This is a genomic window from Micromonospora sp. NPDC023737, assembly GCF_040639715.1.
In the GTDB taxonomy this organism is placed as follows: domain Bacteria; phylum Actinomycetota; class Actinomycetes; order Mycobacteriales; family Micromonosporaceae; genus Micromonospora.
The window spans coordinates 1-54413 of the sequence record NZ_JBFAAL010000024.1; the positions used below are offsets into that span (position 1 = coordinate 1).

The window sequence follows — 54413 nt, forward strand, 5'->3', positions numbered from 1 at the left end:
GGCCACCCCCCTAGCGCTGTCCGCTCTTGTGTTTGTGGGGGGGGGGTGAATTCCGGCCCGCCTCCCCGCCCCCACTAATTCTGCGGGGGGCCCCCCCCCCCCCGGCCCCCCCCCGCCAGTGATGCCTTACTGCCGAAATTGGGGGGCGGGCCTAGGGCGATCAGCTCGGCAGCGCCAACTGAGGCGTCTGCTAGGTTGAAGGCTTGTGACCGAGGGGACTCTGCATGGATGACTTGGACTACAATGCTTGGCGAGATTCTATGAGGCGCCTGACTCGAGAGATTGAAACAAATTTTGAGCTGCGCTTCGGTTACCCTCCGGACGTTCAGTATGTTGGTGGACCCACCAGTCAAGAGGATATTGATGAGGCGCAAGCTCAGATTGTAGCTCTTCCGGAAGAGCTCTTACGGTTCTATGCGCATATCTCCGAAGTGTCCTTGCCTGATGTAGATTCTGGGTACTTCATCCATTCTCTGAGAAGGGTATTGGATGGCCGTGCGCGTGCCGATCCAATCAGAATTGGTGCGCAGTGGAATTTGCGGATCTCGGCATTCGGATCCGATGGGGGTGGCACGCTCTATGCCCTAGGTTCAGGTGATGGTGGGCCGGGGCCAGTCTATGCCCTTGCGCCGGGTCCAGTCCGAGATCAAGTGTACGAAGATGAGCTTGGCGCAGTTCGGCTCGCTGACGACTTCAACCAATTTCTTTTATGGCTTCATGCTAAGACTGCGACCTTTTTGGGCGACAGCTGAGTCTCCTCAAAAGTCGATCGTTTTAGATGGCGCGGGTCCGTTGCATGGCCGGCGTCGTTGACGGGCTGGAGTCAGCCGCGAGGGAGGCGATCGAAGGGGTGATTCTAAGTGTCTCATTTGGTCGTGATTGGCGCTATGGTGAGAGTTGGTCCGAAGTGTCAACTCTTGTCTCAGAGGTCATGGAGAAGCTGGAGCCAGAAGGCTTCGTGGGTGGCTCGTACTCCCCTGGCCAGGATGCCTGGTTCTGTCTCTCTGAACAGCGGCACAGTGATGAAAACCAAGTGGCGGACAACTTCCTTCGCGTCGCGGTTAATAGATCGACCGGGTACGGGGGTCTTGTCTGGGGTGTCACGGAAAGCAGTCCCAGAAGGGGCAACATCTACGACTCCGTCTGGGTTTCCAACAACCCCGAGCCGCCGGATTTCGACCCTCGAGTCGTTTCTGACCCCGGCGTCCCGTTGTTCCATGACCCATGCAGCACTCTTCCAATTACCCAAGTGCGTGCCGCCGTTGAGGAATTTTGCCGCACGGGTACGGGCGGCAGGCCGGCGCGTATTGGCTGGGTATCCGGTCACGTGAACGGACGTCGGCTTGACAAGGAGTCGGTGGTCGAGCTTGTCCAGAATGACAATCCATTCGGGTAATAGTTCGTAGCGATCTGGAATGAAACGATGAAGAAACCCCGCCGAATTTGATTCGGCGAGGTTTCTTGTATCCATCATGGTTCTTTGCGTATGAGTGATCCTTTTCCGACCTGATCTTGGTTGCCGCTCTAGGCATTCCGACCGTCATCGACGTCATCCGGCCGACGGACGACAGCCCAAGTCGCGGAAGGGCACAGTTCCGCAACCACGAGCGTATTCCGTAAGCCTCGTCCGCGGCGGTACCTGCCGGTGCGGGGAAACCAATTCTAAGCCCGGCAAACTATCGAGTTATTTGATTCATCAAGCCAAGGGTGAGGAGCCGCACGACGCGTTCCGGTTCAACGCCTCCCGCTGGGACGCGGGCTCGGGCACGTACGACATGGGGTTCCGTAACTACGACCCCGGTCTGAACCGGTTCCTGACGCGGGACGCCGCGGCGAAGTTGGCGAAGACGGGTAAGAAGATCGCCGACGGCATCGACACCGTCAAGGACGTCGAGAAGGGCGTCGAAGCGACCGTCGACGCCAAGGCGTTGCCCACCAACACGCCCAAACCCAAGACGGAGACTCCGACCAAGCCGAAGTGCAACAGCTTCGTGCCGGGTACGAGGGTGCTCCTCAGCGATGGGAGTAGTAAGCCCATCGAGGAGGTGAAGGTCGGGGATCGGGTTCTGGCCGCCGATGTGGAGTCGGGGGACCGGCAGAGCCGTCCCGTCACCCAGTTGATCAAGGGTGATGGGGTCAAGAAGCTGGTCACGATCGTGGTCGACACCGACGGTAAGGCTGGTGGCAAGAACCGGTTCCTGACGCGGGGCGCCTACGGCGGCGCCCTGGCCGACATGGGTCTGTCCATGGACCCCGTTCACGGGTAACCGGTACTCGTTCGCTGGTGGTAACCCGGTCAGCAATCGAATTCGAAGTGCCGGAAGGTCCCGACGCGGACGGGTACCCCTTTCAGTACGGTAAGGCAAATTGGTTCGCTGAACCCACTTTTGCGCTCGGTATCGTCCGGCAGTTGGAAGTCATTGATTTGGCTGGCGATCACGAGTCTTATGTCCAGGTTAAATTCGAACTCAGGTACACTCTAGACGACGATCTTGAATCTATCGAAAGTCATTCAGAGCGTATGGTTCCCTGGCGGTGAAACCTCGTTCGATAGCTGGGTTGATATCCGTCGAGCGGGCACCAATTGCGAGCATTATTGCCGCGAAGAACCCCGCGTGATTTTGCAGTCTGGCAAGAGCTGGTTTAGCTAGGCATCAAACGCCCAAAACGTCAGAAGGCATACTGAGGCAGCCGGACCTAGTCCGGCTGCCTCATCGGTTCAATTGGCTTGATGACTTGTCGGCAAACATTATCCAGGGGTCTGGTAAAATCCGCAGATAATGACATTGTCTGAGTATTGGGAATACGAGGACACTCGCAGTGAGTCCAGCCTGGCGGATATTCCGCCAGGCTGGCTCCTGGGACGTGTCGTGGCGCAAACCCAGGCTGGGCAGGCGGGACCAGTGCTCCACCGGGTGCGTGAGGTGCTCTCTGTCGCGGTCCAGCTCGAAGCTGAAGGCGAGACGATGCTCGGCTCATGGCGCCGGCGCCTTCCGCGTTGGTTCGTGAACGCCTGTGACACTGCCGTGCAGGACTCTGACGAGTCGTCTATGGACGAGGGCTCTCCGGAAGATGAGCCGTGGCCCCTCGAATCATGGACTGCCTGGTTCGACCGAACGGAGGACCCGGACCGTCTTGCACGGTCTTGGCGGTGGTGGCATGCGGAGACCCAGGAGAAGGAGATTCTGATTGTGCTCTGCATTGATGGGTTCCCGTGTCCCGTCGGTAGCCTCAGGTGGCTTCTTCTGGCGGCTGGTGCCACCTCCGTCAGTGACCTCCAGGCGACTAACGCACGGGCTCTGGCGGCGCGTGGGGAACAACCGCGACTGAGGCTTCGGTCTGGCTGACCGGATCCGCCCGTGATCGACGGCCCGGGTGCCTGAGAGGGTGTTTCACTTACTACCGACGGGATCTGGAGATAGAGGATCTCAGGGGAATGGAGTCGCATCTCGCCGAGGTTGGAGGTGAAATCGACGCACATGCGGCACGAGTAATTGCCGTAACCATCCCTGCTGCAGCACCGACCTCGACGCTGACGACTCTCCTTGAGAGTCATCCGCGACGTGGGACTTCGAATGGAGGATTTCGAAGCCTCCGCGCCCCGCATAGCTGTACCGATGTCCCGGATGGCGCTCGCTGATGTTCGGCGAGCGTCATCCGGCCAATTGGTGCCCCTCACGCACTCACGTGCTGAATTCGGAAATTCCCTTCTGACGGGGCGCGATGTCGTACTCCGGCGGCAGGACTGCCGGTGGGGCTGGTCGGCTGGTATGGCTGCGGGTTTGGCCGCGGTGGTTTGCAAAGGTCATTACGAGGACATGCGCGGGTAGGAATCGCTGCCCGCACGTGTTCGCCATCCGGGCTCTTGAGTTGAAGCTTTCGCTGCAGGACCCTGCGGGGGTGTAAACATCGTCTGCCCGCTCCGCCCACTGTCACCCCGGCGCCTTCGGCCTTGGCGGTGGCATCCGTGACGTCCGCTCCCAAGCCGCCGCACACAGATGACTACCGCGACAGCACCCTGTCGGGTAGTCATCCGGCAACGTCACCGTCTAAAGCTCGTGATTCCTCAGCGCTCTCGAAGTTGAAGATGCCACCTCCGAAACCATCGCCCCTGCCAGGGTGGGCACGCCACCCGACGGCACTGGCCGCCAATGCCGGAACTGGCTTTCTTCGGTGTTCGGCCGTTCGCTGCTGGCCCAGCTGGTCGTCGCGTCCGCAATCTTCTGATCGCCAACGGGCGGCCTGCCCGAGTCGGTGGGCGGGTCCGGGGACTCGTATCCTGTCACGGTGACCGTGTACGACGTTGCCGCTAAACTGCCACCGATCAATGTTCTGCACGATCGTTCGCGGGCGCTCGCCATGCTGGACTCCATCATCGGCGGCGACTTTTACGACTTCGATCGGAGTTGGCGCGGAGGTGAGGCGGCCTCGATGCGCAACGGAAGCGGCGAGGAATACAACATCGTCTTCACGCTGGACGGCGCATTTATCCGAGGCAACTACCATGATTCGCCAATGCATATGATTAATGGCGGACGGCTGTGGCCCGGGCTGCTCAACGGCTTACCGGAACAGTTCGAGTGGCTAGTGCGGGAACCTGCCTTCTGCTACGAGAACGGCGAACTGGAGGCCACCTTCGTGCTATGGCGGCGCCTGACCGATGACCAGTGGCGGGCCGGCAGGGGCATCGACTTCTCGCGAGCCGAAGAAGAGGAGGACGATCCCGACGGCTCGTGGTTGCTCGACATTTTGTGCGACGGGACCGCTCAAGAGTACGTCCAGCACGCCGGGGAGGTCTATGAGAAAGCCCTCGCCCCAGCCGCAGTCGAGTACGTCCTCGCGCTGAATCCTCTCACTGACTCTGCAATCCGTGCATTGAATCCGGCACTGGGCTTGGCCGATCTGCGTGACAGGGCAGCAGAACTCAGCTATCCGGTCGGAGTGGAGTGAGCTGATCGAAGCCGGGGGCCAGCCGATCCAGCCAAGCTGTTCGAGGCTGAAAAGGTCGGCTCTTCGATATCTGCGCAGCGGAGGTCCCGAACGACACGGTACTGAGATAGGCCGGTGGTGCGCGGACCGCGGAAGCTGCGTCCCTCATACGGAAGAACGGATGGGATTCCTTGGCAGAAGTTGTTCAGGTGCTGATCGGCAGGACGCGGGCAGGTCAGGATTCGTTCGAATCGCTGCTCGTAACCCCCGTCGGTTCCGGGCTGTACCTGTTGGAGCGTTCACCGCTGATGGCGGATGGTATTGCCCGCGGTGATATCGTTCGCATCGAAGATGGTGGACGAACCTACCACGTAGTTCGCGACGGCGGCCACTACGCACTGCAAATTTACTATCGACGGGACCTTGAGATCGAGGATCTCAGAGGCATGGAGTTGGATCTCTCCGAACTTGGCGGTGAAATCGACGCGCATTCGGCACGAGTGATTGCCGTAACGATTCCTGCGGCAGCGCCGACGTCAATGCTGACGAATCTCCTTGAGAGCCATCCGCGACGTGGCGACTTCGAATGGAGGATTTCGAAGCCTCCGCACACTACTTAGCTGTATCGATGTCGCGGACGACCTTCGCTGATGTTCGTCGAGGGTCATCCGCTCGCCACTTCTCTCAACCTGCTTGACGTGTGAGGTCATCGGGAGGGGTGAGCACAACTCATACCGCGGACAGATGGAAGAAGTTGCGCCGCGCCGCGTACGTCTTAATCTCGGACAAGGGTACTGCGACGGAGCAGCTCAGAGGATCAGGCCAGAGTAGGGGAGCCGGGGGCGTCGCCGTTTGTCCAGGTGGCTAGGGAGAAGGGGCTGTTCGAGTCGTGACGAGCGCCGAGGTCGAGAAGCAAATCAGCCCCGTCGTCGAATCCTTGACCGAAACGGCGCGAGAGGCGGGCCACCCTGACATCGTTGATCGTCTGATTTCCCCCGCTGCGTCAGACGATGTACGACCTGGACGCGTTGCCGCGCACGGACGACTTCTGGTCGGGGAAGGCAAACGATCGGGCCACCATCTACAAGCTCGTCGACTACGCGCAGGCTCGGGTCGATCGTGATGCCGATGATCGCCTCGCTAGCCGTACGTTGGTCGCGTTGGCGTTGCGTTACGGGGACAACGATGGGGGATTGCCGTATCTCACCTCGGAGGTTGCTGCAGATCCCACGGCCGTTGGCGATGCGGTGATCGCGGCGTATTGGATCTGGTCCCAGATTGGCCTCGACACGACGTACGAGCTGCGTCGGACGCTCTCCGCTGCTGATCGAGCAGCGCTCACGGGCTTGGCGCGGTGCCGTCAGGGCTGGACCGCGGTGGCTGCTCGGATCGCTCTCGATGTCCTAGCTGGAGGCAGCCTTGAGGACGCCTACACCCGTCACCACCGGCAGTCACAGTAGCGGCGGATAGCGGCGGCCTCTGTGCCGCATGGAGACGCCACGGGAGCGGGGCTGGGTTTCCTCCTATCGCTCGTGTCCGACGTTTGTTGTCCGGGGCCGGCGGCTTCTTGCGGGCAACCCTGCGGCAGCTCTTCGTCGCGCCGAGCGACTCGGCCGGGGTGCCGGTGAAGAACGTCACGCTGGGGTTCAGCGTACGATCATGGCGCGGTGCTACGACGTGATCGGACTGCGCGAGGTTTCCGAGCAGGAGATGTGCCAGTGTCGGCCGGAGACTACGAAGAGGACGGCTTCCTCGGGTCGTTTCGTGCGTTTGTCGGCAACGGCCTGCTCATCGTGAGGGATGTCAACTCGGTGGAGACGCATGCCGAATGGCCTGGGGACAGCGAGATCCATGCCACGGCGGACTCGATCTATCTGTGCGTTCAGCATCCTGTCGACGGCCCGGTGACCGTGGATCTGTTCGAGGGTGATTCGCCGGACCTTGCCCTAGCTGGCGCCGCACTGTTCGACGGGACCATCTCGTCCCTGCACGGCGAGTTCGTCCTTCATGACCCAGCCGAAGGGATCTAGTTGCAGGCGATCACCGACCGTCCGGGCCCCGCCCGTCTGCGAATCTCCGGCGACGACGTGTCGCGGCCTGCCATCGTCCGCTTCCAGATCTGGTACTGATCGGGCCGACGCTTGATTCTCCACCTCCGGACCGATGCCCGCTACCACTACGCCGAGACGTGGCCGGGCATGCGTGACCTCATCACGCTTGCCGTCGACGAGCAGAGAGTGTCGCTGCCGGGCGTCGGTGCGGGCGACAACGTGGTGTTCACGTTCGCCGAGCGGCGGCACACGGCAAGGACCCGCGACTGGTGGCCGGACAACTACCTCCACGTCTCGGTCAACTCATCGACTGGCTACGGCGGCCTCGTCTGGTACGTCAGTCCCCAACGCGCCGCGCGGGACCGAGATGAGGTCTCCCAGTGGTGTTGGGTGTCCGACAATCCGACTCCACCGGACTTCGACCCACGGGTTCTCTCGGACCCTGGCAGCCCACTCTGCTACGACCGTCGCAGCGTCCTTCCGGTCGCGCAGGTTCGAACCGCTGTGGAAGAGTTCTGTCGCACCGGTACCGGTGGCCGGCCCGAGTGCATCCGATGGGTCCGTGGTGAGATCAACGGAGAGCGTCGGGCGGCTGGTGGGGATGACTGAGAGCCTTCCGTTCGAAGAGGGTCCCTCGTCCTGGTCGGGGCCGGCGCTGACCGCGGACATGGTGCGTCGGGCCGAGGCGACCCTCGGGGTCCGCTTGCCGCATGCGTATGTCGAGGTGATGTATCAGCAGAACGGCGGTGTGCTGAAGGACGGCTGCTTTCCGACGAGCTTCCGGACGTTTTGGACGGCCGACCACTTCCAGGTTGACGTGATCATGGGTGTCGGGTTTCCCGAGGGGGTCGACGCCCTGTCCGCTTACTTGATCGCCGAGTGGGGCTACCCCGAGGTCGGGGTCGTGCTGGGCGTGACACCTCTGGCCGGTCCCGACACCGTCATGCTGGACTACTCCGCGTCCGGGCCGGATGGCGAGCCGGCGGTCGCCTACGTCGGTGAGGACAGAGTCCCCCGGCGGGTCGCCAACTCGTTCGAGGAGTTCATGAACCGTCTGGTCTCGTGTCAGGCGTATGACGACGATCAGGACCAGTAGGTTCTTCACTCCTGCTACGAAGGGCTTCTCTACAGGGAGGGCGGTTCATGCAGTTCCGCGTGGAGGCGTACTACCGACCACAGCATGGCGACGAGCGTGAGTTGCTTGCCACGCCAGAGGACGTGGACCGGCTGATCGATGCACTGTTGGCGGGGCCGACCCACCAGAATCTGGCTGAGCTGCATTCCCTGGAACGGTCACCCCTACCTTCCGGAACTCCCGACCATGAGCTGCTGGTGGGTGCCGATCGCACGCTCCAGGTCGGTGTTCTCGAGTTCATGGATGCCAGCGGTAACTGGACGACGGTCGGGTCGCACAAGGGTCGTACCGAGGTTCGTTACTCCTGCGTGAATCAGATGACCGAGTTCCCTGCGCATTCGGAGATTTCCGTAGCCCTGCTGAGTCGGGCGGTGAAGGAGTTCTGTCTGTCCGGCGGGCAGCGGCCCACGTGCGTCCAGTGGGAGAAGCCGGAGTTCTGGTGATTGTTGGAGAGACAGCCCGGCCCTGGCGACACCGGTAGACCGGAGGCCGGCACCAGGGTGCTTCGTCCCGTTGCCCGGACCGTGTAACGAAGGAGTCCCATTGGTCGCTGTACGAGCGTGCAAGCCCGATTGATGAAGAAAACGACAGGCACACGTCTCCACGTTGCGGCTCTGGCCGTCACTGGGCTCACCCTTCTCGCCGGCTGCGCGGAACCGGGAGCGGCCGAGTGGGTGGCCCCGGACAGCAAGGCCGCCGCTGCGGCCAGCCCCACAGGCCCGGCCCGCCCGAAGGCCGTCACCTCCGCCTGCAAGATACTGACGGCCGACGCCGTCATCGACCTGCTGGGCGGCACCTCGAGCACCAAGCTCAAGGCGCGCGAGGCCGGCGTCGAGGATCTCGGCGACGGAGCGAAGCGCTACACCTGCGGTTACGGGCGCGACGGTGCTGAGCCGTTCGCGTTGTCGGTCACCGAGCGGCCCGATCCGGACGGCACCGTCGTCGAGTCGATCGACCAGATCGCCGACTACGCCGACGGCGAGGTCAAGCGGATCACGGGGCTCGGCGACGGCATCGACGGCCTGACGTACGTCAAGGACAACCTGCGGGGAGCCGCTGTCGCCGTCCCGTACCAGAAGCAGCTGCGGATCGCGGTCTTCCTGGGCCCCCAGCAACTCCCGCGCGACAAGATGGTCGAGGTCGTGCAGCATCTCGTCACGCGGCTCTGAGCGTCATTACGACGTCACGAGACGGTCCTTGACGTCCGTCGGAGGCGGACGGCACCGATCGCAAGCGCGGCTTGGCCGGACTTTCGACCCGGTTACTGCTCCCGCCACGTGAAGTCGGTCAGGAGGCGTGGCACGTCGTGGGCGAGCCGCAGCGCGGCCAGCCCGGTCTCCGGTCGCACCAGCGCGGCGGCCGGTACCCACGCCTCCTGGCCGCACAGCAGGACCTCCACCAGATCCGTGGCCGGTGACTCCGCCAGCCAGTGCCAGGTGCCGTGGAGCAGTGAGACGGTGCTGAACTCGTCGTGCAGAGACACGATCAGCACGTCTTCGTCGCCGGTGGCAGGCAGATTCAAGCGGGGTACCCTCTCGTGCTCGTGAAGGCCCCGGGCACCTGGCGACTCACCGACGTGGGGTCGGTGACTGGAAACGGCTGCAGTGGAGGGCCCCGTAGGTCGGCGGTTGAGGCGGGGTGTGGCACCGCCAGGTGGAGTGCCGCCGACCCGAACGGGCAGCCGGCCGGGCCGGATCGGTGATCATGTTGCGGCCGTGCGAGGGCTTGGCGGCGGGGCGTTGGCAGTGTGTGCTGGTCGTGCGTCCGTCGCCGTTTGTTCGTCGTCCCGTCGAGGCGGGTTTGCCGGCGATCCGGACGGGGTAGGGGTTGTGGCTGGTCAGGCCTGACTGTGATCTGTGTCGATGGAGTCTGTCCACATCGGGCACCATGGGAGCGTTTTCCTGCCGCTGCCCGTTACGTCGACACGCCGTTCCTTCGCATTGACACTCATCACACTCTCCGAGCCGCCGATCGGCTTGTTGCCCGACTTCCCGCCCGTCTAGCCTGAGCCAGCTCAAGGCGTAACGGGGGGCTCACGACATGCGACTACAGATCCGGCTACTCGGGGCTGTGGAGCTGACCGTCGACGGCCGGATCACCACGCCGACACCGCCGAAGCGGCGCGCCGTGCTCGCCGGGCTCGCACTGGACGCCAACCGCTCCGTCTCGCTGGACCGGCTGGCCGGCATGGTGTGGCGGGACGAGGCCCCGGCCTCCGCCGTCGCCAACCTGCGCTCGCACGCGGCGAACCTGCGCCGAGTGCTCGGCGACCGCCTGATCGCCCGTCCGAACGCGTACGAGCTGACCCTGGCACCGCACGAGCTGGACGTCACCGAGTTCCAGCAGCTGGCGGGGAAGGGGCGTACCCGACTTGCCGACGGTGACCCGGGGGGCGCGGTGGAGTCGCTGCGCGCGGCCCTGGACTGCTGGCGGGGCGCGGCCGGGGAGGGGCTGCCGCGCGGCACCGCCCTCGACAACCGCTGGGCGAGTCTGGACGAGCAGCGACTCCAGGTCTTCGAGGAGCTGATCGAAGCTCGCCTCGCCTTCGGGGAGCACCTTGTCCTGCTCCCGGAGATCCGGCGGCACGTCGCCACCCACCCGCTGCGCGAGCGGGGCTGGGGACAGTTGATGCTGGCCCTCTACCGGGTCGGGGACGTGCCCGCCGCGCTCACCGCCTACCGCGACGCGCACACCGCCCTGAAGGAACAGCTCGGTATCGACCCGGGCGAGGAACTGGCCCGCTTGCACCGGGCTGTGCTCGACCGGTCTCCCGGGCTCGCGTACGTCCCTCCGGACACCCCGATCGCCGTTCTCGCGCCGGCTCCGGCAGCGGTTCCGCCGGTCACCGTTCCTCGCGAGCTCCCCGCCGACCTGGTCACCTTCGTCGGTCGTACGACGGAGGTGGCGGAGGTGGCCGCGGCCGTGACCGGCGCCGCTCCGGCCGCCGCGGTGCTCAGCGGACCGGCCGGCAGCGGCAAGACGGCGCTGGCGGTACGCGCGGCGCACACGGTGGCCGCCGCCTTCCCGGACGGGCAGGTCTTCGTCGACCTCGGCTACCGGCCGTCGGTGACCCCCGCCGAGGTGCTGGCCCGGGTGCTGCGCGCGCTCGGCGTGCCGGCCGCGGAGGTGCCGTACGGGATCGACGAGCTGGCCGGCTGGGTGCGGTCCCGGGTCGCCGGACGGCGGCTCCTGCTCGTGGTGGACGGGGTCACCGGCGCCGAGCAGGTACGGCCGCTGATCCCGGCCGCTCCCGGGCCCGCCCTGATCGTCGCCGGGCAGCGGCACCTGCGCAGCCTCGACGGCGTCCGCCGGATCGACCTTGACCCGCTCAGTGTCGCGGAGGCGAGGCCGCTGCTCGCCATGCTCGCCGGCGTCGACCGGCTGAAGGCCGACCCGGCCGCGACGGCCGAGCTGGTGCGGCTCTGCGCCGGCTCGGTGCTGGCGTTGCGGATCGCCGGGTCACGGTTGGCGAGCCGGCCGGACCTGTCGGTGGCCACCTTGGTCGCGCAGCTGCGCGACGGCCGCGACCGGTTGGATCTGCTCGCGTACGAGGACCTCTCGGTGCGTGCCCGTCTCGCCACCGGCGTCGCAGCCGTGCGGTTCAGTGACGAGGTGGCCGGCCGGCTGCTCGAACAGCTGGGCGAGGCGCCGGACGCCCCGGTTCTGCCGGAGCGGAGCGCCGACCGGCTGGGGGTCAGCGTGCACCGGGTCTGGCAGGCGCTGGAGGAACTGGCCGACGCGCACCTGGTGCGCCGCGACGAGCCGGCCGGATACCGGCTGCCCGCGCTGGTGCGCGACTACGCGGCGGAGTTGGCGAAGGATTCCGCGCCGACGCTGACCGGCTGGCGGATCGACCCGGTCGCCGCCTGAACGCCCCGCGGACCCGGTAGTGCTCAGACGACGGTGCCCCGGACGATCGCCACGGCGACGCGGCAGAACTCGTCCATGTCCGGGTTGAAGCCCGCCGCGATGTCGGGGTGCAGGCCGGCCCGGGTCTCGTCGAGCAGCCGCTGGCAGACCTGTTCGACGGGCTCGCCACCGTAGCCGGCGCGGACCCGTTCGGTGGCTGCCTGGAGAGCCGAGGTCAGCTGATCCTCCAGCGGGCCGCGCAGCTTCCGCTGCACCGGGTCCAACCCGCGCGGGTCGAGCGTGACATGTGGCTCCGACATCGGCGCTCCCTTCGTCGGCGTCCGCGGTACCCCACCGCGGACGTCGGTCAAACCACGTTCGGTACGGCGGCCACCCGCACCTGGTACGAGAATTCCTCCGCCGGCTGCTCGACGTACGACAGTCGGCGGATCTGCCGGTCGTCGGAGTAGAGCGCGACGTCCACGAGGACGCCGAGGTGGGCCAGGCCGATGTTGGCCACCCGCTTCTTGTCCTGGAGCACCGCGCACACCCCGCCGAGCAGCGTGCTCGCATCGGAGGTGCGGTGCCCCGGCGGGCAACGCAACACGAGGTCCACCTCGATCGGCCCGGTGAGCGGGGTCCAGCCGGTGTGCTGGGCCGCCGCCAGGGCCGCCTGGAGCAGGGCGCGGACCCTCGTCGCCTGCCGGTGCCCGGCGGCGAAGATGGACAGCGCCTCGGTCTTGACCGGTGGCAGGCCGCTCACCTCGAACGTCAGGGCGAGAGCGCGGGTGTCCTGCACGACGGCACCTCCTCGTTGCGGACGATCCTGCCCAAGCGGCTGACCGGTGGTGGGTGTTCCGGGGAGAACCAACCGATCGGGCGGGGTGGGGGTCGGCCGGAGGCGTATCGACGTCGGCGGCGTACGCGCTGGCAGTGGAGCTAGGAACTAGGGAAAAGCTAATGCACCGGGCCGGAGCTGGGTAGCGTTGACGCTCACTGGGTGGGACGCGGTGCGAACGCGCAGAACTCGTTGCCTTCCGGGTCGGCCAGGATCCACCAGTCGATCTCGTCGTCACGCTCGCGTAGCAGCGTGGCACCGGCCTCGATGAGAGCGGTCGGGGCCGCGTCGACCAGCCCCACGTCCCAGTGCATCCGGTTCTTGACCGTCTTGCGCTCCGGCACCGGCATGAAGATCCAGTAGTCCCAGGGGAAGCCGCTGGCGTCGACCAGGCGGGCGTACCCGTCGTCGCTGGTCTCGACGGTGCCGCCCACCACCCGGGCCCACCAGGTCGCCTGCGCGACCGGGTCGGCCGCGTCGACGACCAGCGCCAGCGGCCGGGGCGGCGACCCCTTCTCTGGTGGGAAGACGCAGAACACGTTGCCGTCCGGGTCGGCCAGCACCCACCAGCTGTTCTCGGCATCCGGTTCGCGGACCACCCGCGCCCCGGCCGCCAGCAGCGCCGCCGGATCGGGGTCGGCCATCCGCAGGTCGAGGTGGACGCGGGTCTTGCCGGTACGTGGCTCGGGCACCGTGTTCACCCAGATCGACTCGGCGTCGGACCGGGCGGCCCGTGGGTCCACGCGGGTGTCGCCGTCGCCGAGATCCACCAGCTTGCCGTCGAGGATGCCGGTCCAGAAGGCGCCGAGCCGGTGGGCGTCGGCCGCGTCCAGGCACAGGTCTTTGAAGTGCGCGATCACGGCACCATCATCCGCGATGAATGTGACAGACCTACAGGCGATTTCCGGGCGCGGGCGCGATGACGTCAGGAGTCGCCCCTGAGTTGGGCCAGCAGACCGGCTCGGTCGATTTGCATCCAGTACTCCGTGATCAGCCCGTCCTCGACGTGATAGACGACCGAGTTGATCTGACGGACGGTCCGACCGGTCGGCGCGATGCCGTGCACCGGCTCGAGGTGGCGCCCCACCTGGGCCAGCCGGACATACGCCCGCGCACCGTCGAGCCCGCGGCCAGGTGGCCTCACTCACCCCCGGCTGGCGAGAGGTGACTGGCGCTGGTGGTCGAAGCGCCCGGCGACGGCGAAAATCGCATTGCCGGGCGGACCGCCGGCTGCGACGCTCCGACGGTGATCGACAAGCCGGGCGTCGACGAGCGGTCGCTGGCGGCCGAGGTGGCCGACGCCTGGGCCCTGGACATCGCCGGTCTTGTGTTCATGCCGGTCGGGCTCGATGGGCACGCCTGGGCGTACCGGGTGGACACATCCGACGGCCGGCGCTACTTCCTCAAGATGCGCCGCGGCGACTTCACCCAAGCGGCCGTCCGGCTGCCCGGCTTCCTTCGGGCGCACGGCGTGAGCCAGGTCGTGGCGCCGATCGACCTGCCGAACGGCGAGGCCGGCCACGGCTTCGGGGACTACCGGCTGCTGCTCTACCCGTTCCACGACGGCGGGAGTCTGTGGGGCCGCGGGCTCACCGACCGCCAGTGGACCGAGTACGGCGAGTTCCTGGGCCGGCTGCACGCGGTCGCGCCGAACGCCGACCTCGCGGCGGTCCTGCCGGTCGAGACCTACCGGTCGAGCGCGGGCGAGCGGCTGCGGACCCTCGCCGGGCCGGCCGCGTCGAGCGAGGCCCTCGGCCCCTTCTGGCACCGGTACGGCACGGCGCTGCACCGGTTGTCGGAGACGGTCGACGATCTGGCCGCCCGCGTGACGCGAGGAGGGTACGTCGTCTGCCACGCCGACATCCACCCCGGCAACCTGATCGCCGACGGCGACGGCCCGCTGCACGTCGTGGACTGGGATGCGCCGATCCTCGCGCCGCGCGAACGGGACCTGATGTTCGTCCACAGCCGGGACTTCGGCGACCATCCGATCAACGCGCACCGCGCCGAGCTCTTCCGTCGGGGCTACGGTCCGCTGGAACCGGATCAGACCTTGTTGAGCTACTACCGCGGCGAACGGCACCTCGACGACGTCGCCGTGTTCCTGCAGAGCATCCTCGACCGCGAGGCCAGTGCGGAATCGCGGACCAACGACCTGTATTGGCTGACCCGCATCGCCGAGACCGTCGCCGGCCCCGGCTACGCGCCCTGATCCTCTCCCGACCGGCGGCCGGGTCTGCCGCGCTTCCAGCCGCCGCCCCGAGGCGGCGTCGCTCCCACTCGGTCAGCGCGCGAGCTACCCGAGCGCGTGCCGGGCGGCCTCGCCCGTGGGGTCGTCGCGGGTGGGCAGCCGCCGGATGGTCGGCAGCACTTCCTCCCGGAAGACGCCGTGCAGCCGGCGCAGCTCCCGCGCCGGATGCACGGCGTCGTCGACCCGCACGTCCCAGAGGGGGTACGGCTGATCACTGATCACCGTGACGGTCGCCGACCGTGCGCCGTGCCGGTCACCGCCGGTCTCCTCCCCGGCCTCGATGGCCAGCACGAGCCGCTCCGCCAGGTCGAGTTCCGCACTGTCCTCGAACACCCGGACGATCTGCGCGAGGGTCTCCGGGCCTACCAGGCGGTTGCCCTGCACCGCGTAGCCCGGCCCGGTGTGGTGCCCCGCCCAGTCCTTGGCGCGGGAGCCGGTGTAGGCGTGCGAGCGGCCCTGGTGGTCGACCATGCCGACTTGCCGTACCTCCCGACCCGGGTCCCGGGCCAGCAGTTCGGTCAGGACGTCCTGCGGCGAGCGGCCGTCGCCGAGCAGCGGCAGGCCGTCGTAGGCCAGGAACGGGTTGGGGGTGGCCTGGGTCGCCACCGCACCGGCGCCGGCCTGGACGTGCGCGACGAGCTTGCCTACCGCGGGTCTGGCCGTCAGGGCGCCCACCCCGAGCTGGCCGGTACGCGGACACCGTGCGGCGATCGAGAAGGTCACATCGGCGGGTACCCGGACGAATGTCCGGCATGCCCGAGCGGCGCGGCTGCTGCCAGCTGCGCTGTGTCAACGCTGGGTGATTTGCCCCGATCAGGCCCTCGTTGATCGTGTCGTGGCTTCGTGATGTTTCGCGACTTCGCAGGTCGGGCAGTGTTGGGGCCACGAAACGTCCGGGGTTGACCCTTTCGCTGGTCGGGGCCCCGACCGTCTCGCCGTGCGCCGGGGCACGGTGGCCTTCCCCGGCACGTGGCCGAGCAGAGGGGAGGGGTGATGAACGACCCTGACGAGGCCGTACGTCGACGCCGACCACGGGTGCGTGCGGTGGCGGCGGCCGCCGCGGTGGCGCTGGCGGCGCCGCTGGCGGGCTGCGGTTCCGGTGGGGACGGCGGCACACCCACGATCAACCTGTACTACCCGCCGGAGCAGAACCTGCAGAAGGTGGTCGACACCTGCAACACCCAGGCAGCCGGCCGCTACAAGATCGTGTACCGGGTGTTGCCGCGGCAGGCCGACGACCAGCGGGTGCAGCTGGTCCGCCGGCTCGCCGCCGAGGACAGCGGCATGGACGTGCTGGGCCTCGACGTCACCTGGACGCAGGAGTTCGCCAGCGCCCACTGGATCCGCGAATGGACCGGGCAGGACAAGGCCGAGGTGGAGCAGGGGACGCTCGCCGGCCCGCTGGAGACCGCGCAGTACGAGGGCAAGCTCTTCGGGGCGCCGAAGAACACCAACGTCCAGCTGCTCTGGTACCGCAAGGACCTGGTTCCGGAGCCGCCGAAGACCTGGGATCAGATGATCTCGATGGCGCAGGACCTCAAGCGGCAGGGCAAGCCGTACCAGGTGCTCACCATGGGCGCCCAGTACGAGGGGCTCGTCGTCCTCTACAACACCCTGGCCGAGAGCGCCGGCGGCCGGATCCTCAGCGAGGACGGCAGCAAGGCGGTGATGGACGAGGGCACGGTCCGGGCGCTGGAGCAGTTGCGTGACCTCGCCACCTCCGGTGTGACGTCGCCGTCGTTCAGCAACGCCACCGAGGACCCGGTCCGGCTGGAGTTCCAGGCCGGTGGCGGCGCCTTTGAGGTCAACTGGCCGTTCGTCTACCCGGCGATGCAGGAGGCCAGCCCGGACCTCGCCAAGCAGGTGGCCTGGGCCCGGGTGCCGGGCATCGACGAGAACACCCCGAGCAAGGTCACCATCGGTGGGGTCAACCTGGCGGTCAGCGCGTACTCGAAGCATCCGGAGCTGTCCTTCGACGCGGCCAAGTGCCTACGTGACGAGCAGAACCAGAAGTTCTCCGCGATCAACGACGGCGTGCCGCCGACGATCGAGAAGGTCTACGACGACCCGGAGATGACCAAGGCGTACCCGATGAAGGACACCATCGTCGAGGAGCTGAAGGAGCCGGCGGTGCGTCCGCTGACCCCGGCGTACCAGAGCATCTCGACGGTGATGTCGGCGGTGCTCTCGCCGCCCGCGCAGATCCGGCCACAGCAGACCGCGGACGAACTGCGCGATGCCATCGCGGACGCGCTCGAGTCGAAGGGGGTGCTCCCGTGAGCGTGAGGAGTGAGCAGAGCGCGACCCGCGGCACCGGTCGGCACGCGGCCATCCCGACTCAGCGGTCGGGGCGGAACCGGGCGCCGCTGAGTGAGAACAGGAAGGCCGAGCGGCGGCTCGGCTGGCTGCTCTGCGCGCCGGCCGCGCTGGTCATGCTGGCGGTGACGGCGTACCCGATCATCTACTCGTTCTGGCTCTCCCTGCAGCGCTTCGACCTGCGCTTTCCCGATCAGCGTGAGTTCGTGGGGCTGGAGAACTACGTCACCGTGCTGACCAACCAGTTCTGGTGGACCGCGTTCGGGGTGACTGCCCTGATCACCGTGGTCACCGTGGCGGTCGAGCTGGTGCTCGGTATGGGGCTCGCGCTGATCATGCACCGTACGCTTGTCGGCCGGGGCATCGTGCGGACCGCCGCGCTGATCCCGTACGGCATCGTCACGGTCGTGGCCGCCTTCTCCTGGCGATACGCGTGGACCCCGGGCACCGGGTACCTGGCGAACCTGTTCAGCGACGGTGCGCCGCTCACCGAGCGGGCCAGCTCGCTGGCGATCATCATGCTGGCCGAGATCTGGAAGACCACACCGTTCATGGCGCTGCTGCTTATGGCGGGGCTCGCGCTGGTGCCCGAGGACCTGCTGAAGGCGGCCTCCACCGACGGGGCGACCTCCTGGCAGCGATTCACCAAGGTGATGCTGCCGGTGATGAAGCCGGCGATCCTGGTCGCGCTGCTGTTCCGCACGCTGGACGCGTTCCGGGTCTTCGACAACATCTTCGTGCTCACCGCCGGCGGTAACGAGACCTCGTCGGTGTCGATGCTCGCCTACAACAACCTGATCCGAGGTTTGAACCTCGGCATCGGCTCGACGATGTCCGTGTTGATCTTCATCACCGTGGCGATCATCGCGTTCGTCTTCGTCAAGCTTTTCGGCACCGCTGCCCCCGGCAGCTCGGACGACGAGAGGCGTTGAGATGGCTACCGAAACCACCACGCGCGCCAAGCTGCGGTGGGGTCTGCTGGACGTCATCGTGGTCGTCTTCGCGCTGATCCCGGTGCTCTGGATCGCCTCCCTGTCGTTCAAGACCCCGGCCACGCTCACCGACGGAAAGTTCGTTCCCCGCGAGTGGACGCTGCACAACTATCGGACGATCTTCGAGACCGACCAGTTCGTCCGCGCCCTGGTGAACTCGATCGGCATCGCGCTGATCGCCACCGCCATCGCGGTGGTGCTCGGCGCGATGGCGGCGTACGCGGTCGCCCGGCTGGACTTCCCCGGCAAGCGGCTGCTGGTCGGGGTGTCCCTGCTGATCGCGATGTTCCCGCAGGTGTCGCTGGTCTCCCCGCTTTTCGAGATCGAACGGCAGCTCGGCCTCTTCGACACCTGGCCGGGACTGATCCTGCCGTACATCACGTTCGCCCTGCCGCTGGCCATCTACACGCTGTCGGCGTTCTTCAAGCAGATCCCGTGGGACCTGGAGAAGGCGGCGAAGATGGACGGCGCCACCCAGGGCCAGGCGTTCCGGCGGGTGATCGCGCCGCTCGCCGCGCCCGGGCTGTTCACCACGGCGATCCTCGTCTTCATCTTCTGTTGGAACGACTTCCTCTTCGCCATCACGCTCACCTCGACCGAGCGGGCCCGTACGGTGCCGGTGGCGTTGTCGTTCTTCACCGGTGAGTCACAGTTCGAGGATCCCACCGGGGCGATCTGCGCCGCCGCCGTGGTGATCACCATTCCGATCATCCTGTTCGTCCTCTTCTTCCAGCGCCGCATCGTCTCCGGCCTGACCTCCGGCGCAGTCAAGGGATAGGTGATAGTCGTGGCTGACATCGTGCTCGACAAGGTGAGCAAGCGGTTCCCGGACGGGACCGTCGCGGTGCGGGACGTCGACCTGGAGATCAGCGACGGCGAGTTCGTGATCCTGGTCGGCCCCTCGGGCTGCGGCAAGTCCACCACCCTGAACATGATCGCCGGGCTGGAGGACATCAGCTCCGGCGAGCTGCGCATCGGCGGTGAGCGGGTCAACGACAAGGCGCCCCGGGACCGGGACATCGCCATGGTCTTCCAGTCGTACGCGCTCTACCCGAACATGACGGTCCGGGAGAACATGGCCTTCCCGCTGCGCCTGCAGAAACTCGACCGGAAGACCGTCGACACCAAGGTCGAGGAGGCGGCGAAGGTCCTGGAGCTGACCGCGCTGCTGGACCGCAAGCCGGCCAACCTCTCCGGCGGCCAGCGGCAGCGGGTGGCGATGGGCCGGGCGATCGTACGCCAGCCCAAGGCGTTCCTGATGGACGAGCCGTTGTCCAACCTGGACGCGAAGTTGCGGGTGCAGATGCGGACGGTGGTGTCCCGGCTCCAGAAGCAGCTCGGCACCACCACCGTCTACGTCACCCACGACCAGACCGAGGCGATGACCCTCGGCGACCGCGTGGTGATCATGCGGGGCGGCGAGGTGCAGCAGGTCGGCCCGCCGCAGGAGCTGTACGACCACCCCCGCAACCTCTTCGTGGCCGGCTTCATCGGCTCCCCGTCGATGAACTTCCTGCACGCTGCCGTCCAGGACGGGAAGCTGCGTACCGCGCTCGGCGAGGTGCCGATCGGCGACCGGGTCCGCCGCGAGTTGGAAGCCGTCGACGCGCCCCGGGAGCTGATCCTCGGTGTCCGGCCGGAGCACTTCGAGGACGCCGAACTGGTCGACGAGGAGACCCGCCGCCGCGGCATGGAGTTCGAGGCGCCGGTGGAGATCGTCGAGTCGATGGGCTCGGACAAGTACGTCTACTTCGCCGTGGCGGGGGAGCGGGCCAGCGCCGCCGAGCTGGAGGAGCTGGCCGCCGACGCGGGCGCGGCCGACTTCACCGGAGCCGGTTCGAACCTGGTGACCCGGCTGTCGGCGGAGTCGCCGGTGGCCGAGGGCGAAACCCGCCGGGTGTGGTTCAACCTGGAGAAGATCCACCTCTTCGACCCGGCCAACGGCCGGAACCTGACCCTGCACGAGGGACGGGCCGCCGGTGCGCTGGCGAACTGAGCACGACCGCACGACCAGGGCCGGCAGGGACACCACCTCGTCGGCCCACCGGCCCACCGGCCCGCCCGGCCCTTCCGGCCCGGCGGCTGGCTGCGGTAGTGCCCTCCGGTCGCTGTCGAGCTGCCCCATTTTCGGGGCAGGCCTGGGCCGGCCTCGGCGTCGCGATCGACGCGGCCAGCGCCCCAGATCTGGGGCAGCTCGACAGCGGTCGGCACCGCATCGGACCACCGGCTCCGTGCGACTTGCCGCCTTACCGGTAGTGGTCGGCGCCGCAGCGGACCCCTGGGCCCGGGTGACTTGCCGCCTTACCGGTAGTGGTCGGCGCCGCAGCGGACCCCTGGGCCCGCGTGACTTGCCGCCTTACCGGTAGTGGTCGGCACCGCATCCGACCCCGGGTCCGCGCCACTTGCCGCCTTACCCGTAAGGGGCCGTACTGCTCCGGGTGTTGGGTGGCCGACGTGCGGGCGTGCCACCCGTCAGCGGTGTCAGGCGGGCCAGTCGACCCGGGACGGCAGGCCGAGGAACTCGGCGTAGCGGGCGAGGGCCCGCTCCGTCCCGGGCCGGTCCAGCGCCGCCAGCGGCGTCACGCTGATCGTCACCCGGCTCTTGCCGACGGTGCGCCGCCAGGTGCCCACCACCCGGCCGCCGTGCACGATCGTGGGCTGGAAGACGCCGTTGTTGCCGGGGACGACCGCATCGCGGTGCGCCGGGTCGAGCATCAGCGAGCGGTCCTTGTAGCCGAGCAGGTATTCGTCGAAACCGGGCAGCGCCAGCACGTCGTCGACCGGCACCCGGGGCGCGCCCAGCAGCGCGGCGTCGACCTGCATCTCCTCCCCGTCGACCTGAACCGTGGCGAGGGTGTCGCCCGCCGCCGCGAATCCCCGCCGGGCGTCGGTGAGGGTGAGCCCCGTCCAGCCGGCGAACTCTCGGGCGGTCACCGGGCCGTGCGACCGCACGTAGCGGCCGGTGAGGATCGCGAGCGCCTCGTCCCGTTCGGGACGCAGCGGGTCCGGCGCCCACTCGTCCAGCAGTGCGAAGGTCTGCTCGGCGCCGACGTTCGGCGCGAGACAGGTCACGCCACGCACACTCGCGTACCAGAGCAGGTGGTAGCCGCGCTGCCCGTCGGTGCCGATGCCGGCCGCGTTCAGCTCGGCCAGGCACTGGGCCCGGGTGAGCCGCCCGCCGCCGGCCAGCGCGCCGCCGAGCACCTCCACGGCGCGGTCCGCGTCGGCCGGTTCGAGACCGAGGGCCGCCCGGCGGCTCGCCGCGCTCGGCAGCGCGCGTACGCCGGTGAGCTCCAGCATCCAGCGGGCGTCACGTGCGGGGACGAGGTGAACGGTGCCGCGCATCGGCCAGGTGCGCAGCGCCTCCCGGCGCTCCAGTGCGGCCTGCACGTCCACCAGCGGGCATGCGGGCAGCCGGGCGCCGAGCGACCAGAGCCCGCTGGACAGATCCTGGGCCTGCATCGCGCCGAACCACTCGACCACCTCGGCCACCGTGCCCGGCCGGGTGTCGGGGTGCGGGCGCAGCAGCAGACTGATCATCCGCAGGGCGAGCGCCTCGCGCGCGGTCAACCGCATCGGGCCCCCTTCCACCGGTCGGGCGTCAGCCTAGGCCCGGCCACCGACAAACTCGGGCCCGCGCCGCCGCCAGGCATAACCGCCACGCTACGGGGGATGCGACGCCGCAAGTACGCGCGCCGCGCGTGCGGAAGGGAGAGCCATGACTGCGTCCAGCGAGCCGATGCGGGGCGGCGCGCCGGCCCGGTCCCGGGCCGGGGGCACCCCAGCCAAGACCAGCGCCGCCGCGACTTTTGCGCTGGTGTTCGGCGTTTCCGCCCTGGTGTGCACGTTGACGGCCATCCTCGCGTGGGCCGGGATCATCCTCGGCATCATCGGGATCATCGTCGGCGTCTTCGGGCTCCAGATGGCCAAGCGGCCAGGTGTGACCGGACGGGGCGTGACCATCGGCGGCCTCACGCTCAGCATCATCGCGCTGATACTCGGACTGGTGTTCATCGCCGGAGTCGCCACGTTCCTCAACAACGAGGGAGCGGTGAACCGGCTGCAGGAGCAGGTCGACGACCTGCGGGGCCGGGTCACGTGATCCAGGGGCAGGTACCGCTCGGCGTCGCCGTACGGTGACGCCGAGCGCCCCTGATCGCGCTGCGTCAGCTCCTTGCCGGCGGAGCGCGATCACCCGTTGAGGTCGTCCGGCCCGGGGCGGCGGATGGGGGCGTCCTGGGACGTTTGCCGCAGAAGGTGACGGGTAGTCGCCGGAGCTGACATACGGAAGGGGACGCTCCGATGGCTGACCGGGTAAAGGTAGCGGTGATTTACTACAGCGCCACCGGCACCACCTACCAGATGGCGCAGGCCGCCTGCGAGACGGCGGGGGACGTGGGTGCCGACGTACGACTGCGCAAGGTGCGCGAACTCGCGCCCGACGAGGCGATTCGCTCGAACTCCGGCTGGCACGCCCACCACCTCGAGACTCAGGACGTCCCCGAGGCGATGCTCGACGACCTGACCTGGGCCGACGTGGTCATCTTCGGGACGCCGACCCGGTACGGCGTGATGGCCGCCCAGCTCAAACAGTTCATCGACACCACCGGCCCGCTCTGGGCCCAGGGTGCCCTGGTCAACAAGGTCTACTCGGCGTTCTGCACCACGGGGACCAGTCACGGCGGCCAGGAGACCACCCTGACGTCGCTCTTCTCGGTCTTCTACCACTGGGGCGGGATCGTGGTGACTCCCGGTTACACCGACAGCAGCCAGTTCATCGCCGGGAACCCCTACGGCGCCTCGCACACCAGCAACAACGGGGAGGTCGCGCCGGACGACATCGCCCTGACCGCCACCGCGCTGACCGCCCGGCGCGCGGTGCAGATCGGCGCCGCCGTGAAGAAGGGCCTCGCCGGCTGAGACCGGAGCGACCCGGCGGTCGGGCGGCGGCTCTCGCCCCGCCCGACCTCCCACGGTCCTGGATCAGGTCTCGCCGAATCCCCGGTCGGCGGGCCACGCCGGGGTCACCGCGGATCCGGTCACGCTGGTGACTCGAGCCGGCCGGCGGTCGACAGCACCGCCGGCAGCAGGTCGGCCAGCACCGCGACGCCGTCCGGGCTGAGCACCGACTCCGGGTGGAACTGCACCCCGGCGAAGGCCGGCCCGCGCAGCGCGTGCACCGCGCCGTCCGCGGCGTCGCGAGCCAGCTCCACCCGGCCGTACGGGGTGTCCAGAGCGTCGGCGCCGGCGCGGGCGGTGAAGGTGGCGTAGAAGCCCACCCGGCGGGGCCTGCCGAAGACGTCGATCTCCCGCTGCAACCCCTGGTACGGGGCGTCGCGTTGGTGCAGTGGCAGCCCGAGCAGCCCGGCCAGCAGTTGGTGTCCCAGGCAGACCGCGAGGGTCGGCCGGCCGGCGGCCAGCAGCCCGGCCAGCAGCCCGCGCAGTGCGCGCATCTTCGGCTCGGTCGTGCTGCCCGGGTCGCCCGGGCCCGGCCCGGCCACCACCAGGTCGTATCCGTCCAGCGGCCCGGGCGCGTGCCACGGCCGTACGGTCACGGCCAGGCCGAGCGCCCGCAGCTGGTGGGTGAGCATGCCGGTGAAGGTGTCCTCGGCGTCGACGACCAGCGCCGAGCGCCCGGCCAGCGCCGGCAGTGCGCCGACGCCCGGTGCCCGCTGGTCCAGCCAGAACCGCGCCAGCGGCGCGTTGCGTGCGGCGAGCGCGGCGCGTACCTCCGGATCGTCGGCCAGCCGTGGTGTCGCCTCCCGGCCGGCGCGGGCGGCCTGCGGACCGAGCCCGAGCGCGGCCAGCACGCCGGCTGCCTTCGCGTGCGTCTCCGCCACCTCGCCGGCCGCGGTCGAGTGCCGGACCAGGGTGGCGCCGACCGACACGCGCAGCGCCCCGTCGGGGGAGATCTCCGCGGTGCGGATCAGGATCGGCGCGTCCAGGGTCTGCCGGCCGGCGTCGTCGTGGCCGAGCAGGGCCAGCACACCCGCGTAGTAGCGTCGCCCGGTGCGCTCGTGCCGGGCGATCACCCGGCAGGCGTTCTCCATCGGGCTGCCGGTGACCGTCGGTGCGAACATCGTCTCCCGCAGCACGTCCCGGACGTCCCGGGTGCCCCGGCCGGCGAGCAGATACTCGGTGTGCGCCAGGTGGGACATCTCCTTGAGGTACGGGCCGACCACCTGCCCGCCGTCCTCGGCGACCGTGGCCATCATCTTCAGTTCCTCGTCGAGCACCATGTAGAGCTCCTCGACCTCCTTCTGGTCGGCGAGGAAGCGCAGCAGCGCGGCACGGTCCGGCTCGGCGCCGGCGTGCCGGAACGTGCCGCTGATCGGGTTCATCATCACGAGGCCGTCGTCGACGCTCACGTGCCGTTCCGGGCTCGCGCCCACCAGCACCCGATCGCCGGTGTACACCACGAAGGTCCAGTACGCGCCCCGCTCGCCGAGCAGCAGCCGGCGCAGCGCCGCCATCGCGGCCACCAGGGGCGGGTCCTGCACGGTGGCGGTCAGTGTGCGGTGGATGACGAAGTTGGCGCCCTCGCCCCGGCCGATCTCCTCGGCGAGCACCCGGTCGACCGCGGCGGCGTACTCCTCGTCGGTGACGTCGAACGCGGCGTCGCTGGTGCGTACCGGTTGGTCCGGCAGCGCCGCGAGGGCCTCGGCCAGGCCGATCCGCTCGTGCCGCGTCACCAGCAGGCACTCCAGCGGCATCCCGTCGTCGACGCAGGCGAAGCCGCGTTCGGTGATCTGCCGGAAGGGCACCAGCGCCAGCGTGCGCGGCCCGGATGCGCCCTCCGGCAGCGGGATGTCGGCGAGCCGGTCGACCGTGCGGATCGGGCCCGTGAACAGTTCCAACTGGTCGGCGTCGGCGCGGCGTATCAGCGCGAACGGGCCCGGGTCGGCGCCTGCGGACACGGCGGTGAGCAGGTCGTTCAGGTGGATCATCGGGTTCTCCTGGTGCCGGGCGGTGCCGGTGTGGGCGGCCCGGGTTTCGGAGATCCGGCGACCGCCTCGACAGGCGGCCGCGTGGGAAGTTACGCGCGGAGGATGGCCGCCGGGTCGGCGGGCCACCAGCAGGTCGGATGCGCGAACATGCGCCCACCCTACGCGTACGCCGACCGGTGCGGAAGCCGATCCGGCGTACGCTCCGGCCCCAGCGGGTGTTTGACGAGGTTCGCCCGTAGCGAGCTTCCTCGAACACCCTCTCGGAGCGGGTAATTTGACCGGCGATGAACATTCTCGCGCTCGACCTGGGCACCTCGTCGGTTCGCGGGCTGGTCCTGGACGAGGACACGCAGCCCGTGCCGGGTGCCCTCGCGCGGCGGAAGGTCAGCCTCGCCGTCGGCGACGACGGCACCGGCACGCTGGAAGGGCCGGCCTACCTGACCGGCCTCGTCGAGTGTCTGGACGAGCTCTCCGAGTTCGGGCACCTGCGTGACGTCGAGCTGGTCGCGGTCTCCGGGCAGTGGCATTCGGTGGTCCCGCTGGACGCCGCCGGCGAACCGCTCGGGCCGGCGCTCACCTGGCTCGACACCCGGCCGGTGCTGCCGGCGTCGGCGGCGGGCCCGGCCGACCCCGACGACTACCACCAGCGCACCGGCACCTGGTGGCACCGTGGCTACTGGTCCGTACGACTGCCGTGGTTGCGGGAGCAGACCGGCGGCCGGGTGGCGAGGTTCGCCGGCGTGGTCGAGTACGCCCTGGGCCAACTCCTCGACGAGGCGCCGATGTCCATCTCCCAGGCGTCCGGCACCGGCCTGCTCGACCTGCGCTCGCTGACCTGGGACGAGGAAGCCCTCGCGCTCGCCGGTGCGCGGCCCGGCGTCCTGCCGGAGCTCGCGCCGCTGCAGTGGCGCGGACGGCTCCGGCCCGACCCGGCGAAGAGATGGCCGGCACTGGCCGGCGTGGGCTGGACCGCCGCGGTGGGTGACGGCGGGGCGTCGAACGTCGGCTCGGGCTGCGCCGATCCGAGCCGGGCGGCGGTGACCGTCGGCACCTCGGCGGCGGTACGGCTGATGCAGCGGGTGCCGGCCGGGCAGGAGATGCCCCGCCTGCCCGAGCGGTTGTGGCGGTACCGCGTCGATCACGACCACGTGGTGACCGGGGCCGCGTACTCCTGCGGAGGGAACCTCTTCTCCTGGGCCAACCGGGAGCTGCGGCTGCCCGCCGGCGCCGAACTGGACGCGGCGTTGGCGCTGGTGCCGCCCGGCGGTGGGCGCCCGGCCGACCCTCGCTACGGCGGCGACCGGCCGCCGGGTATGGCGCCGGCCGGCACCGGCGAGCTGCGCGGGCTGAGCTTCGGCACCACGGCGGTGGACATCCTGGCCGGGCTCATGCAGGGCCTGTGCGAGTTGGTGGCACGGGATCTCGAGGTGCTGGAATCCACCGTCGACCGGCAGGTGTCAGTGGTGCTGGGCGGAGGGGCGATGGCCGCATCGATCTGGTGGCGGCAGGCGTTCGCGGCGACGCTGGCCCCGCGCGCGGTGTCGCACCAGCGCAACCCGGAGATCGGTGCGACCGGCGCGGCGTTGGTCGCGTTGGGCCGGTTCGAGGTGGCCGTCGAGTTGGCCGACATCGGCCGGACGGATGAGTTGATCTCACCGACCACGCCAGGTCTACTCCGTCCACAGTATCCTTCCTAGACTTCGACTGCGCTCGACCCGTTGACACCGCTCCCGCGCCTGGTTGGATGGACTCCGCTCCCCGGTCGCGGTGGACGCGAGGGGAGGAGGCAGCGTGGGCGTAGGTGCGGGCCCGGCGCTCGGGGCGGTGCCCAACCATCGCCGTCGTCACTTCGGCGAACGGGTCGTGCCGCACCGGCGCCGCTCGCCGTTGCGACTGCGCGACTGGCGGATGGGCACGAAGCTCGCCACCGTCCTGGTCGTCCCGTCGGTGGCGTTCCTGGTGTTGGCGGGCGTGCAGACCAGCGCCCTGGTCGGGCAGACCACCGTGCTCAGTGACTTCGCCGAGCAGGTCGGCATCGGTCGGCAGATCACCGCCGCGGTGCACCGTGTCCAGCAGGAACGGGACCGCACGGCCGGTGAGCTCGCCGAGCTGCGCCGCGCGGCGGGCGCGGCCGACCGTACCGCCGCCATCGAGGCGTTGGAGCCGTTGCAGGCGGCCACCGACCGGGCCGTCGCGGACCTGCGCCGGGCGGCGGAGCCGCTGGCGGACGCGGACGCGTCGTGGCGGGTGGCGTACTCCGAGGTGCTCGAGGCGTACGACCGGATCGTCTACATCCGTCCCGCGGTGCCACCGGCGGTGCTCAGCAGCGACACGATTCTGAGCAACTACCACCGGGCGGTCGGCACCTTGCTCGACCTGCTCGCCGAACCGGATCCGGGTCAGGGTCGTACGGCGCTCAGTGACGCGGTGCTGCGCTACGTGCAGTTCGCCCGCGTCAAGGAGCTCTCCTCCCGGATCCGCGCCGAGCTCTACGCGGCCGCCCGGGCCGGCCGGTACGGCTCGGAGGACCAGGTCGTCCTCTCCGACCTTCGTGCCCAGCAGCTCACCGCGCTCGGCGCGTTCCGGGTCGCCGCCACCACCGAGCAGATTCGCCGGTACGACCGGATGTCGGTCGATCCGGCGTTCAGCGCCGCCGCCGAGTTGGAGGAGCGTAGCCTGCCCACCGGCGGGGCGGTGCCCGCGGTACTGCCCGCGTCGCAGTGGTGGTCGGCCAGCGAGCAGCGGCAGGAGCTGCTGCGGCAGGCCGAGGAACGTGTGCTGGTCGACGCGGTCCGGCAGGCCGACGACGCGGCGGCGGGTCAGCTGCGTACGACGCTGCTGGTGGCCGGCGGGATCGTCGCGGTGCTGCTGGTCGCCGTGCTCATCTCGTTGCTCATCGGTCGGTCGATCGCCCGGTCCATGCGTCTGCTGCGCGGCCAGGCCCTGCGGATCGCCCAGGTCGAGCTGCCGGACGCCCTGGACCGGCTGCGAACCGTCACCGGTGGGGTGCCGCACATCGAGGTCGCCCCGGCGGTGGTCCGTTCGCTGGACGAGATCGGGGAGCTGGCGGAGGCGTTCGTGGCGGTGCACCGCAGCGCGGTCAGCGTCGCGGTCGAGCAGGCGGCGATGCGGCGCAACGTCAACGCCATGTTCGTGAACCTGGCCCGGCGCAGCCAGGTGCTGGTGGAGCGGCAGCTCGAACTGCTCGACGACCTGGAGCGCGAGGAGCACGACCCGGACCAGCTGGAGAACCTGTTCAAGCTCGACCACCTGGCGGCCCGCATGCGGCGCAACGACGAGAGTCTGCTGGTGCTCGCCGGTACGGAGTCCACCCGGCGGTGGCAACGGCCGGTCGCGCTCGGCGCCGTCCTGCTCGCCGCCGCCGCCGAGATCGAGCAGTACCGACGGGTTCGCCACGAGTCGGTGCCCGATCTGCACCTGGTCGGTCACGCGGTCGGGGAGCTGGTGCACCTGCTCGCCGAGTTGTTGGAGAACGCGACCGCCTTCTCCCGGCCCGACACCGTGGTCTCGGTGAACGCGCACGCCGACGGCGCGGACGCCGTCATCGAGGTCACCGACCGGGGGCTGGGCATGAGTCCGGCGGCGCTGGCCGAGGCGAACGGCGTTCTCGCCACGCCGCCGGCCGCCGACGTCGCGACCGTCGAACGGATGGGCCTGTTCGTGGTCAGTCACCTGGCGGCCCGTCTCGGCGTCCGGGTGCGGCTGCACGGCGGTCAGCATGGCCTGGTGGCGGTACTCCGGCTGCCGGGCTCGTTGCTGGCTCCGGCGTCGGCGGAACAGGTGGCGGGGACGGTCCCGGCCCGGATGTTGACGAATGGGAATGCCCTGGCTGCGGCGGGCGGCGCGGACGATCAGCCGGTGGCGGGCCGCCGGCCGGTCGCGGCGCCCCGGCAGGGACGACCGGTGCCGGTCCGGGCCGAGGACGTGCTCACGCCCGCCTCGGGCGGGACGGGTGGCGGCTGGTGGTCCCGGAAGGCGCCGTCGGCACCCGCTCGGCCCGGGCCGGCCATGTCGCCCGCGACTCCGGTGACGGGGGGCGTGAACGCACGTGGTCTACCGACGCGCGTGCCGATGGCCCAGCTCGCGGCGATGAGCGGGTCGATCAGGCCGCAGCCGGGACCGTCGACGCACGACCCGGACCCGGATGCGGTCGGCGGAATGCTCTCCCGCCTCTACAGCGGAGTACGGCGGGCAGAGGCGGAGGACACCACCGAGATACCTGTGCCGCCTACCGGTGGGCGCAGTGAAGGAGGACGACAGTGACGACCTTGAGTCAGGAGGCGCGCGACCTGAGCTGGCTGGTCAGCGGCTTCGCCGAGCGGGTGCCGGGGGTGGCCCACGCCGCGGTGGTCTCCTCGGACGGGCTGCTGGTGGCGATCTCCGACCATCTGCCCAGGGACAATGCGGACAAGCTCGCCGCGGTGACCTCCGGGCTGATGAGCATCACCTCGGGCGCGGCGCAGATCTTCGACGGGGACGTGGTCAAGCAGACGGTCGTCGAGATGGGCCGGGGCTACTTCCTCGTCATGCAGGTGCGGGACGGGTCGATCCTCGCCACCCTCGCGGCCGGGGACGCCGACATCGGCGTGGTGGGCTACGAGATGGCCCGGCTGGCCAAGCAGGCGGGGGAGATGCTCACTCCGGCGCTGCGGGCCGAGTTGCAGCAGGCGTTGCCGCGCTGACCTTCGGGTTCCTCTCCGGTGGCCGGTGACCCACGGCCCCGGCCCCGGGCTCGGCGTGCCGGGCCCGGGGCGGTGAGTCGTTGCTCAGAAGCCGTTGTCGGCGATGACGGCGCGGTACCAGTGGGCGCTGCGCTTGGGGATGCGCCGCTGGGTCGGGTAGTCCACGTACACCAGGCCCCAGCGCTGGTCGTACCCCTCGTCCCATTCGAAGTTGTCGAGCAGCGACCAGACGTGGAAGCTCTCCAGCGGTACCCCGGCCGTCACCGCCCGGTGCGCGGCGGCGAGATGGTCCCGGAGGAAGGCGACGCGTCCGGCGTCGTCGACGGTGCCGTCGGCGTCCAGGGTGTCCGTTGTGGGCAGTCCGTTCTCCGTCACGGTGAGCGGGACCGGCCCGTAGTCGCGGGTGACCCGGGTCAGGATGTCGTACATGCCCTGCGGGTAGATCTGCTGCCAGTCGGCCTCCGACGTCGGCCAGCGTCGTGCGGTGCCGCCGCCGGCCGTCACGTAGATCGGCGTGTAGTACTGCACCGCGAGGATGTCGATCGGTGACGAGATGATGTCCAGGTCCCCGTCGGCGATGCCCTGCACCATCCGGCTCTGCGGCCCGAGGTCCGCGAGCACGTCGTGTGGAGAGCGGCCGGTGAAGACGGACGGACGGAGGTAGAGGCGGTTCTCTTGACATCCTCTCCGCCCTAAGGGACGGAGATTCCCTCCACGCTGCGTGTGGAACACGCGGCGTCCGGGTGGGTTACCGCTTCCCCGCGCGGCGCCGGGACGAGTCCCGGTCTTACCTGCGCTCCACGGTCGTTTCCGTTGTCCGCCTGCCCGGCGGCCAACACGTTCAATGCCGCATTCACGTCCCGGTCGTGGGCTGCTCCGCAGGGACAGTCCCACGACCGGACGTTGAGCGTCATCTTCTCGCTGATGCGGCCACATGCCGAGCACATCCGGGTGGACGGGAAGAACCTGTCCACCCGGCCGAACGTACGCCTGTAACGTGCGGCCTTGTACTCCAACATGGCGGTGAAGCCGGCCCACCCGGCGTCGTGCACCGATTTGGCGAGCCTGGTCCGGCTGAGACCGGCAACGCACAGGTCCTCGACGTAGATCGCTTGATTCTCGCGAACGATCGTCGTGGACAGCTTGTGCTGCCAGTCCCGCCGGGTGTCGGCCACCCGCGAGTGGGCGCGGGCGACCTTGACGACGGCCTTCTTGCGCTTGTTCGAGCCCTTCTGCTTGCGGGAGAGGGCCTGCTGCAACCGCTTGAGCTTGCGGGCCGCGCGGCGCAGGAACCTCGGCGCCGTAATCTTCGTGCCGTCCGAGAGCACCGCGAAGTGCGTCAACCCCAGATCGATGCCCACCTCGGACTCGACCGGCGGCAACGTCTCGTCCTCACCGGTTTGCACGACGAACGAGGCGAAGTACCGCCCGCAAGCGTCCCGAATGATCGCCACGCTGGACGGGTCCGAGGGCAACTGCCGCGACCATCGCACGTCCAGGTCGCCGATCTTCGGCAGACGCAGACGGCCGTTGTCGAGGACCTTGAACCGGGAGTTCTTGGTGAAGCGGATGGCCTGCCGGTTGTCCTTGCGCGACCGGAACCGGGGCGGGGCGACCTTGCGGCCGTTGCGCTTGCCGGTGACCGAGGCGAAGAAGTTGCGGTAGGCGCTGTTCAAATCGGTCAGGGCCTGCTGTAACACCACGGCGGATACCTCGCCCAGCCATGCCCGCTGCGGGGTCGTTTTGGCCAGGGTGATGACCCGCTTGGACAGCTCGGCGTCCGAGACGTACTTCTCACCCGCCTCGCGTGCCTGCTGGCGCAGACGCAGCCCGTCGTTGAACACCACGCGGGCGCACCCGAACGCCTGCGCCAGCGCGGTGCGCTGGGCGGTGTCCGGGTAGACCCGGTAGTTGTAACGGAGCTGCACGACCGCCACGGTATCATGTTGGTCTATGGCTGAACGTCAAGACATTCGCACGGGCAGACACTGCGTTTTCGCGATGCACGTCCACTTGGTCTTCGTCACGAAGCTCCGGCACAACGTGTTCGCCGACCGGCACCTGACCCGAATGGAGGCGATCATGCGGGACGTGTGCGCCGACTTCGAAGCCGACCTGGTCGAGTTCAACGGCGAGAACAACCACGTACACCTGCTGGTCAACTACCCGCCCAAAATCGCGGTCGCCCGGCTGGTCAACAGCCTCAAGGGTGTCTCCTCGCGCCGCCTACGGCAGGAGTTCCCCGACCTCGTGCGCCACTACTACCAGACCAACAAACTGTGGTCAGGCTCGTACTTCGCAGGCTCCGCCGACGGCGCACCGCTGAACGCCGTAAAACAGTACATCGAGCAGCAGAACCATGCCGGTTAAAGCACTGCTCCGGCCTCACGGCCCTCCCAGCGCGGGCCTTCACCCCCGGCCTGAAGGCCAGAGCACTGGCCCGCATTCCGGTAGCTGCCCAGCCCGAGGTCGCGCATCAGGTCGAGGTCCTCGCGGTACCGGCGGTAGTGGTCGGCGGCCACGTCGCCGGTGTCGCCGTTGCGGGTACGCCCGGGGGTCCGGCTGAAGGTGTCCCAGATCGACTCGCCTCGGCCGTCCTCCTTCACCGACCCCTCGATCTGGTAGGCGGACGTGGACGCTCCCCAGACGAAGCCGGGTGGGAAACGCAGCGGGGTGGGCATCGGCATCTGTTCTCCTTGTGCGCCGGGCGCCCGCCGAGGGCGGGAGCGCTCCCAGGATTATGGCAGCACGGATGGTCGGCGCTCCGCACCAACCATCCGGCCATCCCTCGGAAAAACAGGCGCGAAAAAGTGGCTGACGTGGGATCACACGCCGGACCTCGACGGAGTAACGTACGTCACTGGAGAGGCCGCTCCCCCCGTGGCGGCCTCTCTTTCTGCCGTACGACGTCAGCGTCGCGCCGGATCGACCGGATGCCGCAGCCCGGGATGCCCGGCCGGCAGCGACCGGCGTACCACCACCCAGCTCACCGCCAACGCCGCGGCCACCAGCGGCCAGGTGAGCGCGACCCGGGCCACCACCAGCGCCACCACCTGCCCGCCGAGATAGAGCGGAACGAAGACCGCGACGCGAAGCAGGTAGGTGGCGGTCCAGATCCAACTGGCCCGCCCGTACGCCCGCACCAGCGCCGCGTCCCGCCGCCACCGGGTGCGTTGGCCGAGCGCGGCGCCGACCACCACGCCGAGCAGCGGCCAGCGCAGCACGATGCTGACCGCCCAGGCCAGCGCGCTGGCCGCGTTGGAGAGCAGTTGGAGCAGGAAGAAATCGGCCGCCCGGCCGGTGCGCAACGCGATCAACGCCGCCACGCAGACCGCCAGCAGCCCGATCAGCACGGACCGAGGTCGGTCCCCCCGACGTAGCCGCCAGACCGCCACCCCGGCCCCGGCGACCACCGCGGCACCGACCCCGACCCAGAGCGACTCGCCGCCCAGCAGCCAGCCCACCGCGAACGCGACCGGCGGCAGCGTTGCGTCGACCGCCCCGTGGCGGCCGCCGAGCAGGTCGGCGAGGGACTCCGGCCGGCCCTGATCGGCGGCTGCCGAATGTTCGGAGGCGTCGGCCGGGGATGGGCCGTCATCCTGCCGTGCGCCGGTCACCGTCACCCTCCTCACCTCGCTTCCAACCTAACCGCACGAAGCGGGTGGGCCACCCATCGCCCACGCGGCAGCGCTCGCTAACGTTGGCCCGTGCGGGCGACGGCGAGGGGTTGGACGGCGGTCTGGCTTGTCGTGTTCGTTCTGGTGCAGGTGGCCGCGTTCCTCGTGACCTGGCGGGTGGCGGTGCACACCGAACTCGGCCAGTGGGTCGACACCGTGGCGCTGACGGGCAACCGGATCGGGCAGGACCGCATCGACGAACCGGTGGACCGGATCCTGAACGCCATGTCGGTGGTCTCGCTGCTGGCCGCGACCGCCGTGATCGGCTTCATCGCCCTGATGCGCGGCCGGATCGCGCTGGCGATCACCGCGACCCTGCTGATCGCCGGCGCCAACGTGACCACCCAACTGCTCAAGTACGGCCTGTCCCGCCCCGACCTCGGCATCGACCTCGAACGCGTCTACGCCGGCAACAGCCTGCCGAGCGGGCACGCCGCCGTGGCGGCCTCCGTGGCGGTGGCGCTGGTGCTCGTCCTGCCGACCAGGGTACGGGCGTTCGGCGCGTTCGTCGGCGCCGGTTACGCGGCCGCCGCCGGAGTGGCGACCCTCTCCGCCGGCTGGCACCGGCCCAGCGACGCGCTGGCCGCGTTCCTCGTCGTCGGCGTCTGGGCGGCAGTGGCCGGACTGGTTCTGCTGTTCACACAGCGGGAACAGGCGCAGTTCTCCACCGCCGACGCCCACCGGGTCGCCTCGACGGTGCTCGGCGTCGGCGGCGTGATCGCCCTGGTGATCGCCGGGCTGTCCCTGGGTTGGCTGACGGACCTGCGCGCCGTCGAACCGGAGGAACTCACCCGGCGGGCGCTCTTCGTCGCCTACGCCGGCAGCGCGGCCGGCATCGCGGGGACGATGGCGGTGGTGATGGTACTGGTCCTCGCCATGGTGCACCGGCTGGTCCCGCGCCACCAGGGCTGAGACGCGCTCAACGGCCGTAGGTGCCGACCATGGTGCCGCTGGCGAACTCGTGACCGGCCACCGCCTCGTGCACGTCGGTCGCCTGCGGCGCGTCCGGCAGATCCAACGGGCTGTTCAGCGCGTACAGGCGGAAGAAGTAGCGGTGCGGATCGTCGCCGCGCGGCGGCTGCGGACCGGCCCAGCCGACCTCACCGAAGCCGTTCGGCCACTCCCGGGCGCCCTTGGGCACTGCCCCTTCCGCCAGCCCTGCGGCGGCCGGCCGGATGCCGGTGACCAACCAGTGCAGGAAGGGCGTACGGCCGGCGTCCGGGTCCTCCACGAGCAGGAGCAGTTCGCTGGCCGACTCGGGCACCTGTGACCACTCCAGCGGCGGTGAGATGTTGCCGCCCTCGCGGGAGAAGCGAGCCGGCAGCAGATCGTGGTCGTTGAACGCGCTGCTGCGCATCATGATTCCGGCCATCGGTGGCGCCTCCCTCAGTCGAGTCCGCTGCGCGCGTACCCGCCGGGCGGGCGCCGAAACGGCCGGCATGCACCGGACGGGCGTCGCCGTGAGAGGGTACGGGGCGCAGTCGGTGAGGGGAGGACCGGTGGACACGGTACGGGCGGCTTTCCGCGACGAGTGCGCTCGGCTGGGTGAGGTGCTGTCCGGCCTCTCCGAGGCGGACCTGGACCGGCCCACCGACTGCCGGCCGTGGACCGTACGGGAACTGCTCGCCCACGTCCGCAGCGGTGCCGGCCGGCTCGCCGACATGCTCGCCGCGCCCGCCCCACCCGAGGCGGAGGTGGACGCGGCCACGTACTTCGGCGCGCCGAAGTTCACCCCGGAGGTCGACGTGGCCCGCATCGACAGCGGCCGGCGGGAGGCCCGTGAACTCGACGGCGCGGCGCTGGTGGCGGACTTCGAACGGGCCTGGCGGGCGACCGAGGTCGCGGTCGCGGCCGCGCCCGCCGACCGGGTGGTGCGTACCCGGCACGGCGACGCGATGAGCGTCACCGAGTTCCTGCGTACCCGGGTGGTGGAGGTCGGCGTGCACGGCCTGGACCTGGCCGCCGCGCTTGCGCTGGAGCCGTGGCTCACCCCGACGGCCGCGCAGGTGATCGCCGGGCTGCTCACCGGTGGGCGGCCGGTCCCGCCCGAGCTGGGGTGGGACCGGCTGACGTTGATCCGCAAGACCACCGGCCGGGCGCGGCTCAGCCGCCGGGAACAGGCGGTCGTCGACGCGGCCGGTTTCCGCTGGCTCTCCTTCGGCGGCTGATCCGCCGGTTCGTGCGCCTCAGTTTCAGTTGGTTGGTTTGATGCGGGTCTGGGCGACGAGGCTGGTGAACGCGAGGATGACGGTCAGTGCCGTGTAGCAGACGACTGCCGGTATCTCGCCAAGAGGACCGGCGAGCTGGCCCTCGATGACGATCGGAATCCCGAAGGCGGCGTAGGAGACGACGTAGACGCCGCCCACGATGCCTCCGCGTTGGTGCGCTGCGGCGAGCGGGATGATGAGGCGCAGGGCTGCGGTGAAGGAGGCGCCGAAGGCGACACCGGCGATGGCCTGACCGATGATCATGATCGCCAGACTGCCGACGAACACGCCACCGATGATGCCGAGGGCCCCGACGATCGACGCGTAGATGCCGATGGTCATCGCTCGCCGAGGGTGGACGCGTCCGAACGAAAGTCCGACGAGGGTCGACACAGCTGGTGCCACGAACCCGGCCAGGCCGTTGAGCAGGGCGCTGTCCAGGTGGAAGACGCTGCGCACCATGCTCGGGGCCAGCCCTCCGGACAGGCCCGCGAGCATCCAGACTGCGGCGACCACCGGCACCGCCGCACGGAACTCCTTGCGGGCGGGAGGCGGGACCGCAAGGTGCGGAACCATCGAGCGGAGCGCACCGGGGGTACGCGTCATGGTCTCCGGGGAGAGAACGACGACGAAGCCCCCGAGAACCGTGAGGACGATGAGGACGGTGAAGACGATCGAGTTCGCCGCGGGCGTCAGCTGGATGGCGAGGCCACCCAGCAGGGAGCCGATGCCCAGGCCGCCGGTCAGGCCGACGCTGCCGAGGACCGTGCCGAGTCTCTTCCTGTGCTGTGGGGCGAGCTCGACGAGCGCTGCGGTGAAGGCGGCCGTCGCCGCGCCGCTGGCGACTCCTTGTACGACGCGACCGGCGATCACCCACCCGATGTCCGAGGCGACGAGGAAGAGGACGTTCGAGGCGAGCTGGATGGCCAGAGCTCCGATCAGCACCGGGCGCCGGCCGATGTGGTCGGACAGCGACCCCAGCGTCAGGACGGCGGAGAGGAAGCCGATCGCGTAGACGGCGAACGCCAGTGTGAGAAGCGATGGTGAGAACTCCCACTGCTGTTTGTAGACCACGAGCAGTGGGGTAAGCGCGCCCGCCGCGAGGTACAGACTCGTGAACGCGAGCGCCGTACCCGTCAACGCCAGCCCGCCTGGGAGGGTGCGTCGGGCGCGGGTCGTGGGTGCCTCCGTGGTCAGCTGAGATGTGGACAGGACAGGCTCCTTGGAGAGGCCGCGCAGGAGCGCGGTGGGTGGGAAATCAGTACGGTGTGCACCGGAGCAGGACAACGGGCCGACCGCTCTGCGGGGGTCGGCCCGGTCGCCGGGTGCCCTTGTCGCGGGGACTCGCCTCCGTCGTCGAGCCGGGCTGTCGTCAGCCAGGCCTTCGATCGCCCCCCCCGGTTCGGGGCGGCTCGACGAGCGGATGGCGACGCTAATCGGTGATGACGACGACGCCGGACGGCTCGCCCAACAGCTCGACCGTCCGCTCGGCGGCACGGTCGATCTGGACGCGAGGCTCCGCGGGAATGTGCTGCTCGTTGTAGGTGCCGGGCCCGTAGAACTGCCCGTAGCTGAGTACGACGCCGCCTTCGGCGAGCACGGAGCGCTCCAGTTCGGCGACGGCCAGGGCATCGGGTCCGTCGGGCAACTGCCAGGCGACGGTCTGGGCCAGGATCTTCGGCGATCCGCTCCGCCGTGCCGCCTCGATCAGGTTCTGGTTTCCCTCGGTCCGGATGCGAGCGTTCAGCTCCGCATGATCACCGATCTTCTCCACCTCGTCCGGCAGGTCGGTCAGTTCGTTCAGAATGACGTCCGGCTTGAAGTCCCGAACGGCCTGGATCAACGCGTCCCGGTCGAACACGTCACACAGGATCGGCTCGGCTCCGAGCTGAGCCAGCAACTCGACCTTGCTGGCCGAGCGCGTCATGCCACCGACCACGTGTCCGGCCTGGACCAGCCGGGGAATCAGCCGCTGCCCGATCACTCCGGACGCACCGGCAAGAAAAATCCTCATGTTCTCTCCTTGTAGTGATTTGCTGTACGCGAATTGGCCCGGTCACGCTGGAGGACGTGCTCCGCGGCGCCTTGCTGGGCGGCGGTGCCATAAACGGGCGACGCGCGCCGAGGTGCCGGTTCGACCCGGGGGCTCGGTTATTCCCGGCCCGCGTCCGCACGGAGCGCCGGGCTTTCGGCGAGCAGCTGTACCGCGAGTGCGTCGGTCGCCTCCATCGCGTGCCGCTGCATCCTCGGACCGAAGGTGATGCGCGTTGCGCCCAGCCGTGCCAGCTCGGCCACGGACTCCCCGTCCGGTCCGGCAGCCGCGTTCAGCGGCCCCTCGATGCTCTCCCGCAACACCGGCAACACCTCGGGCGGTGCCATGAGCGGGTAGACGCAGTCGGCGCCGGCGGCGATGTACAGGCGGGCGCGTGCCACGGCGTCGACCGGGTCGCCCGTCCCGAACAGGAAGGTGTCGACGCGCGCGTTGATGAAGAGAGCGTCACCCGCCTCCGTCCGCACCTCGGCCAGCCAATCCGCGTGCCGCTGCGGGTCCTCGAGCGCGTGCCCCTCGGAGTCCTCCAGGTTGCAGCCGACGGCACCCGTTTCGATCAGCCGCCCGACCAACTCCCCGGGGGCGAGGCGGTAACCGCCCTCGATGTCGGCGGACACGGGCACGGCAACGGCCCGGGCGATCCTCGCCACCGCGGCGAACATCTCCTTGGGCGGGGTCGAGCCGTCGTCGTAGCCGAGCGAAGCGGCGATCCCGGCGCTCGGGGTGGCGAGCGCGGAGAAGCCGACGTCGGCGAAGACCCGCGCGCTGGCCACGTCCCACGGCCCCGGCAGGACGAGCGGGTCACCGGCGGCGCGGCCGTGGTGCAGGGCGCGGAAAGTGGAGGCAGTCATCTTCACCCCTCTGAAGGGGATGCGTTCGGATTCATGACCAACACGCTACGCGCCAATTGGCCCTGGAGTATGGTCCACTTCCATGACAGATTCTCGGGCCAATTCGGCGGCCAGCCCGCCCTCCGGGTTCGGTGCCGACCTGCATCTGGAACTCAGCGGACCCGGCCTGCGCGCGGGGCTCAGCGACGCCCTGCGGGAGGCCGTGCGTACCGGGCGGCTGGCGCCCGGCACCCGGCTGCCGTCGTCCCGTTCGCTCGCCGCCGATCTCGGCATCGCTCGTAACACCGTGGCCGAGTCCTACGCCGAACTGGTCGCCGAGGGCTGGCTCACCGCCCAGCGAGGCTCCGGGACCCGGGTGGCCAGGCGGGTCGAGCCAGGCAGCGCCCCGCCCGCCAAGCGCCGTACGAGGCCGATCCCGCGCCGTCCGACGCACGGGCTGCTCCCGGGTCCGCCTGACCTCGCGGAGTTTCCCCGCACGCAGTGGCTCGCCGCGGCGCGCCGCGCGCTGACCGCGGCGCCGCACGGCGCCTTCGGCTACGGCGACGCCTTGGGTCGGTTGGAGTTGCGCACCGCTCTCGCGGACTATCTGGCGCGGACCCGCGGGGTGTTCGCCGAGCCGGAGCGGGTCGTGATCTGCGCCGGCTTCTACCACGGGTTGACGCTGATGGCGCAGGTGCTCGGGGCGCGGCAGGTGCAGGCGGTGGCGGTCGAGTCCTACGGCTTCGACCTCTACCGCGACCTGCTGGCCGGCGCCGGCCTGCGCACCCCGCCCCTCTACCTCGACGAACGTGGCGCGCGCACCGACGACTTGGCGCGCTTGCACGATGTCGGGGCGGTGCTCCTGACACCGGCGCATCAGTACCCGACGGGAGTCGCGCTGCACCCTGACCGGCGTGCGGCGGCCGTCGACTGGGCGCGTGCCACCGGCGGGCTGATCCTGGAGGACGACTACGACGGGGAGTTCAGATACGACCGTCAGCCGGTGGGCGCGCTGCAAGGGCTGGACCCGGAGCGGGTGGTGTACTTCGGCACGGTGAGCAAGTCGCTGGCACCGGGGCTGCGGCTCGCCTGGATGGTGCTGCCCGAGGAGTTGGTCCTGGAGATCGCGGCGGCCAAGGGGTACGTCGACTGGTCGAGCGCGCTGGAGCAGTTGACGCTCGCCGAGTTCATCGCCTCGGGCGCGTACGACCGCCATGTGCGCTCGATGCGGCTGCGCTACCGGCGCCGCCGCGACCAACTCGTCGCGGCCCTCGCGCAGAATGCTCCCGGCATCCGAGTGACCGGCATGGCCGCCGGGCTGCAGGCGGTCCTCGAACTCCCGCCCGGGACCGAAGGCCTGGCCGTTCAGGCGGCGGCCCGGCAGGGCCTGGCAGTCAGTGGGATGGCGCAATTCCGCCACGAGGAGGCGGACCCCGACCGGCAGCCGCCGGAGCGGGACGCGTTGGTGATCAACTTTGCGGCTCCCTCGGACAGTGCGTGGTCGGGCGTGCTGGACGCGCTGTGCGGGGTCATGCGTCAAGCCGCGCCGTAGGAACCGACACCCCCATGCAGATGCGACCCAGACAGAGGATAGCGCGCTGCGGATACGGCCCGATCGGCTCCTTCTGGGCCGCAAGCTCCATGGGCTAAGGTGGCCGTCGTGACGGTGTTTCGCATGGGTGAGGCAGCCGAGTTGCTCGGTGTCAGCGTGGACACGGTGCGGCGCTGGGTCGATGCCGGACGGCTCACCGCCGCGCGGGACGATCAGGGCCATCGGGTGATCGACGGGGTCGATCTCGCCGCGTTCGTTCGGGCTCAGGCCGGTGATCCGGAGAGTCGCGCGGAGGAGTCGTCGGCGCGTAACCGGTTGCGCGGCATCGTCACCGCCGTGGTCAAGGACGCGGTGATGGCGCAGGTGGACATTCAGGCCGGCCCGTTCCGGGTGGTGTCGTTGATGAGCCGGGAGGCCGTCGACGAGCTGGACCTCAAGGTCGGATCGGTGGCGGTCGCCGTCATCAAGTCGACCACCGTCGTCGTGGAGAAGCCCACGGCGAACGCGGGCAGCAGAGGGAGGACCGGCTCGTGACGACACGACGTCTCCGCACCGCCGTGGCGGCCGTCATCGCCCTGGCGGTGTTGGGCCTGGCCGGCTGCGGTGGTGATGGGAAGTCCGCCGGCCGGGAGCCGGGTAGCGCGAGTTCCGACGTGACCGGCAGCGTCACCGTGTTCGCCGCCGCGTCGCTGACCGAATCGTTCACGCAGCTCGGCAAGGACTTCGAGGCGGCCAACCCGGGGACGAAGGTCACCTTCAGCTTCGCTGGTAGTTCCGCCCTCGCGACGCAGATCAACCAGGGTGCCCCGGCCGACGTGTTCGCCTCCGCAGCTCCGGCGAACATGAAGGCCGTCATCGACGCGGGCTACGGCGACGGCACCCCGACGACCTTCGTGCGGAACCAGCTCGTCATCGCCGTACCCAAGGGGAACCCCGACCGGGTCGGCGGCCTGGCCGACCTGACCAAGCCGGAGGTCAAGGTCGCGCTCTGCGCCGAGCAGGTCCCGTGCGGCGCGGCGGCGAGGAAGGCGCTCGACGCGGCCGGTGTGAAACTCACGCCGGTCACCCTCGAACAGGACGTCAGGGCCGCGCTGTCCAAGGTGAAGTTGGGTGAGGTCGACGCCGCGTTGGTCTACCGCACGGACGCGAGGACGGCCGCCGCGGACGTCGACGGTGTCGAGTTCCCCGAGTCGGCCGGCGCGGTCAACGACTACCCGATCGTCGTGCTGAAGGACTCGGCCAACAAGCCTGCGGCGCAGGCGTTCGTCGAGCACGTGCTGTCCGACCCGGGCCGTGCCGTGCTCACCGCAGCCGGATTCCAGGCCCCGTAACCGATGTCCCGGCTCGACACCACCGTGGCGCGCCCCGATCGGACGGCACCACGGCCACGGTCCCGGCACACGACCCGCATACCGCTGGCGCTGCTCCTGCCCGCCTCGCTCGGACTGCTCTTCCTGGTCCTGCCACTCGCCGGTCTGCTCGCCCGCACCCCGTGGACCTCGCTACCGCAACGGCTCACCGAACCGGGCGTCCTCACCGCCCTGCGGCTGTCCCTCCAGACCGCCACCCTCGCGACGCTGCTCTGCCTGGTCCTCGGCGTGCCCCTGGCCTGGCTTCTCGCCCGGATCGAGTTCCCCGGCCGGCGGATCGTGCGCGCACTGGTCACCGTGCCCCTCGTCCTGCCACCGGTGGTCGGCGGCGTAGCCCTGCTGCTCGTCTTCGGCCGGCGCGGGCTGCTCGGGTCCTGGCTCGACTCGGTATTCGGCGTCACCCTGCCCTTCACCACCACCGGCGTGGTGCTCGCCGAGGCCTTCGTCGCCATGCCTTTCCTCATCATCGCGGTCGAAGGGGCGTTACGTGGCGCCGACAGCCGCTACGAAGAAGCCGCCGCCACCCTGGGCGCGAACCGGTGGACCACCTTCACGCACGTCACCCTCCCACTCGTCGCGCCCGGCGTCGCCGCGGGAGCCGTCCTGTGCTGGGCACGCGCACTGGGGGAGTTCGGCGCCACCATCACCTTCGCCGGCAACTTCCCCGGGCGTACGCAGACGATGCCGATAGCCGTCTACCTCGCCCTGGAAACCGACCTGGAGGCCGCCATCGTGCTCAGCCTCATCCTGCTCACCGTCTCCGTGGCGATCCTGGCCAGCCTCCGCGACCGTTGGATCAGCGCACCATGACCACGAACGTCACGGTCCAGCCGGCGGAACGGCAGGTCACCGGGCCGCTGCTCGACGCCCGTCTCGTCGTGGAGCGCGGGACCTTCCGGCTCGACCTGCCACTGACGATCAACCCGGGTGAGGTCGTCGCTCTGCTCGGCCCCAACGGAGCCGGAAAGAGCACCGCACTGCGGGCCCTCGCCGGGCTGCTAGCCCTGTCGGCCGGACACCTCACCCTTGCCGGGCGCGAACTCGACAATCCGAGCCGCCGGACGTGGACTCCCACCGAGCAACGCCGGATCGGGGTGGTCTTCCAGGACTACCTTCTCTTCCCCCACCTCAGCGCGCTGGACAACATCGCGTTCGGCCCCCGCCGGCGCGGCCTGAACCGGCAACAGGCACGGCGCCAGGCGGCCGACTGGCTGGAACGGATGGGACTCGCCGAACACGCCCGCCGCAAACCCCGACAACTCTCCGGCGGGCAGGCCCAACGGATCGCCCTCGCCCGGGCCCTCGCAGTCGACCCGGCGCTGCTGCTGCTCGACGAACCGCTCGCCGCTCTCGACGCCCGCACCCGGCTCGACACCCGCGCCCAGCTCCAACAGCACCTCGCCGCACATCGCGGCGCCACCCTGCTGGTCACGCACGACCCGCTCGACGCCCTCGTCCTCGCCGACCGGCTCGTCATCATCGAACACGGCCAGGTGGTCCAGGAGGGCGACGCCGCCACGATCACCGCCCAGCCGCGTACCGACTACGTCGCCCGCCTCGTCGGCCTCAACCTGTACCGCGGTCGCGCCAGCGGACACACCGTCCTGCTCGGCGACGCGTTCCGGCTGACGGCAGCCGAACAGCACGACGGCGACGTCTTCGTGGCCTTCCCGCCGTCAGCGGTCGCCCTGCACCCGAACCACCCTGACGGCAGCCCCCGCAACAGTTGGCCCGCCACCATCACCGGCATCCAGCCGAACGGCGACAACCTCCGGGTGCAACTGGCCGGCCCGATCGATCTCGCCGCCGACATCACCCCGCTCGCCGCCGCACAACTCCACCTCGTGCCCGGTCAGCGCGTCTGGGCAGCGGTGAAGGCGACCGAGACCCGCGCCTACCCCGCGGCACCGCAGTAGCCACGTGATCCCGGGCCGCCGGTCCACGGGCCGCCGTCGGGCCGGCCGGCCAGGCCGGTGGCCGGGCGGTCCGGGGCCTGGGTAGCGTGCCTGTCATGAGTGAGGACACCTTCCGCTCGGTGGAGATCGAGCGCACCAGCATGGGGAAGTACGTCGTACGGAACGTCCGCGGCGGGACCTTGTCGATGGGCTCGGGCGAGGAAGGCAGCTTCACGCCGGTGGAGCTGCTCCTGGCGGCCATCGGCGGCTGCACCTCGATCGACGTGGACCACATCACCAGCCGCCGCGCCGAGCCGACCCAGTTCTCCGTCAAGGTCACCGGCGACAAGGTCCGGGACGAGACCGGAAACCGGATGCAGAACCTCACGGTCGAGTTCAACGTCACGTTCCCCGAGGGCGCGGACGGCGACAAGGCGCGCGAGGCGCTGCCCCGGTCGCTGCAGCAGTCGCACGACCGGCTCTGCACCGTCTCCCGTACCGTCGAACTCGGCACTCCCGTCTCGATCGTCGAGGCGGCCGGCAGCAGCAGCGACTGAGGTCTCCGGTCGCAGCCTGGGTGCACGGGCCCGATCCGCGACCTCGGTGAGGGGGCGGCGCCAGGGGCCGTGAAGCGTGAAGCCGTCTCCGTCCTCGTCAGCCCAGACCGAGCCGGTGCAACGCGAGCGCCACGAACCCACGTACCGATCGGTCCCAGCCGGCCACGTCGGCGTCGAAGTCCGAGCCGCGGGCGTCGGTGAGGACGTCGAGGGCCCGGTCGGGTAGCCGATCGCCGAGCCGGTACGCCAGCCCCACCGCCGCCGTGACCCGGACGACCGGGACGGCCCCGGACAGCAGTTCGCGGAGGCAGGTGTCGATCCGCTGCGAATTGACCGGGCAGTGGCCGAGGGTCAGGTTGGCGCTGGCCCGGGCCACCGCCCGGAGCTCCTCGTCCGGGACGGCGACGAGTCCGGTAAGCGCGGCCTCGTCGGGTGCGAACCAGGCGAGAAGCTCGGCGGCGTACGCGGCCAGCAGCGGGTCCGGGTCGGTCAGCCAGCGGACGTACCGGTCGGTGTGCCGGCCACCGGCATGGAAGGCGTCGGCCTCCCACCGGACCACCACGGCGTCGGCCAGTTCCGCGATTTCCTCGTGGTCGAACAGGTCCTCGGCCTCCAGGTGCCGTTCCACCAGCGCCGCCTGCTCGTCGGTGACCCCTTCGGCGGCGGCGAAGGCCCGCCGCGGTTCGAACGGCAGCTCGTCGTCGCGCCGGTCGCCGAGCACCACCGAACGGAGAAGGTCGACCACCGCCGCCCGGTCCGGGGTGGCCGGGTCGTCGGCGAGCGCCGCCAGGAACGGCACGGCGTGACAGCTCGCTCCCCACCGGGTGCCCTGGTGGCAGATGTTGCCGAACAGCTCGGACAACGCAGCGCGCCGGACCGGCGCCTCCGCGGATCGCAACGCCCGCAACTGGTCCGGTACGTCGACGGCCGGCCCGTACGCGTGGTGCAGCGACTCCCACGGGACCTCATCGAGCCCGGCCAGCGGGTCGGTCAACTGATCCATGCGCAGGTTCTACCAGGTGTTTGCGCTGCCATCGCGGCGGGCACCGTAGGGCGGGGTCGGTGACGACCGCTCCACGCGTCAGGCGGTGGGCGCCACCCCGAACAGCTCCCGGCAGGGGTCGAGACCCTCGATGGTCACGGCGGGCCGGTCGCCCGCCGCCCAGTCCGGCCGGCCGAGCCGCAGCCGCTGCGAGACCCGTACCTCGCCGTGCAGCACGTCCCGGCTGATCCCGTCCGGCTGGTAGCCCAGCCTCTTCGAGATCGCCAACGGGGCGGGGTTGTCGGCGAAGGACTCGGTGACGGCGTACTCGGCGTCGAGTCCCGCGAAGGCAAGGTGCAGCATCGCCGCCCGCATCTCCCGCCCGATGCCCCGCCCGTGATGTTCCAGGCCGAGCCAGGACGCGCTCTTCACCTCGCGGAGCACGGCGAAGTCACGGGCGGACATCTGCTGCACACCCACCGGCCGGTCGTGCTCGAACACCGCCAGTTGCAGGCTCCACTTCTGCGGCGTCCACTCCCCGCGCGTCTGCCACTGCCACTGCACCACCCTGCGCGCCAACTCCCGTGGCGGCAGGTCCGTCCACGGGGTCAGAAAAGGCCGCTCATCCGGCCGGTGGACGCCGCGTACGGCCAGCTCGGCCAGGTCGGCCAGCTCGTCGTCGGTCGGGAGCCGCAACTCCAGGCGGTCGGTCCGTACGCGCAACCCCAGCAGGGGCCAGTGGTCGATCAGCACAGCGCATTGTTACGCCCGCCGTCCCGACGCCGCACCCCGGTTACCGGCCGACGTGCCATTCTGGCGCCCATGTCGAGCCATCCCTTCGCGGAGACGCCGGAACCGCCGTACGTGGCGGTCATCTTCACGTCGATCCGCACCCCCGGCGACAACGGGTACGCCGTGATGTCCGCCTCGCTGGACGCCCTGGCCCGGGAGCAGCCCGGTTTCCTCGGCATCGAGTCGGCCCGCGAGGGCCTCGGGATCACCGTGTCGTACTGGGCGGACCAGGCGGCGGCGCGGGGCTGGAAGCAGGTCGCCGCGCACCTGGTCGCCCAGCGGCGCGGTCGCGACGTCTGGTACGCGGACTACCGGGTCCGGGTAGCCACTGTGGAGCGGGAGTACGGCCCCGACTCCTCCTCGCTCGACGCCGAACACTGACAGGGGCGGTCGAGCAGGCGGCATCGGTGCTCAGTCGGGCCAGCCGGCCTTGTTGCTCACCGACTCGCGGGATATCCCGGAGCCGGTCTCCGGCCAACTGCCGAACCGCTCCTCGTGCAGGTGGCTGAAGAAGTAGCACATCGGCTCGCATTCGGCGTCCAGCACAGCCACGGCCGGATCGGCCTTGACCGCCTCATAGAACTGCTCGCCGAGCGCCACGATGAACCCCCGGGCGTAGAGGAAGCCGTCGTCCGAGCCGTCGGTCACCTCGTGGATGTCGGCCCGATCGATGTCGTACAACTTCCGCTCGACCACCCGGTCGAGGTCGGTCAGCTCCGGGCTCGACAGGTCGGCGGAGAGAGCGTGAAGGTTGGCGAGGAACCGGTCGAGCCAGTCGTCGATGGCGTACAGCTCGTCGCCCTCGGCGTCCGGGTCGCGGTCGAGCAGCGCCCGGCGCAGCACGGCCGGCTCTGGGCCGAGCAACTTCCATGCCGACTCGATCAGGGCCCAGAGTCGCGCCTCGTCAGCGGCGGTCGGCATCGCGCCGACAGGGTCAACGGTCGTGGTCACGGCGGCACTGTAGCCGCCGGGACCGACAGGAATCCCTGCAACGCGTGCCGCGTGGGTCGACGAGGCGCTGGCGGCGGCGTAGGCCCGAGCTGTGGGTGCCGGCCGAGGAACTCGATGAGTTCAACCAGCACATCGTCGGGCTGATCGAGGTCGTCCACGAGTTCCGGTCCAGTGGGGATTCGCGCTCATCGGCCGAGGAACCGCACGATGGCGTCACGAAGTAGCCGGTCCGGGTCGCGTGGACGAAGGCCGGGGTCGGAGAACGGGGGACCGGCGACCAGTTCAGCCAGAACAATCGCCAGCTGTTTCCGTTCCGGGCCCAGGCTCGACCACGCCGGGTCGGGTAGCCGCAGCACGTTGGAGAGCAGATCGCCCGGAAAGTAGTCGCCCTCCGCCAACGGATCGCGGAGCAGGACTCGTACCGCGTGGGGGAGCAAAGCCGACACGCCGATCTCTTGCCCGAGCATGATGCGCAGGTCTTCGACCGTGAACTCGGCTATCGGCTTACGTCGCAGTTCGTTGCAACGCCTGACGAGGAAGGTCGCATCCGGACCGGGGTTGGGCCAGACGTCCCGCTCAAGCTGCTCGATCGTCGTCACGGCGATCAGGGTAGTCAGCACCGGAATCCGGACTCGCCGGTCGAGGTACGTCGCGGGCGTCCGGGGACGGCTCGCGACGTACGCGACGAGCAACCTATCGTTCGGGCCCGATGGTTCGCGTACCGCTCGGCGCTCGGCCGGGGCCTGTCCGGCCGGATCATGCCGGACAGGTCCCAGGTCCCTAGCTGTAGCGCTTGAGCGTGAAGGTGAAGTCGCCGGAGAGCTTGCCGCCCAACCGGACTGCCGAGACGAGTTTCCCCGCCCTGATCAGTCTTTCGACCTCAGTCCGCGAAAGGTCGCAACCTTCAGCGATCAGTCGCACCGGCCGGACCGGGATCCGTGCCGCGAAGCGGACCGAGACGTCAACCACCTCGCGGTCCAGGTGATCCGATCCGGCGGTGTCGAGGCGCCAGGCGTTGTCCCAGTCGAGGGCGATGCGGTTACGGTGCTGCACGACCGGATCCTGGAGCAGCTCAGCTGTCAGGCCAGGGTCGTTGTCATGCAGCTGGTCCAGCAGCTCAGGTCGTACGGAGCGCACGTTCGTCCGCTCCAGGATCGTGAGCTTCGCGGTTTCCCCGCAGCCGGCGCAGAGAACGAGGAGCCAGGCGTCGAGGAGTTTGTGGTTGGCGTTGACGCGAAATTTGCCGCTTGCCCGGAAGTGCTCGGACGCGCACGCATGACAGCGGCGACGAACGAGCGGCAGGCAGGTGGGTACGACCATCCAGTTGTTGAGCACAGAAGCACACCGGTTTCAGTGAGAAGTCCGCAGCAAGAAGGAGCGCGGCGCACCTGGGCGACGCGCGACAAATCAGCGCTCGGGAGGTCTCACAGGGTGTACAACGGCACGTCCTTGCCTAGACGACTCGATCCGGCAGCACGCTAGCGACGCACGGAGGCGCTGCGCCACCGACTTTTCGAGCGCCGGTTTCGATCTCGACTGTCAGCGTCGGGTGCGGTCGGGGTTTCCGCCGCTGTGGCGTGGGGTCGTCGCCCAGGACGGGCGCCAGGTCGGCTCGGGAGCGGGTGCCAGGCTTCCGAAGTGGTCGATGATCGCTCGGAGCCGCGGGTGTGGGTCCGCTCGGCGGAGGATGAGCGAGAGCGGGTACGCGAGCGTCGGGTTCACGATCGGGATGCGGCGCAGGTCGTGGTTGGCCGGCCAGATGTACCGGTCGCGTGAGCCCACGAGGGTTGCCACGTCCGGGGAGTCCGCGAGGATGTCGAGGAGCACCTCGTTGCCGAAGTTCGGGCCTGCGGCGTCGATGCGGAGGTCGAAGTCGGTGGCGAGCTGATCGTAGAACTCCGCCCATTCGCTTCGCGGCGCGATACCCGGCACCCAGATCCGGTGTCGGCGCAGTTGGGACGGTGTCAGTGTTCGTGCGGACGCGAGCGGGTGCCTCGGGCCGACCAGGAGCTCCAGCGGGGAATCGAACGCGTGGATCATCTGCACGTCGCGCGGCAGGATGGCCGGGTCGGTGACCGAGCGGAAGGAGGCGTCGATGTCACCCGCCTGGACGGCGGCGACGGCCACGCGGGGGTCGTTGACCCTGAGGGCCACCACGTCGAGGTCGATTTCGGGATGCGATCGCCAGTAGTCGTGCAGGACGACTGCCTGTGCGGAGCGCAGGCCGAGCACGTCGATGCGAAGGGCCCGTGAGCCCGGCCTGATCGCGCTGATGGCTCGATCGGCGCCGGTGACGATGTTCCGGGCGTGCGGCAGGAAGGCTTGGCCGTCGAGGGTCAGCTCGACCCCTCGGGCGGTGCGGGTGAACAACCGGACGTCGAGTTCGCGTTCGAGGGTGGCGATCCGCTTCGACACGGCCTGTTGCGTCACGCCGAGTTCGTCGGCCGCTCGTTGCAGCTGTCCGAGCTCGGCCGCACGGACGAACGATCGCACCGCCTCGGTATCCATTGATCCAGCATACGTATTCACAACCGATGGTTGTGGCTCGCCCGGGAGCCGGTTGTTTGCTCCCGGGACGGCTCGACCGGTGTGATGCAGCGACCCGAAGAACGGTTGTCGCGAGGGGGTCGCATGCGCGTGCGGTTGGGACGCGATTTCGGTCGGCTGTGGTCGGCCTACGCCGTCAGTACCTACGGCACGTGGCTCGCCTTCGGCGCGTTTCCGCTGATCGCGGTCGACGTGCTGCACGCGCCGGCATTCGCCGTGTCGCTCCTGGAGGCGGCCGGGCTCGCCGTCGCGGCGGTCGTCGCGTACTCCCTCGGGCCGTGGGTCGAGCACCGGGCGAAACGTCCGGTGATGATCGCGATGGACCTGATCCGGTTCGTCGCGATGGCGAGTGTCCCGATCGCGTACGTCCTCGGCTTGCTCTCGTACGGCCAACTGCTGGTTGTGTCGGTCATCTCCGGAACCGCGAGCATCGCCTTCACCGCCGCCTCCGGCGCGTACCTGAGGTACCTCGTCCGTAGCGATCACCTCCTCGTCGCGAACGGGAGATTCGAGGGCACGAGCTGGGTGGCGACCGCGGTGGGCCCGCCCCTCGGTGGTGCGCTCGTCGGGTTGCTCGGCCCGGTCGTCACCGTCATGGCCGACGCCCTCAGCTACCTGCTGTCCGCACTCGGGGTCCTCCGCATTCGCGGCGGCGACGTCGCGGCGCCGCGCGACCGTGCCACCAGGTTGCGCCGAGGCGACCTTCTCGGTGGCTGGCGGTTCATCCTCCGCGAGCACGCCCTGAGGCGCCTGTTCCTCAACTCGATCCTGGTCGGCGGCCTGATCATGGCGACCGCTCCGCTTCTGGCCGTCCTCCTGCTGGGCCAGTACCACTTTCCGGCCTGGCAGTACGGTCTCGCCTTTGGTGTCCCGGCACTCGCCGGCTTCGTGGGCGCCCGGCTCTCCGCGCGCCTCGTGACCCGCTACGGCCGGTACCGGGTCATGATCGTCTCGGGCTGGCTGCGGTCGCTCTTTCCACTCGGTCTCGCGTTCGCCCATCCGGGCGTCTCCGGGCTACTCACCGTGATCGTCGTCGAAGGTCTGCTGATCACCTGCATGGGCATCTTCAACCCGATCTACGCGACGGAACGCCTGCAACGAACTCCCGCGCATCACACCGCACAGGTCCTCAGCACGTGGAGTGCCGTCAGCAAACTCCTGCAGGCCGCCCTGATGGTGAGCTGGGGCATTCTCGCCTCACTCACCAGCCCGCTGGCCGCGATCACCACCTCCGGCGTTCTCCTGCTCGCCACCCCGCTCCTGCTGCCCAGACGGAGGCAGCTGTCCGCCCCCGAGCCCGCCCCGTCGGCCGAAGTCGTCCGGGTCGCGTGACGCACCGCAGCGTCTCGCTCAGCCCGGCAGGGCGTCCTCGTCGAACGGCTCGTCACTCCACCGCCACCACGCCTCGTTGCCGTCGATGTGAAGGAGGAATTCGGCGACATCGCCACCGTCTGGGCGTCGAAGCGTCACGGCGTTCCGGACTGCCTCGTACGCACGCTCCCAGGACTCGACGTCCTCATCGATGCGATCAAGTAGCCGCAGTTCTTCCGCGAAGAGCGGCCTGACCTCGGCGAGTCCTTCCCCCGGGTCGACACGAGCGTTCAGCCACGGGAAACCGCCGTCGGTCACGACGAGATCAGCGAGCACCCGGTCGTCGTCGCGCCGGTGCAACGTCCAGTTGCCGCCGTGATGATCAACCACGGGGGAGACATTAGCTACTGCGGGGATTTCCGGGGGTGATCCGCGCCGGACCTCGATAATTGTGGCGGCGTTGAGGGGCAGGGCGAAGGATGGGGGCGTGGTCACCGAGAAGCTGCCGCGAATCATCCTGGTTGACGACGTGCGTTCGTTCGCCGATGGACGCAAGGCGCAGGTGGCGCGCACGAGCTCGGCCGGCGTCGAGGCCCTGGAGAGCAGCCGCGGCCAGCGGCTGGACGAGCTGTGGTTGGATCACGACCTCGGCGGGGACGACACGATCTGGCCGGTTGTCGAGGTGCTGGAGCGGGCCGCGTTCGAGGAGCAACCGTTCGATATCGGTGTGGTGTTCGTCCACTCGGCGAATCCTGCCGGGGCTGCGAGGGTCATGCAGGCGTTGCGCCGTTGGGGGTACCACGTACGTTCCGTAGCGGGGTCGCCGCAGGTCGGCTATCGGGCCGGCGCCGGTTAGCGACCGGCCGTCCATCGACCCAGCGCGCGGGGGCCCCGTGCGTCCCGGTGGGCCAGGACGATCGGCCTCGGCCGCTGCCGGACAGGGCCTCGAGACCCCGCCCGGCAGCGGTATTCAGTTCACCGACGTCGGCCTGCTACCGGACCAGGTCCGCGCACCGCACACATCGAGTCCATAGCAGATCGTCATTCGTACATCAGGTGCGTCATCATGCCGGCGTCGGCGTGCGGCAGGTTGTGGCAGTGGTTGGCCCACACGCCCGGGTTGTCGGCGCGGAACGCCACCTCCCAGACCTCACCCGGGCGTACGTCGAACGAGTCGAGCCACAGCGGGCTTCCGCTCGCCGGTTTGCCGTCGCGGGAGAGCACCAGGACGTGGTGGCCGTGCAGATGCCACGGGTGCACCACCAGTGACCGGTTGACGATGGTGAACTTGACGACGTCGTCGAGGCGTACGACCTGGGGTGGGATGTCGGGATCGGCCGCGCCGTTGACGGTGTGCGCGTACCGCGGGAGCAGTCCGCGCAGGTCGAGGCCGCGGTCGAGGACGAGGTTGAACCTCTTGTCGAACCGGGAGAACGGCACCGGAGAGCTTGCGCCGTAGGTGAGCGGGTCCAGCGCGGGCCACTCGCCTGTCGCCGTCGACACCGGTCCGGTCGAGTAGACCGTTCGTCCGTCGACGAACAGCGCCACCGGGTTTGCGGGCGCGGTGAACACCAGGTCGTAGCGTCCGCCGGCGGGGATCAGCACGGCGGTGTCCACGAGCGACGTCGGGCCGCGCAGGTCGAACCGGTCGATCGCGGCGACCCGGAAGGGTGCGCCGGCGAGGGCGTACCGGTGTGTCGTGCTGTCGGTGTTGATCAGTCGCAGCCGCACGGGCACCCCGGCCTCGATCGGCTCCGTCGTCGGCGCGGGCAGCGGGAGACCCGCCAGGGTGTGCACCGGCACCGTCATGTCGACGCCGGTCGCCGGTGCCGGGCGTACCACCAGGACACCGTAGAGCCCCATCCGCACGCCGACGTCGGATACCGAATGCGTGTGGTACCAGTACGTCCCGACCTGGTCGGCGCGGAAGCGGTAGACGAACTCCTGGCCGGGCAGCACCGCCGCCTGGGTGATGCCGGGCACCCCGTCCTGGCTGTTCGGCACGTCGTACCCGTGCCAGTGCAGCGTGACGCCCCGCTCGATGTCCCGGTTGCGCAGCGTCACCTCCAGGACGTCGCCGACGGTGGCGGTCAGCTCCGGCCCGGGAACCTGCCCGTTGAACGTCCACGCCGCGACGTCACGGCCGCTCACGTTCACCGTGGCGGTCCCGGCCGTCAGGGTGAACCGCCGGGTCGGTTCGCCCACGGTCCGGGTGTCCCGATAATCATGATCGTGGGGTACGCCGGAGGCCGGGTTCGGGGCGACGGCCAGCCCGGTCCCGGTCACCAGGGCCGCGACCCCCACCGCGAGGACCGTGCGGGACACCGTGCCGGACGGACGGGGACCCAGAACGCGCCACGTGACCGCGGTCGCCGCGGCGACTCCGGCGACGGCGAGCAGTCCCGCGCCCGCCGACGCCGGGTAGCCGTGCAGGACCGTCACGAGCAGAGCGCTGCTCACGGCGTACCCGGCGAAGAGGAGGGGAACCGCGACGGACCGGATGTCGCTCGGGGCCCGCAGCAGCCGCGGTCCGGCGACCGCCACCGCCGCGAGCGACAGCGGGCCGGCGATGAGGATCTTCTCTGCCGCGAACCACCAGCCGGCGCGGGCGAGCGCGACGATGGTGATCGTACGGGCGAGGGTGGCGACCAGTGCGAAGGCGGCGAGTCCCAGCGCGAGTGGACGGCGCCGGGCGGCGGCCGTGGCCCCGCCGCCCAGCCACCCGGCGGCCGCGAGGACCGCGATGACCAGGTCGGCCGCGATCAGCGAGCCGCTGGTCATGCCGGCTCCTCTTCCCGGACGGGCACGCTGGTGGGGACGGTCGGGGCCGGGCCGGCCAGCTCGCGCGCTCCCCGGAGGACGCCGACCACCACGTGTACCGCGACGATTCCGTTGACCGCGTGCAGCCCGGCGATGATCAGGCCGACCGGGGTGCTGGCACCCGAGGCGTCGGTGAAGGCGTTCGCGAACATGGCGAGGAGTGCCTGCAGGACGACGAGGCCGAGCGGCAGGACCGCCAGTCCGATGAGTCGGCCCGGCGCTTTCGCCAGCACGGCGAGCAGGATGGTGAGCAGGGTGAGGACGGGGATGACCGCCATTCCGTTGAGGCTGTGCAGGCTGTACGCGCTGTCACCCGCGGGTTTCGTGAACGCGCCCACGGCGGCGAAGACGAACTGCAGGGCGAACGCGACGAGCAGTAGCAGGCTGACGACGACCAGGGCCTTGCGCATTTGTGGACCTCCTAGAGCTGAGCCGGGGACAGGGTCTGGGCGACGTGGTCGGTGGCCGTGATCGCGCCGTAGGCGACCAGCCGCACGAGGTCGGCGTCGTCCGGATGGGACAGTCGCCAGAGGGCGACGTCGCCCTCGCGGATCGCGCTGGGTGCGAACGCGGCCAGCAGCGCGATGCGCGTTCCCACGCGGTCCGTGCCGGGCAGGTCCCGGATCAGGTCGGCGGCCCACTCCGCGGGCCGGGCCGGGTGCCGTCCGTCCTCCCAGCGCACGGTGGCCGTGACGGTCCGGCGCGCCACCTCGCCCAGCAGGTCTCCGCCTCGGGTGGCGGCGTTCCGCAGCGACGCGTACGCGATGCCGACCGGGCCTTCCCCGGCCCAGGCCGGTGGCGCCGTCGTATTGGTGTCGAGCAGCGGGAGGCTGCGGCCGGGCTCCTTCGGCTCCCGGGCCG

58 protein-coding genes and 3 pseudogenes (1 of these 61 running past the window's edge) are annotated in these 54413 nt (G+C 69.7%); 35 read left to right on the forward strand and 26 right to left on the reverse strand.

Going from position 1 to position 54413, the window contains the following annotated elements:
* Window positions 1-224: 224 nt before the first annotated feature.
* The 11 genes from AB0F98_RS29535 (at window position 225) to AB0F98_RS29585 (ending at window position 9284) form a co-directional block, all read left to right on the forward strand.
* Window positions 225-752: an SMI1/KNR4 family protein gene (locus AB0F98_RS29535; RefSeq protein ID WP_357742108.1), complete on the forward strand. Its 528-nt coding sequence runs from the start codon at window positions 225-227 to the stop codon at window positions 750-752.
* A 179-nt stretch (window positions 753-931) separates the two neighbouring features.
* Window positions 932-1396, forward strand: a complete 465-nt coding sequence (locus AB0F98_RS29540; RefSeq protein ID WP_357742111.1) for an Imm1 family immunity protein — start codon at window positions 932-934, stop codon at window positions 1394-1396.
* Window positions 1397-1688: 292 nt separating this feature from the next.
* Complete coding sequence (locus AB0F98_RS29545) at window positions 1689-2267, forward strand: RHS repeat-associated core domain-containing protein (protein ID WP_357742114.1); 579 nt, start codon at window positions 1689-1691, stop codon at window positions 2265-2267.
* Window positions 2268-4287: 2020 nt separating this feature from the next.
* Entirely contained in the window at window positions 4288-4950 is a 663-nt protein-coding gene (locus AB0F98_RS29550; RefSeq protein WP_357742117.1) for a hypothetical protein, read from the forward strand.
* A gap of 170 nt (window positions 4951-5120) precedes the next feature.
* Window positions 5121-5549: a DUF4265 domain-containing protein gene (locus AB0F98_RS29555; protein WP_357742120.1), complete on the forward strand. Its 429-nt coding sequence runs from the start codon at window positions 5121-5123 to the stop codon at window positions 5547-5549.
* A 390-nt stretch (window positions 5550-5939) separates the two neighbouring features.
* Window positions 5940-6389: a hypothetical protein gene (locus AB0F98_RS29560; RefSeq protein ID WP_357742123.1), complete on the forward strand. Its 450-nt coding sequence runs from the start codon at window positions 5940-5942 to the stop codon at window positions 6387-6389.
* Between the two features lie 258 nt (window positions 6390-6647).
* The gene (locus AB0F98_RS29565; RefSeq protein WP_357742126.1) at window positions 6648-6959 is read left to right on the forward strand and encodes a hypothetical protein; all 312 of its coding nucleotides are present in this window, start codon (window positions 6648-6650) and stop codon (window positions 6957-6959) included.
* Window positions 6960-7127: 168 nt separating this feature from the next.
* Window positions 7128-7589 (forward strand): Imm1 family immunity protein, encoded by a 462-nt coding sequence (locus AB0F98_RS29570; RefSeq protein ID WP_357742129.1) that lies wholly within the window; start codon window positions 7128-7130, stop codon window positions 7587-7589.
* Entirely contained in the window at window positions 7582-8076 is a 495-nt protein-coding gene (locus tag AB0F98_RS29575) for an SMI1/KNR4 family protein (RefSeq protein ID WP_357742296.1), read from the forward strand. Before AB0F98_RS29570 ends, AB0F98_RS29575 begins: the two co-directional genes overlap by 8 nt.
* 47 nt (window positions 8077-8123) lie before the next feature.
* Complete coding sequence (locus AB0F98_RS29580) at window positions 8124-8558, forward strand: Imm1 family immunity protein (protein WP_357742132.1); 435 nt, start codon at window positions 8124-8126, stop codon at window positions 8556-8558.
* Between the two features lie 231 nt (window positions 8559-8789).
* A complete protein-coding gene (locus AB0F98_RS29585) occupies window positions 8790-9284 on the forward strand; it encodes a hypothetical protein (protein ID WP_357742134.1) in 495 nt (164 codons plus the stop codon).
* 92 nt (window positions 9285-9376) lie between these two features.
* Here AB0F98_RS29585 and AB0F98_RS29590 read toward each other — a convergent pair whose 3' ends face one another.
* On the reverse strand, window positions 9377-9637 hold the full coding sequence (locus AB0F98_RS29590; RefSeq protein WP_357742137.1) for a hypothetical protein: 261 nt from the start codon (window positions 9635-9637) through the stop codon (window positions 9377-9379).
* A gap of 518 nt (window positions 9638-10155) precedes the next feature.
* On the opposite strand from AB0F98_RS29590, the gene AB0F98_RS29595 reads away from it, so the two are divergent.
* Window positions 10156-11985 carry a BTAD domain-containing putative transcriptional regulator gene (locus AB0F98_RS29595; RefSeq protein ID WP_357742140.1) on the forward strand — a complete coding sequence of 610 codons (1830 nt, stop codon included), beginning with the start codon at window positions 10156-10158 and terminating at the stop codon, window positions 11983-11985.
* A gap of 23 nt (window positions 11986-12008) precedes the next feature.
* Here AB0F98_RS29595 and AB0F98_RS29600 read toward each other — a convergent pair whose 3' ends face one another.
* The 4 genes from AB0F98_RS29600 to AB0F98_RS29615 form a co-directional block, all read right to left on the reverse strand.
* Complete coding sequence (locus AB0F98_RS29600) at window positions 12009-12284, reverse strand: hypothetical protein (RefSeq protein ID WP_076473617.1); 276 nt, start codon at window positions 12282-12284, stop codon at window positions 12009-12011.
* A 47-nt stretch (window positions 12285-12331) separates the two neighbouring features.
* Window positions 12332-12763: a hypothetical protein gene (locus AB0F98_RS29605; protein WP_076473618.1), complete on the reverse strand. Its 432-nt coding sequence runs from the start codon at window positions 12761-12763 to the stop codon at window positions 12332-12334.
* A 194-nt stretch (window positions 12764-12957) separates the two neighbouring features.
* Complete coding sequence (locus AB0F98_RS29610) at window positions 12958-13662, reverse strand: VOC family protein (RefSeq protein ID WP_357742144.1); 705 nt, start codon at window positions 13660-13662, stop codon at window positions 12958-12960.
* 65 nt (window positions 13663-13727) lie between these two features.
* Window positions 13728-13946, reverse strand: coding sequence for an ester cyclase (locus AB0F98_RS29615; protein WP_357742147.1), 219 nt, complete (start codon window positions 13944-13946; stop codon window positions 13728-13730).
* 102 nt (window positions 13947-14048) lie between these two features.
* Here AB0F98_RS29615 and AB0F98_RS29620 point away from each other — a divergent pair, with 102 nt between their 5' ends.
* A complete protein-coding gene (locus AB0F98_RS29620) occupies window positions 14049-15014 on the forward strand; it encodes an aminoglycoside phosphotransferase family protein (RefSeq protein ID WP_357742150.1) in 966 nt (321 codons plus the stop codon).
* An 84-nt stretch (window positions 15015-15098) separates the two neighbouring features.
* Here the strand turns inward: AB0F98_RS29620 and AB0F98_RS29625 are convergent, their stop codons facing one another.
* A complete protein-coding gene (locus AB0F98_RS29625) occupies window positions 15099-15776 on the reverse strand; it encodes a DUF1028 domain-containing protein (protein WP_357742153.1) in 678 nt (225 codons plus the stop codon).
* 270 nt (window positions 15777-16046) lie between these two features.
* On the opposite strand from AB0F98_RS29625, the gene AB0F98_RS29630 reads away from it, so the two are divergent.
* From AB0F98_RS29630 to AB0F98_RS29645, 4 genes are read left to right on the forward strand one after another with little or no spacing between them, the layout of a single operon-like run.
* On the forward strand, window positions 16047-17333 hold the full coding sequence (locus AB0F98_RS29630; protein WP_357742156.1) for an ABC transporter substrate-binding protein: 1287 nt from the start codon (window positions 16047-16049) through the stop codon (window positions 17331-17333).
* Window positions 17334-17383: 50 nt separating this feature from the next.
* Window positions 17384-18301, forward strand: coding sequence for a sugar ABC transporter permease (locus AB0F98_RS29635; RefSeq protein ID WP_357742299.1), 918 nt, complete (start codon window positions 17384-17386; stop codon window positions 18299-18301).
* A 1-nt stretch (window position 18302) separates the two neighbouring features.
* Entirely contained in the window at window positions 18303-19139 is an 837-nt protein-coding gene (locus AB0F98_RS29640; RefSeq protein ID WP_357742159.1) for a carbohydrate ABC transporter permease, read from the forward strand.
* Window positions 19140-19148: 9 nt separating this feature from the next.
* Window positions 19149-20357: an ABC transporter ATP-binding protein gene (locus tag AB0F98_RS29645; protein WP_357742161.1), complete on the forward strand. Its 1209-nt coding sequence runs from the start codon at window positions 19149-19151 to the stop codon at window positions 20355-20357.
* Window positions 20358-20842: 485 nt separating this feature from the next.
* Here the strand turns inward: AB0F98_RS29645 and AB0F98_RS29650 are convergent, their stop codons facing one another.
* Window positions 20843-21937, reverse strand: coding sequence for a winged helix DNA-binding domain-containing protein (locus AB0F98_RS29650; protein ID WP_357742163.1), 1095 nt, complete (start codon window positions 21935-21937; stop codon window positions 20843-20845).
* 142 nt (window positions 21938-22079) lie between these two features.
* Between AB0F98_RS29650 and AB0F98_RS29655 the strand changes: the two genes are divergently transcribed.
* Window positions 22080-22463: a hypothetical protein gene (locus AB0F98_RS29655; RefSeq protein ID WP_357742166.1), complete on the forward strand. Its 384-nt coding sequence runs from the start codon at window positions 22080-22082 to the stop codon at window positions 22461-22463.
* A 200-nt stretch (window positions 22464-22663) separates the two neighbouring features.
* On the forward strand, window positions 22664-23281 hold the full coding sequence (wrbA, locus tag AB0F98_RS29660) for an NAD(P)H:quinone oxidoreductase (protein WP_357742169.1): 618 nt from the start codon (window positions 22664-22666) through the stop codon (window positions 23279-23281).
* Between the two features lie 119 nt (window positions 23282-23400).
* Here wrbA and AB0F98_RS29665 read toward each other — a convergent pair whose 3' ends face one another.
* The gene (locus AB0F98_RS29665) at window positions 23401-25308 is read right to left on the reverse strand and encodes an anthranilate synthase family protein (RefSeq protein WP_357742172.1); all 1908 of its coding nucleotides are present in this window, start codon (window positions 25306-25308) and stop codon (window positions 23401-23403) included.
* Window positions 25309-25592: 284 nt separating this feature from the next.
* Between AB0F98_RS29665 and AB0F98_RS29670 the strand changes: the two genes are divergently transcribed.
* The 3 genes from AB0F98_RS29670 to AB0F98_RS29680 all read left to right on the forward strand — a co-directional run bounded on the left by AB0F98_RS29670 (window position 25593) and on the right by AB0F98_RS29680 (window position 30011).
* On the forward strand, window positions 25593-27005 hold the full coding sequence (locus AB0F98_RS29670; RefSeq protein WP_357742175.1) for an FGGY family carbohydrate kinase: 1413 nt from the start codon (window positions 25593-25595) through the stop codon (window positions 27003-27005).
* A gap of 94 nt (window positions 27006-27099) precedes the next feature.
* Complete coding sequence (locus AB0F98_RS29675; protein WP_357742177.1) at window positions 27100-29592, forward strand: nitrate- and nitrite sensing domain-containing protein; 2493 nt, start codon at window positions 27100-27102, stop codon at window positions 29590-29592.
* A 5-nt stretch (window positions 29593-29597) separates the two neighbouring features.
* A complete protein-coding gene (locus AB0F98_RS29680) occupies window positions 29598-30011 on the forward strand; it encodes a roadblock/LC7 domain-containing protein (protein ID WP_217696862.1) in 414 nt (137 codons plus the stop codon).
* Between the two features lie 84 nt (window positions 30012-30095).
* On the opposite strand, the pseudogene AB0F98_RS29685 reads toward AB0F98_RS29680, so the two are convergent.
* Both AB0F98_RS29685 and AB0F98_RS29690 read right to left on the reverse strand, forming a co-directional pair.
* Window positions 30096-30686 (reverse strand): annotated as a pseudogene (locus tag AB0F98_RS29685) (family 1 glycosylhydrolase); the annotation flags it as partial.
* Between the two features lie 17 nt (window positions 30687-30703).
* Entirely contained in the window at window positions 30704-31939 is a 1236-nt protein-coding gene (locus tag AB0F98_RS29690; RefSeq protein ID WP_357742180.1) for a transposase, read from the reverse strand.
* A gap of 25 nt (window positions 31940-31964) precedes the next feature.
* On the opposite strand from AB0F98_RS29690, the gene tnpA reads away from it, so the two are divergent.
* Window positions 31965-32381 (forward strand): IS200/IS605 family transposase, encoded by a 417-nt coding sequence (gene tnpA / locus AB0F98_RS29695; protein ID WP_357742183.1) that lies wholly within the window; start codon window positions 31965-31967, stop codon window positions 32379-32381.
* Window positions 32382-32458: 77 nt separating this feature from the next.
* Here the strand turns inward: tnpA and AB0F98_RS29700 are convergent.
* Window positions 32459-32698: pseudogene (locus AB0F98_RS29700) on the reverse strand (family 1 glycosylhydrolase); the annotation flags it as partial.
* 222 nt (window positions 32699-32920) lie between these two features.
* Window positions 32921-33532, reverse strand: a complete 612-nt coding sequence (locus AB0F98_RS29705) for a DUF3159 domain-containing protein (RefSeq protein WP_357742302.1) — start codon at window positions 33530-33532, stop codon at window positions 32921-32923.
* A 186-nt stretch (window positions 33533-33718) separates the two neighbouring features.
* Between AB0F98_RS29705 and AB0F98_RS29710 the strand changes: the two genes are divergently transcribed.
* The gene (locus tag AB0F98_RS29710; protein ID WP_357742186.1) at window positions 33719-34600 is read left to right on the forward strand and encodes a phosphatase PAP2 family protein; all 882 of its coding nucleotides are present in this window, start codon (window positions 33719-33721) and stop codon (window positions 34598-34600) included.
* Window positions 34601-34607: 7 nt separating this feature from the next.
* Here AB0F98_RS29710 and AB0F98_RS29715 read toward each other — a convergent pair whose 3' ends face one another.
* Window positions 34608-35060 carry a YbhB/YbcL family Raf kinase inhibitor-like protein gene (locus tag AB0F98_RS29715; RefSeq protein ID WP_357742189.1) on the reverse strand — a complete coding sequence of 151 codons (453 nt, stop codon included), beginning with the start codon at window positions 35058-35060 and terminating at the stop codon, window positions 34608-34610.
* 67 nt (window positions 35061-35127) lie between these two features.
* Here AB0F98_RS29715 and AB0F98_RS29720 point away from each other — a divergent pair, with 67 nt between their 5' ends.
* Complete coding sequence (locus AB0F98_RS29720; RefSeq protein WP_357742191.1) at window positions 35128-35856, forward strand: maleylpyruvate isomerase N-terminal domain-containing protein; 729 nt, start codon at window positions 35128-35130, stop codon at window positions 35854-35856.
* A 24-nt stretch (window positions 35857-35880) separates the two neighbouring features.
* Here the strand turns inward: AB0F98_RS29720 and AB0F98_RS29725 are convergent, their stop codons facing one another.
* The 3 genes from AB0F98_RS29725 to AB0F98_RS29735 all read right to left on the reverse strand — a co-directional run bounded on the left by AB0F98_RS29725 (window position 35881) and on the right by AB0F98_RS29735 (window position 38796).
* Window positions 35881-37035, reverse strand: a complete 1155-nt coding sequence (locus tag AB0F98_RS29725; protein ID WP_357742194.1) for an MFS transporter — start codon at window positions 37033-37035, stop codon at window positions 35881-35883.
* A gap of 292 nt (window positions 37036-37327) precedes the next feature.
* Entirely contained in the window at window positions 37328-37909 is a 582-nt protein-coding gene (locus tag AB0F98_RS29730; RefSeq protein WP_357742197.1) for an NAD-dependent epimerase/dehydratase family protein, read from the reverse strand.
* A 137-nt stretch (window positions 37910-38046) separates the two neighbouring features.
* Window positions 38047-38796 (reverse strand): isocitrate lyase/phosphoenolpyruvate mutase family protein, encoded by a 750-nt coding sequence (locus AB0F98_RS29735; RefSeq protein ID WP_357742200.1) that lies wholly within the window; start codon window positions 38794-38796, stop codon window positions 38047-38049.
* Window positions 38797-38878: 82 nt separating this feature from the next.
* Here AB0F98_RS29735 and AB0F98_RS29740 point away from each other — a divergent pair, with 82 nt between their 5' ends.
* From AB0F98_RS29740 to AB0F98_RS29765, 6 genes are all read left to right on the forward strand, one after another.
* Window positions 38879-40327 (forward strand): PLP-dependent aminotransferase family protein, encoded by a 1449-nt coding sequence (locus tag AB0F98_RS29740; RefSeq protein ID WP_357742202.1) that lies wholly within the window; start codon window positions 38879-38881, stop codon window positions 40325-40327.
* 108 nt (window positions 40328-40435) lie between these two features.
* Complete coding sequence (locus AB0F98_RS29745) at window positions 40436-40861, forward strand: TOBE domain-containing protein (RefSeq protein WP_357742205.1); 426 nt, start codon at window positions 40436-40438, stop codon at window positions 40859-40861.
* Complete coding sequence (modA, locus tag AB0F98_RS29750) at window positions 40858-41658, forward strand: molybdate ABC transporter substrate-binding protein (protein WP_357742208.1); 801 nt, start codon at window positions 40858-40860, stop codon at window positions 41656-41658. The genes AB0F98_RS29745 and modA overlap by 4 nt, the downstream gene beginning before the upstream one ends.
* A 3-nt stretch (window positions 41659-41661) precedes the next feature.
* A complete protein-coding gene (locus tag AB0F98_RS29755) occupies window positions 41662-42507 on the forward strand; it encodes an ABC transporter permease (protein ID WP_357742211.1) in 846 nt (281 codons plus the stop codon).
* Complete coding sequence (locus AB0F98_RS29760; RefSeq protein ID WP_357742213.1) at window positions 42504-43613, forward strand: ABC transporter ATP-binding protein; 1110 nt, start codon at window positions 42504-42506, stop codon at window positions 43611-43613. Before AB0F98_RS29755 ends, AB0F98_RS29760 begins: the two co-directional genes overlap by 4 nt.
* Before the next feature lie 95 nt (window positions 43614-43708).
* On the forward strand, window positions 43709-44149 hold the full coding sequence (locus tag AB0F98_RS29765; RefSeq protein WP_357742216.1) for an OsmC family protein: 441 nt from the start codon (window positions 43709-43711) through the stop codon (window positions 44147-44149).
* Window positions 44150-44246: 97 nt separating this feature from the next.
* Here AB0F98_RS29765 and AB0F98_RS29770 read toward each other — a convergent pair whose 3' ends face one another.
* Together AB0F98_RS29770 and AB0F98_RS29775 are read right to left on the reverse strand one after the other, a co-directional pair.
* Entirely contained in the window at window positions 44247-45152 is a 906-nt protein-coding gene (locus AB0F98_RS29770; RefSeq protein ID WP_357742218.1) for a hypothetical protein, read from the reverse strand.
* Window positions 45153-45230: 78 nt separating this feature from the next.
* Window positions 45231-45884 carry a GNAT family protein gene (locus AB0F98_RS29775; RefSeq protein WP_357742221.1) on the reverse strand — a complete coding sequence of 218 codons (654 nt, stop codon included), beginning with the start codon at window positions 45882-45884 and terminating at the stop codon, window positions 45231-45233.
* A 69-nt stretch (window positions 45885-45953) separates the two neighbouring features.
* Between AB0F98_RS29775 and AB0F98_RS29780 the strand changes: the two genes are divergently transcribed.
* Window positions 45954-46304, forward strand: a complete 351-nt coding sequence (locus tag AB0F98_RS29780; protein WP_357742224.1) for an antibiotic biosynthesis monooxygenase — start codon at window positions 45954-45956, stop codon at window positions 46302-46304.
* A gap of 30 nt (window positions 46305-46334) precedes the next feature.
* Here the strand turns inward: AB0F98_RS29780 and AB0F98_RS29785 are convergent, their stop codons facing one another.
* Window positions 46335-46874: a DUF4240 domain-containing protein gene (locus AB0F98_RS29785; RefSeq protein ID WP_357742227.1), complete on the reverse strand. Its 540-nt coding sequence runs from the start codon at window positions 46872-46874 to the stop codon at window positions 46335-46337.
* Window positions 46875-46960: 86 nt separating this feature from the next.
* Here AB0F98_RS29785 and AB0F98_RS29790 point away from each other — a divergent pair.
* Window positions 46961-47098 (forward strand): annotated as a pseudogene (locus AB0F98_RS29790) (ADP-ribosylation/crystallin J1); the annotation flags it as partial.
* Here the strand turns inward: AB0F98_RS29790 and AB0F98_RS29795 are convergent.
* From AB0F98_RS29795 to AB0F98_RS29805, 3 genes are all read right to left on the reverse strand, one after another.
* Window positions 47060-47473, reverse strand: a complete 414-nt coding sequence (locus tag AB0F98_RS29795; protein ID WP_357742230.1) for a contact-dependent growth inhibition system immunity protein — start codon at window positions 47471-47473, stop codon at window positions 47060-47062. The pseudogene AB0F98_RS29790 and the gene AB0F98_RS29795 sit on opposite strands and share 39 nt — an antisense overlap.
* A 181-nt stretch (window positions 47474-47654) precedes the next feature.
* Window positions 47655-48209, reverse strand: a complete 555-nt coding sequence (locus AB0F98_RS29800) for a DUF1062 domain-containing protein (protein WP_357742233.1) — start codon at window positions 48207-48209, stop codon at window positions 47655-47657.
* A gap of 204 nt (window positions 48210-48413) precedes the next feature.
* Window positions 48414-49382, reverse strand: coding sequence for a LysR family transcriptional regulator (locus AB0F98_RS29805; protein WP_357742236.1), 969 nt, complete (start codon window positions 49380-49382; stop codon window positions 48414-48416).
* Between the two features lie 123 nt (window positions 49383-49505).
* Here AB0F98_RS29805 and AB0F98_RS29810 point away from each other — a divergent pair, with 123 nt between their 5' ends.
* Entirely contained in the window at window positions 49506-50753 is a 1248-nt protein-coding gene (locus AB0F98_RS29810; protein ID WP_357742239.1) for an MFS transporter, read from the forward strand.
* Window positions 50754-50771: 18 nt separating this feature from the next.
* On the opposite strand, the gene AB0F98_RS29815 is transcribed toward AB0F98_RS29810, so the two are convergent.
* Window positions 50772-51122 carry a hypothetical protein gene (locus AB0F98_RS29815; protein WP_357742242.1) on the reverse strand — a complete coding sequence of 117 codons (351 nt, stop codon included), beginning with the start codon at window positions 51120-51122 and terminating at the stop codon, window positions 50772-50774.
* A 97-nt stretch (window positions 51123-51219) separates the two neighbouring features.
* Here AB0F98_RS29815 and AB0F98_RS29820 point away from each other — a divergent pair, with 97 nt between their 5' ends.
* Complete coding sequence (locus tag AB0F98_RS29820; RefSeq protein WP_357742245.1) at window positions 51220-51588, forward strand: cyclic-phosphate processing receiver domain-containing protein; 369 nt, start codon at window positions 51220-51222, stop codon at window positions 51586-51588.
* Window positions 51589-51773: 185 nt separating this feature from the next.
* Here the strand turns inward: AB0F98_RS29820 and AB0F98_RS29825 are convergent, their stop codons facing one another.
* The 3 genes in view from AB0F98_RS29825 to AB0F98_RS29835 are tightly spaced (at most 11 nt apart) and all read right to left on the reverse strand, a layout consistent with a single transcriptional unit that may run on beyond the window.
* Window positions 51774-53513: a multicopper oxidase family protein gene (locus tag AB0F98_RS29825; protein WP_357742247.1), complete on the reverse strand. Its 1740-nt coding sequence runs from the start codon at window positions 53511-53513 to the stop codon at window positions 51774-51776.
* Window positions 53510-53962, reverse strand: a complete 453-nt coding sequence (locus tag AB0F98_RS29830) for a DUF6220 domain-containing protein (protein ID WP_357742249.1) — start codon at window positions 53960-53962, stop codon at window positions 53510-53512. The genes AB0F98_RS29825 and AB0F98_RS29830 overlap by 4 nt, the downstream gene beginning before the upstream one ends.
* An 11-nt stretch (window positions 53963-53973) precedes the next feature.
* Window positions 53974-54413, reverse strand: partial view of a carboxymuconolactone decarboxylase family protein gene (locus tag AB0F98_RS29835; RefSeq protein WP_357742252.1) — the final stretch only. 550 nt of this gene lie beyond the right edge of the window; 440 of the gene's 990 nt are visible here — the last part of the coding sequence; its start codon lies beyond the right edge, outside the window; its stop codon occupies window positions 53974-53976.

Excerpts from the sequence above, each read along its gene's own strand:
- AB0F98_RS29535 (WP_357742108.1), top strand. The coding sequence starts at position 225 with ATGGATGACTTGGACTACAATGCTTGGCGAGATTCTATGAGGCGCCTG.
- AB0F98_RS29540 (WP_357742111.1), top strand. The coding sequence starts at position 932 with ATGGAGAAGCTGGAGCCAGAAGGCTTCGTGGGTGGCTCGTACTCCCCT.
- AB0F98_RS29560 (WP_357742123.1), top strand. The coding sequence starts at position 5,940 with ATGTACGACCTGGACGCGTTGCCGCGCACGGACGACTTCTGGTCGGGG.
- AB0F98_RS29570 (WP_357742129.1), top strand. The coding sequence starts at position 7,128 with ATGCGTGACCTCATCACGCTTGCCGTCGACGAGCAGAGAGTGTCGCTG.
- AB0F98_RS29575 (WP_357742296.1), top strand. The coding sequence starts at position 7,582 with ATGACTGAGAGCCTTCCGTTCGAAGAGGGTCCCTCGTCCTGGTCGGGG.
- AB0F98_RS29580 (WP_357742132.1), top strand. The coding sequence starts at position 8,124 with ATGCAGTTCCGCGTGGAGGCGTACTACCGACCACAGCATGGCGACGAG.
- AB0F98_RS29595 (WP_357742140.1), top strand. The coding sequence starts at position 10,156 with ATGCGACTACAGATCCGGCTACTCGGGGCTGTGGAGCTGACCGTCGAC.
- AB0F98_RS29600 (WP_076473617.1), bottom strand. The coding sequence starts at position 12,284 with ATGTCGGAGCCACATGTCACGCTCGACCCGCGCGGGTTGGACCCGGTG.
- AB0F98_RS29630 (WP_357742156.1), top strand. The coding sequence starts at position 16,047 with ATGAACGACCCTGACGAGGCCGTACGTCGACGCCGACCACGGGTGCGT.
- AB0F98_RS29640 (WP_357742159.1), top strand. The coding sequence starts at position 18,303 with ATGGCTACCGAAACCACCACGCGCGCCAAGCTGCGGTGGGGTCTGCTG.
- AB0F98_RS29650 (WP_357742163.1), bottom strand. The coding sequence starts at position 21,937 with ATGCGGTTGACCGCGCGCGAGGCGCTCGCCCTGCGGATGATCAGTCTG.
- AB0F98_RS29655 (WP_357742166.1), top strand. The coding sequence starts at position 22,080 with ATGACTGCGTCCAGCGAGCCGATGCGGGGCGGCGCGCCGGCCCGGTCC.
- wrbA (WP_357742169.1), top strand. The coding sequence starts at position 22,664 with ATGGCTGACCGGGTAAAGGTAGCGGTGATTTACTACAGCGCCACCGGC.
- AB0F98_RS29665 (WP_357742172.1), bottom strand. The coding sequence starts at position 25,308 with ATGATCCACCTGAACGACCTGCTCACCGCCGTGTCCGCAGGCGCCGAC.
- AB0F98_RS29670 (WP_357742175.1), top strand. The coding sequence starts at position 25,593 with ATGAACATTCTCGCGCTCGACCTGGGCACCTCGTCGGTTCGCGGGCTG.
- tnpA (WP_357742183.1), top strand. The coding sequence starts at position 31,965 with ATGGCTGAACGTCAAGACATTCGCACGGGCAGACACTGCGTTTTCGCG.
- AB0F98_RS29715 (WP_357742189.1), bottom strand. The coding sequence starts at position 35,060 with ATGGCCGGAATCATGATGCGCAGCAGCGCGTTCAACGACCACGATCTG.
- AB0F98_RS29720 (WP_357742191.1), top strand. The coding sequence starts at position 35,128 with ATGCACCGGACGGGCGTCGCCGTGAGAGGGTACGGGGCGCAGTCGGTG.
- AB0F98_RS29730 (WP_357742197.1), bottom strand. The coding sequence starts at position 37,909 with ATGAGGATTTTTCTTGCCGGTGCGTCCGGAGTGATCGGGCAGCGGCTG.
- AB0F98_RS29735 (WP_357742200.1), bottom strand. The coding sequence starts at position 38,796 with ATGACTGCCTCCACTTTCCGCGCCCTGCACCACGGCCGCGCCGCCGGT.
- AB0F98_RS29740 (WP_357742202.1), top strand. The coding sequence starts at position 38,879 with ATGACAGATTCTCGGGCCAATTCGGCGGCCAGCCCGCCCTCCGGGTTC.
- AB0F98_RS29755 (WP_357742211.1), top strand. The coding sequence starts at position 41,662 with ATGTCCCGGCTCGACACCACCGTGGCGCGCCCCGATCGGACGGCACCA.
- AB0F98_RS29760 (WP_357742213.1), top strand. The coding sequence starts at position 42,504 with ATGACCACGAACGTCACGGTCCAGCCGGCGGAACGGCAGGTCACCGGG.
- AB0F98_RS29765 (WP_357742216.1), top strand. The coding sequence starts at position 43,709 with ATGAGTGAGGACACCTTCCGCTCGGTGGAGATCGAGCGCACCAGCATG.
- AB0F98_RS29770 (WP_357742218.1), bottom strand. The coding sequence starts at position 45,152 with ATGGATCAGTTGACCGACCCGCTGGCCGGGCTCGATGAGGTCCCGTGG.
- AB0F98_RS29780 (WP_357742224.1), top strand. The coding sequence starts at position 45,954 with ATGTCGAGCCATCCCTTCGCGGAGACGCCGGAACCGCCGTACGTGGCG.
- AB0F98_RS29805 (WP_357742236.1), bottom strand. The coding sequence starts at position 49,382 with ATGGATACCGAGGCGGTGCGATCGTTCGTCCGTGCGGCCGAGCTCGGA.
- AB0F98_RS29810 (WP_357742239.1), top strand. The coding sequence starts at position 49,506 with ATGCGCGTGCGGTTGGGACGCGATTTCGGTCGGCTGTGGTCGGCCTAC.
- AB0F98_RS29825 (WP_357742247.1), bottom strand. The coding sequence starts at position 53,513 with ATGACCAGCGGCTCGCTGATCGCGGCCGACCTGGTCATCGCGGTCCTC.
- AB0F98_RS29830 (WP_357742249.1), bottom strand. The coding sequence starts at position 53,962 with ATGCGCAAGGCCCTGGTCGTCGTCAGCCTGCTACTGCTCGTCGCGTTC.